Source organism: Mycolicibacterium sichuanense (assembly GCF_033741125.1).
GTDB lineage: Bacteria > Actinomycetota > Actinomycetes > Mycobacteriales > Mycobacteriaceae > Mycobacterium.
Genome location: NZ_JAWQPU010000007.1, coordinates 286279 through 343949, shown reverse-complemented (window position 1 = coordinate 343949; position 57671 = coordinate 286279). Strand labels below are relative to the sequence as shown.

Here is a 57671-nt window from a genome sequence, read left to right as displayed (position 1 = left end):
ATCTTCTTCGCGTCGCCGAACTGGCTCAGCGTGGTGCCACCACCGAACTGGCCCTGCACGGTCGCGAGGGTGTCGATGAGGGTGCGCACGCTGCCAACGGCCTGGTTGATCTGCCCGCGCGCGCCACCAAGGCCGTCGGCCATCTGGTTTGCGCCCGAAGCCAGCCGGTTCAGGTCACCCGTGCTGCCGTTGATCAGATCCGACGCGCCGCCGAGCTGATTGCCGACCTGGCCCGCCTGGTACGTCGCCCTGGCCTCCTCGAGCGACTGCCCCGTCGGCCGGGTGACACCGCGGACCATGGCGATGCCGGGGATCTGGCTGACGCGCTGCGCCATCTGCTCCAGGTCGGCGAGCGCCTGCGGGGTGCGCAGGTCGTTCTTCGAGGTGATGAACAGGTACTCGGGGATGGTCTGGTTGACCGGGAAGTGCCGCTCGAGGGCGGCGTAGCCGATCGAGCTCTCCACCGAATCGGGCAGCTGCTTGCGGTCGTCGTAGTTGAAGTTCGCCAGACCGGCGCAGCTGGCCAGTGCCAGCAGGATGACCAGGCTGGCCACCAGGTGCCGGGCCGGCCGGCGCACGATGCGGACGCCGGTGCGGCGCCAGAACCTGGCGGTGAGCTCGCCGCGGGGCTTGACCCAGCCGCGCGGGCCGGCCAGCACCAGTACCGCGGGCAACAGGGTGACCGCCGCCAGGAACGCGACGGCGATCGCCACCGCGAGCGCCACGCCGACGGTGGAGAACACCCCGAGTTTGGCGAAGCCCATGCCGAGGAAGGTGACGCCGACGGTCGCCGCCGACGCAGCGATGACCTTGCCGATCGACACCATCGCCTTCTGGACGGCCCGGATCGGGTCATCGCCGAGGCGCACGTAGTCGTGATATCGGCTGATCAGGAAGACGGCGTAATCGGTTCCGGCGCCGGCGATCATCGCGCTCAGGAAGACGATGGTCTGATTCGAGATGGCCAGGCCGGTGAACAGCGAGATGGCGGCGACCACCCCCTGCGCCGTCAGCAGCGACGCCCCGATGGTGACCAGCGGCAGCATCATGGTCGCCGGATTGCGGTAGATGACCGCCAGGATGATCAGCAGCAGGATCGTGATGGCCAGCTCGATGGGCAGCCGGTCGTTGGCTCCCGCGACGGTCAGGTCGGCGACGGTGGAGGCGGGTCCGGTCAGGTTCGCCGTGAGCGAGGTGCCGTCGACGGTGTGCCTGACGATGTTCGCGACCCGCGTGTACGCGGTGTAGGACTCCGGGGTGCCCAGCTCACCGGCCAGCCCGACGGGCAGGATCCACGCCTTGCCGTCCTGGCTGGCCATCACCTGCCGCAGCTCGGGGGTGCTGACGAAGTCCTGCAACATCTGGACGTCGGCGTTGTCCTGGCGCAACCGGTCGACGAGGGTCGCGTAGACCTTCTCGTCCGCCTGGCCCAGACCGTGGTCGTTGGTGAGCAAGACGACCAGGATGTTCTCCGAGCCCGCCTCCTTGAAGGTCTCGGTGATCTCCTTCGCCGTCACCGATGACGGTGCGTCGGCGGGCAGGATCGCGACGGGGTTGCGCTCCGACATCACCGTCAGCGACGGCACCGTCAGCGGCAACGCCAATGCCAGTACCGCCCAGCACGCGACGACGACCCACGGCCACCTGGAGACGAACTGACCTAGCCGTTCGAAGATGCGCTTACCTCCGCAGTAGTGAAGAAATGAGGCTCAAGCGGCTCAAGCCACATTGCGCCAGTGCCCGCTCTCGGCGACCCGCTCGAAGACCGACTTCAGCGCCGCGAGGTAGCGCGCCACCGATTCCTGGGCCTCTGGATTGTCGGGGAACATCACCGCCACGGCGGTCTCGTTGGCCACCCGCATCACGTAGATGCTCAGCTGATAGGAGAACCGGCCGTCGCTGTAGATGCCGATGTTGAGGTCGCCGAGATCCGCGGTCAGCAGGACCGACAGCGGGGCGGTGCCCGCGTCGAGGAAGTTGACGACGGGGAAGTTGGGCCGCGGCTTGCGCAGGTGCGGGGCCAGTTCGAGGACGCGGGCGTAGGGCACCTCGGCCAGGCTGGTGCCGGTGTCGAACGACGTTTGCGCGGTGCGCGCGGCCTCGCCGAAGCTGGTGTCGGCGATCGGCACGGTGACGGGGATCAGCCCGGTGAACCAACCCTGCGTCGCCATGTCCGTCGGGGTGCGGCGGGTGTCCTTGGGGGTCAGCCCGTAATAGGTGTCGGCGCCGGTCAATTCGTGTTCGGCCAACGCCGTGCAGGCCAGCACGCCGCCGATGAAGCGCGCCCCGGCAGCGGTGCACGCGGACTCGAACCGCGCCGTCTGCTCCTCGTCGAGCATGGTGGCGGTGACGATGTCGGCGAGGTCGAGGACCGACGGGTCACCCAGCGGCAGCGGGAAGCCAGGCATGTCGCCGTCGTTGCCCTCGGCGAACTGGATCCACGACTTCACCTGCGGCGAATCGGCGGTCAGTGCCTCGGTGAACCGCAGCTGCTTACGGCAGAACTCGTCGTAGCTGCCCGCCTCGGGCAACGGGATCGGCGGGTGGCCGCCGACCAGCGCGAGGTACATCATGTGGAACTCGACCAGCGTGGTGCCGACGATCATCGCGTCGACGTGGACGTGGTCGATGCTGGCGAAGAACGTGAAGTGGTCCTCGCCCTGGACGATGCCGAACCGGAAGCAGTCCCACTGCAAGGGATCCGGGGTCTGCACCAGGATCTCCCTGGCCTGCTCGAGCGTCAGCTCGCCGTGGCGGACGGGCACGAACTCGATGTCGGCGGGATCGGCGATGGTGCGCCGCTCGATGGGGCCGTCACCGGAATAGGAGAACACGCTGCGGTAGGTGTCGTGGCGGCGCAGATGCGCGTTGATGACGTAGGTCATCGCACGCACGTCGCACCGGCCCGGTGCGTCGCAGCTGACGATCATCAGCCGCGAGTAGTCCAGCCCGACTGCCCGCTGGTCGTAGAAACCGCGGATGTGCTGTGCCTGCATGTAGCTGACGGGCACGTCGCTCGTGGGCGCCTCCGCCGCCGCGGCGAGCGCCGCGGGCGACGGCTGCCACGAGATGGCCGTACCGGCACTCGGCTCCCAGTCCGTGAGCGTCCCAACTTCCAACGGCCCTACCCGCAACGTTCCCTCCTCGGCTCGAACCATGACGTGCTCGCCGTCACGAGCTTGCCAGAGCAGCTTCCTTGGTCTCCAGCTGCTCACACAAGTGCTCCGCCAACCCGCGCACGGTCGTGATGTGGGTCGGCTGGATGCGGATGCCCGTCTCGGTCTCGATGCGGGTGCGCAGTTCCAGGTTGCCGAGCGAGTCCAGACCATAGTCCGATAGCGGACGGTCCGGGTCGATGCTGCGGCGCAGCAGCAGGCTGATCTGGTCGGACACCAAACGCCGGATGTGGCTGGGCCACTCCTCGCGGGGCAGAGCCTCCAGTTCGGCACGGAACTTGCCCGTGTCCTTCTGGCCGCCGCTCATCGACTGGAATCCCTCGGCGAACTTGCTGCGCTGGGCGAACGACGTCAGCCACGGTGTTCCCACCAGCGGCGCGTAGCCGCTGTAGGTCCGGTCGTGGCTCAGCAGGGCCACCATGGCGCGGGCGCCCTCCTCCGGGGTGATCGCGACACCGAAGTCCTCGGCGAAGGCGGTGGCACGGCCGACCTCGGCCCAGGCACCCCACGCGATCGCGGTGCCGGGGTAGCCCTGCGCGGCCCGCCAGCGGGCGAACGAGTCCAGCCAGCTGTTGGCCGCGGAGTACGCGCCCTGACCCGGCGAGCCCACCAGGGCCGCCGCCGAGGAGAACGCGCAGAACCAGTCCAGCGGCTGCGAGAGCTCCACCTTCTGCAGGGCCTGATGAAGGTTCCACGCGCCGTTGACCTTCGGCGTCCAGCACCGGTCGATCAGCTCGGAGCTGATGTTGGTCAGCGTGGCGTCCTCCACCACCGCGGCGGCGTGCAGCACACCGCGAACCGGCAACCCGGACTCGGTGGCGACGGCAACCAACCGGTCCGCCGTCCCCGCTTCCGCGACGTCGCCGAGTTCGACCTGGACGTCGGTGCCGGCCGCCCGGAGCCGGTCGATCGCCTCCTGCGCCTGCGCGCTCGGGGCCGAGCGGGCGTTCAGCACGATCCGTCCGGCGCCCGCCGCCGCCATCTCACCGGCGAGGAAGAGGCCGAGGCCGCCGAGACCACCGGTGACGATGTAGGCACCGTCGGGCCGGAACACCTTGACCTGCGCCGGCGGAACGACGGCGACGCTCTTGCCCTCGTGCGGGATGTCGAGCACCACCTTGCCGCTGTGGCCGGCGCCGCCGATCAGCCGCACGGCGGTTGCCGCGTCGGTCATCGGGTAGTGCGTGGTGGGCGGCATCGGCAGCACGCCCTCGGCGGTCTGCTGGTAGACGGTGCTGAGCAGCTGGCGCACCGTCTCCGGGTGGCTGTGCGTCATCAGCGCGAGGTCGACGGCGTACAGCGACAGGTTGCGCCGGAACGGGAAGAGCCCGAGGTGGGTGTCCCCGTAGATGTCGCGCTTGCCGATCTCGACGAACCGCCCACCGAACGCCAGCAGCTCCAGGCCCACCCGCTGCGCGGCGCCGGGCAGCGAGTTGAGCACGACGTCGACGCCGTAACCGTCGGTGTCGCGGCGGATCTCCTCGGCGAAGTCGATGCTGCGCGAGTCGTAGACGTGCTCGATTCCCATGTCCGTCAACAACTGTCGACGATGCGGGCTGCCCGCCGTGGCGAAGATCTCGCAGCCCGCGGCGCGCGCGATGGCGATGGCCGCCTGCCCGACGCCACCGGTACCGGAGTGGATCAGCACCTTGTCCGACGAGGAGATCCTGGCCAGGTCGTGCAGGCCGTACCAGGCCGTCGCCGACGCAGTCGGAATCGCTGCGGCCTCGGCCAGCGGGATCTCCGGCGGCAGGGTGATCGCCAGCCGGGCGTCACACGTGACGAACGTGCTCCAGCAGCCGTTGGGCGACATGCCGCCCACCCGGTCGCCTATCTGGTGACCGGTGACGTCTGGGCCGACCGCGGTGACCACGCCGGCGAAGTCGATGCCGAGCTGCTGCTGGTAACCCTCGAAGGTGGGGTACCGGCCGAAGGCCACCAGGACGTCGGCGAAGTTGATGCTCGACGCGCTGACCGCGACCTCGATCTCCCCCGGCCCCGGTGCCTTGCGGTCGAAGGCCGCCAGCTCCAGCGACTCCACGTCCCCGGGGTTGCGGATCTGCAGCCGCATGCCGTCGCGCTCGTGTTCGACGACCGTGGTGCGGCGCTCGGAGGCCCGCAGCGGGGCCGGGCGCAGTCGCGCCGTGTACCACTGGCCTTCCCGCCACGCGGTCTCGTCGTCCTCCGCGCCGCTGCGCAGCTGCTGGGCGACCAGGGCCGCCTCGGTGTCCGCGTCGACGTCGATCTGCGTGGCACTCAGGTGCGGGTGCTCGGAGTCGATGACCCGCATCAGACCGCGCAGGCCGCCCTGCTCCAGGTTCGCGACGTCGCCGTCGAGCACGGTGGCCGCGCCGCGGGTCACCACGTAGAGGCGGGGCGACTCACCCGGCAGTTCGGCGAGCTCGCGGGCAATCGCCACCACGTGGGCCACGTACTCGCGACCCAGCCGGGCCGTCGTGTCGTTGGCACCCCCGTCGGGGGCGTCGGTCACCACCACCACGCCGCCGAGGGACTTCAGCCCGTCCCCGGCGAGATGCCTTTGCAGCGTGGCTGTCTCGGTGACGGGATCGGCACCCAGCGGCCACGACATCGTCGCGCACGAGGCACCATCGACACCGAGCGCACCGGCCAGCTCGACGGCAAGCGGGTCGAGCGCGTCGGACGTGCCGAGCACCAGCCACGAACCGGGCTCGGCCTGTGCGCCGTCGGGCAACTCGGCCGGTTCCCATTCGATGGACAGCAGTCGCTCGTTGAGCAGACGGCCGGCATGCTCGCTCTCCGACGAACCTCCCGCAAGGCGCAGCCCCTCGACGGTCAGCAGCACCGTGCCGGACTCGTCGAGGATGTCCAGGTCGGCCTCGCACTCGCCCGGGCGCGACGACGTCACCCTGGTGACGCAGTAGTGGGCGTTGCGGGTGGGGTGATGGCAGCGCAGTCGCCGGACTCCGACCGGAAGCAGCAGGCCGCCACCACCGGCGGCCTGCACGTCGGGGTGCACCACGACCGACTGGAAGCAGGCGTCGAGCAGCGCCGGATGGGTGGCATACGCCGACTGCTGCGAGCGGATCAACCCGGGCAGCGCCACCTCGGCGAGCACCGTGGTCGCGTCACCGTCGGCGGTGTGCACCGCGGTGAGTCCGGAGAACGCCGGGCCGTACTGGATGCCGACACCGTCGAATGCCTTGCGCAGTTCCGAGCCGTCGATGTGCATCGAGTGCGTGGCCAGCAGCGCCGCCACGTCGTACGCCGGTGGCAGGATCGGGGTTTCGGCGAGGGCGTGCAACACCGCGCCGGCGCGCCTGATGCGATCGCCATCGGTGCGGGTATCCACGGTGAAGTCGAGGACGCCGGGAGCGACCATGGTGGCTCCCGCCGAGATGACGTTCTCCGCGTCGAGCAGCAGCGTCTGTTCGAAGCGGACGTCGCGCACCTCGGAGGCATGACCGAGGGCGGTGCGGGCGGCGGTGATCGCCATCTCGCAGTATGCCGCACCGGGAAGTGCTGCCACGCTGTGGATCTGGTGATCCTCCAACCACGGGTGGGCGGTCGTGCCCACCTCGCCCTGCCAGACGTGACGCTCGGGTTCCTCGAACAGGTGCACGTGCGCGCCGAGCAACGGATGCACGGCCTGCACCGAGGCACCGTGGGTCTGCTGATCGTGGCCGTCGCGGCTGAGCATCAGCTCGCGGTGGGTCCAGGTCGGCAGCGGGGCGTCCACCAGCTGGCCACCGGGATACATCGCGGCGAAGTCGACCGCGGCGCCCGCCGCGAACAGGTTCGCCAGGAAGCCGCGTAATCCGTTGGGGAGCTGCTGTTCTCGGCGCATGGCTGCCAGCGCCGCGATGGGCATGTCGAGGCTGCCGGCATTCTGCTGCACGGCGTGGGTCAGCAGCGGGTGCGGCGACAGCTCGGCGAAGACGCGGTACCCGTCGTTCAGCGCGGCCTGCACCGCGGCCCCGAACCGCACGGTGAACCTGAGGTTGTCGGCCCAGTAGTCGCCGTTGAAGGCCGGCCGGTCACGCGGATCCCACAGCGTCGCCGAGTAATACGGCACCTGCGGCTTGCGCGGTTCCAGGTCGGCCAGCACGTCGATGAGTTCGTCGAGGATCGGGTCGACCTGCGGCGAGTGCGACGCCACGTCGACCGCGACCTCGCGGGCCATCACCCCGTTGGCCTCCCAGTTCGCCACCAGATCGCGGACGGTCTGGGTGGCGCCGCCGACCACGGTCGACGTCGGCGAGGCGACCACCGAGATGACGACGTCACTGACTCCGCGGATGGAGAGTTCTGAAAGAACCTGCTGGGCAGGTAGTTCCACCGACGCCATGGCACCGGTGCCCGAGACCCGGTTCATCAGCTTGGAACGCCGGCAGATGACGCGCAGCCCGTCCTCCAGCGACAGCGCCCCCGCGACGACGGCCGCAGCGGCCTCACCGAGCGAGTGACCGATGACCGCGCCGGGAACGACGCCGTAGGACTTCATCGTCTCGGCGAGGGAGACCTGCATGGCGAACAGCGTGGGCTGCACCTTGTCGATGCCCGTGACGGTCTGCGGCGCCGAGATGGCCTCGGTGACCGAGAAACCCGACTCCGCGGCGATCACGGGCTCGAGCTTGGCGATGGTCGCCGCGAACACCGGTTCGGTGGCGAGCAGCTCGGTGCCCATCCGCGGCCATTGCGAACCCTGTCCGGAGAACACCCACACCGGGCCGCGGTCGTCCTGTCCGACGGCAGCCTCGATCGGCACGTCGCTGTCGGCGACGTCGCGCAGGGCGGCGGCGAGCTCGGCCGCCGAGCCCGCGGTGACGGCGGTGCGCACCGGCTTGTGGGCCCTCCGGCGCGACAACGTGTAGCCAAGGTCGGCCAGCGGGACGTCGGCCTGCTCGTCGACCCACTCGGCGAGGCGACCCGCGGTGACGCGCAGCTGCTCGGCGGAGGTCGCCGAGAGCGGAAACAGTCTCGGCTCGGCGTCCTTCGGAGCCGACGCAACCGGTTCGTCACCGCGTGCGGGGGCCTGCTCGAGCACGGCGTGTGCGTTGGTGCCCGACATCCCGTACGACGAGACGGCCGCCCGGCGCGGGCGGGTGTCGTCATGGGGCCACGGCGTGACGGTCTGCGGCACGAACAGGCCGGTCTCGATCGCGGCGATCTCGTCGGGCAACCGGTTGAAGTGCAGGTTCTGCGGCACGACGCCGTGCTGCAGCGCGAGGACGGCCTTCATCATGCCCAGCGGGCCCGACGTCGACTGCAGGTGACCGAAGTTGGTCTTCGCCGAGCCGAGCGCGGTGGGCCCGCCGGTGCCGTAAACCGCTGCGAGACTGGCATATTCGATCGGATCGCCGACGGGGGTTCCCGTGCCGTGCGCCTCGACGAAACCGACGGTCGCGGGGTCGATGCCGCCGGCGGCCAGCGCCGCCCGGTACACCTCGACCTGGGCGTCCTCGGACGGCGTCGCGATGTTCGGGGTCCGACCGTCCTGATTGGCCGCCGTGCCCTGGACCACGGCCAGGATCCGGTCACCGTCGCGCTGCGCGTCGGCCAGCCGCTTGAGGACGAACATGACGACGCCCTCGCCGGAGACGAATCCGTCGGCCTCGACGTCGAAGGTGTGGCAGCGGCCGCTGGGCGACAGCATGCCCTGCAGGGATCCCGCGATCGACTTGCGCGGCTCGAGGGCCACCGCGACGCCACCGGCGGCGGCCAGGTCGCTCTCACCGTCGTGCAGGCTGCGGCAGGCCAGATGGATGGCCATCAGGCCGGACGAGCACGCCGTATCCACCGTCAGGGCGGGGCCGTGCAGGCCGAGGGCATAGGACACCCGGCCCGACGCGAAGCTGTTGCTGGTGCCGCTGAAGCCGTAGGGGCCCTCGGCGGCGCCGATGTCGGCGGACAGCAGTTCGTAGTCGCCGTGTGTCAGCCCGACGAACACCCCGGTCTGGGTGTTCGCCAGCGTCGACGGGTCCAGCCCGGCGTGTTCGAAGGCGTCCCACGACGTCTCCAGAAGCAACCGGTGCTGCGGGTCGACGGCCGTCGCCTCGCGTTCGGTCATGCCGAAGAAGTCGCAGTCGAAGCCGCCGACGTCGTCGAGGAAGGCACCCCAGCGCGTGATCGAGCGACCGGGCACCCCTGGCTCGGGGTCGTAGTACGCGTCGGCGTCCCACCGGTCCGCGGGGATCTCGCCGACCAGGTCGTCGCCGCGAAGCAACGCCTCCCACAGCAACCGCGGTGAGTCGATCCCGCCTGGCAGTCGGCAGGCCATGCCGATGACGGCAACCGGTGTGGCAGTGGCGTCGCGCAAAGTGCGTTCTCCCTGTTCTCGCCCCACGACGTGAGGCCGCTCGAATGCCACGCGAAGGTCCTGACGGCCTCGGCGTGGAGGCACTCACCGGTGCCGCACTGCCCCGGGCTCGGAATTCGTCGACGTGCAGCGGTAGCTTAGCGATTCGATCTTACGGTGCCGCGCGAATCATGGCCCGGTCAAGCGTGCTGCGAAGACCCAGGCGCCCACGGCTTTTGAGCCGTTTGCACGTCACCCGAAAGCAGCTGGTAGTTCCAGTACGACACGCTGTCAGCGGGACAGCTCACTTTGCCGTCGGCGCGAAGAACGGTGGCGTGCACGAGGTACCCGTCGAGCCCCCTAGGGCGCGTTCGACGGTGGTTGGGACGGGCGCCGGCCACGACCCCGTAGAACGCACGCCGACGGGCGTGCTGGAGCCACTCGTGTCAGACATCACATCGCAGGAAACGCGCAGCTCAGCGCGGGTTTTGCCGTTCGGCGACCGGCCCGATCAACCGCCGGGTTGGTTAGCCAGCAGAAATTTGCTCGACACTGCTTTGCGATCAAGTTACCAGCCGGTATAGTTAACCGCAGTTACTGGTGGGTAACTTAGCCCGAGTACCCAACCGCAGACGGCATTCTCATCGAGGAGGACACGTGAGCCATTACAAGAGCAACGTCCGTGACCAGGCGTTCAACCTGTTCGAGGTCTTGGGAGTAGACAAGGTCCTCGGGGAGGGCAAGTACAGCGACCTGGACGTCGACACCGCTCGCGAGATGCTCGAGGAGATGGCCCGGCTGGCCGAGGGACCGATCGCCGAATCGTTCGCCGACTCGGACCGCCATCCCCCCACCTTCGATCCCGAGACCTACACCGTCACCCTGCCCGAGGGCTTCAAGAAGTCCGTGCGGGCCATGCACGAGGGTGGCTGGGACCGCGTCGGCCTCGACGAGGAACTCGACGGCGTGCCCGCTCCCAAGGTGCTGACCTGGGCGCTGCACGAGCACGTCCTCGGCGCCAACCCCGCGGTTTGGATGTACGGCGGCGGCGCTGGATTCGCCAACATCTTCTACGACCAGGCCACCGAAGAGCAGAAGAAGTGGGCCAAGATCGCCGCCGATCGCGGCTGGGGCTCCACCATGGTGCTCACCGAGCCCGACGCCGGATCCGACGTCGGCGCGGGCCGCACCAAGGCCGTCCAGCAGCCCGACGGCTCCTGGCACATCGAGGGCGTGAAGCGCTTCATCACCTCCGGTGACTCGGGCGACCTCTTCGAGAACATCTTCCACCTGGTGCTGGCTCGCCCCGAGGGCGCAGGCCCCGGCACCAAGGGCCTCTCGCTGTTCTTCGTGCCCAAGTTCCTCTTCGACTTCGAGACCGGTGAGCTGGGCGAGCGCAACGGCGTCTACGTCACCAACCTCGAGCACAAGATGGGCCTGAAGGTCTCCGCGACCTGCGAGCTCTCGCTCGGCCAGCACGACAAGCCCGCCAAGGGTTGGCTCGTCGGCGAGGTCCACAACGGCATTGCCCAGATGTTCGACGTCATCGAGCAGGCCCGCATGATGGTCGGCACCAAGGCCATCGCCACCCTGTCGACGGGTTACCTCAACGCCCTCGAGTACGCCAAGAGCCGCGTTCAGGGTGCCGACCTGACCCAGATGACCGACAAGACCGCGCCGCGGGTGACCATCACGCACCACCCGGACGTGCGTCGTTCGCTGATGACCCAGAAGGCCTACGCCGAGGCCCTGCGCGCGCTGTACCTCTACACCGCGACGTTCCAGGACGCCGAGGTCGCCAAGGCCGTGCACGGCATCGACGCCGACCTGGCGCTGAAGGTCAACGACCTGCTCCTGCCGGTCGTCAAGGGCGTCGGCTCCGAGCAGGCCTACGCCAAGCTCACCGAGAGCCTGCAGACCTTCGGTGGCTCCGGCTTCCTGCAGGACTACCCGATCGAGCAGTACATCCGCGATGCCAAGATCGACTCGCTGTACGAGGGCACCACCGCCATCCAGGCGCAGGACTTCTTCTTCCGCAAGATCGTCCGCGACAAGGGTGTGGCGCTGGGCTACGTCGCCAATGAGATCGAGCAGTTCGTCAAGAACGAGGCGGGCAACGGCCGGCTCAAGGCCGAGCGCGAACTGCTGGCCACCGCGCTGGCCGACGTGCAGGGCATGGCCGCCACGCTGACCGGCTACCTGATGTCGGCGCAGGAGGACTCCAAGAACATCTACAAGGTGGGCCTTGGCTCCGTGCGCTTCCTGATGAGCGTCGGCGACCTGGTGCTCGGCTGGTTGCTGCAGCGCCAGGCCGCAGTGGCCATCGCCGCGCTGGACGCCGGTGCCACCGGTGCCGACAAGTCCTTCTACGAGGGCAAGATCGCGGTTGCGTCGTTCTTCTCGAAGAACTTCCTGCCGCTGCTCACCAGCACGCGTCTGGTCATCGACACGATCGACAACGACGTGATGGAGCTGGACGAAGCCGCCTTCTAGGGACCACCTGCACGACGCTTCACGCTCGAGGCCCCCGCTACGGCGGGGGTCTCCTGCGTTTGCAGACCCGAACCCCGGACTTTGGCAGACGTTCAGGTTTCATTGCCACCATGTAAACGTGAACTACTTGGCCGCCGACGATGCGCCCGCGCAGTACCGCCACGGCTTGTCCCTTCTGCACGGCTGGCTGCCGCTGACCCTGCAGATCGTCGCGATCGTGGTCCTGGCGCTGGCGCTCGGCTGGCGGAACCGGCGCTGGCGCCTGGTGTGGCTGCCGGTGTCGGTCGCGGTGGGCCTGGCCGTTGCGGCGTGGGCCCACTGGTACGTCGACTCGCAGGGGTTGGCTGGCGACCCCGCCCCCGACTCACTCTGGATCTGGACCGGAATCAGCGGGTTCGCGATCAGCGCCCTGATCCTCGGGTGGCGCGGCATCAAGTGGCGGCGGGTCGCCGCGGTGGCCGCCGTCCCGCTGTGCCTGCTCGGCACGGGCCTGGCGCTCAACAGCTGGGTGGGCTACTTCCCGACCGTTCAGATCGCGTGGAACCAGCTCACCGCGGGGCCGTTGCCGGACGAGACGGACGCCGCGACCGTGGCGGCGCTGCAGAAGGCCGGCACGGTGCAGAACCACGGCAGCGTCGTCCCGGTGGACATCCCCTCCACCGCGTCCGGGTTCAAGCACCGCCAGGAGCTCGTCTACCTACCGCCGCGGTGGTTTGCCTCCAACCCGCCGCCCAAGCTGCCCGTCGTGATGATGATCGGCGGTGAATTCAACACCCCCGCGGACTGGCTGCGTACGGGCAACGCCGCCGCCATCGTCGACACCTTCGCCAACGCACATGGCGGCAACGCGCCCGTGCTGGTCTTCGTCGACTCCGGCGGATCCTTCAACAACGACACCGAGTGCGTCGACGGCGTCCGCGGCAACGTGGCGGACCATCTGACCAAGGACGTGGTGCCCTTCGTGAACGCCACCTACGGCACCAGCACCGCCGGCGCCGACTGGGGTGTCGTCGGCTGGTCGATGGGCGGGACGTGCGCGGTCGACCTCGCCGTCATGCATCCCGAGCTGTTCAGCAGTTTCGTCGACATCGCCGGCGACACGGGCCCCAACGCCGGCACCAAGGACCAGACCATCGCCCGGCTCTACGGGGGCGACGCCGCCGCCTGGGCCCGGTTCGACCCCACCACCGTCATCGCCAAGCACGGCCCCTATCAGGGCGTTTCGGGGTGGTTCGCGATCTCGACGGACAAGCCCAAGCCGCGGCCGGCCGGAATGAACCCCGGTGCCGACGCGGTCGGTCTCGGCGGCCGCGACGCCAACGGCATGCAGAGCGACCAGACCGAAGCCGCGAACGCGCTGTGCGGGCTGGGCAGGGCCAACGGCATCACGTGCTCGGTGGTGCCCACCACCGGCCGGCACGACTGGCCTCTGGCGACCAACGTGTTCACCGCCGCGCTGCCGTGGCTGGCCGGGGCGATCCACACGCCTGGCGTACCCGCGATCCCGCTGCCGACGGGGGCCCCGGTGCCGGCACCGCCGCCGGCCCCGCAGGGACGCTGATCAGGCGTCGAGTTCACGCAGTAGGGCGCGGGTGCGGGCCCGTCCCTCCGACGAGTTGTCGAACGTCGCACCGACGTACTCGTCGACGCCTGCCGCACCCAGCTCGGACAGCCGGTCGCGCACCGTCACCTCGTCACCGATGATCGCGGCGTCCTCCGGGCCCGCGTACCCCTCGCGGTCGAGCATCGCCCGGTACGACGGCAGGGTTCCGTACACCGCGAACTGCTCGGCAGCTCGCTTGCGCGCGCCATCGACGTCGTCGGTGACGCTGATCGGCAGGGCCGCCACTACCCGGACCGCATCCGCGGGTCGGCCCGCGTCGGCGGCGGCCTGGCGCAGCGTCGGGACCACGTGCCCGGCGAGTGTCTTGGGTCCCGTCATCCAGGTGCAGGTTCCCGACGTGCGGCGGCCCGCGATCCTCAGCAGCTGCGGGCCCAGCGCGGCGACGTAGACGTCGGGCCGCGGAGCCCCCGCGATCATCAGGGCGCCTTGCGTGCTGACGATCTCGCCCGTCGCGTTGGCGGACTCACCGGCCAGCAGAGGCAGCAGCCCGTCGAGGAACTCGTTGAGCCGGCGAACCGGTCGGTCCCACGGAATGCCCCACATGCCCTCGGTGACCGCGGCATGGGTCATGCCAAGACCGAGCAGGAAGCGACCTCCGGAGATCAGGCTCAGGGTCAGCGCGCGCTGGGCCAGTTGCATCGGATGCTGGTTCTGGATGGGCACCACGCCCGAGGCCACTTCGATGTCACCGACCTCGTGCAGGGCCACCGCCAGGATCTCGAGAAGGTCCGGCTCGTAGGGCAGCTGGCTCATCCAGAGCCGGCGGAAGCCCTCTTCGCGCAGCTGCGCGAGGTTGGCCACGGTGGCGTCGACGGGATTGCCAACACCCGGGCCGCTGAGTTGACCGAACATGCTCATCTGCATGGCTACATCGAAGCACGGGGGCGTGCTGTGTAATGACGAACCATGACCACCGAGGCGGCGCGCCTGCAGAACTTCGGCCCCAACTGGTTCGCGTCGGTGATGGGCACCGGAATCGTGGCGACGGCCGGGGCGACGCTGCCGATCCGGGTACCGGGCCTGCACGTGTTCTCCCGCGTGGTGTGGGTGGTCGCCGCCGTCTTGCTGGTGGTGCTGCTGATCGCCGTCACCGCGCAGTGGTTCCGACACCCGACCGTGGCGCGTGGGCACTCCCGCAACCCGCAGATGGCGCACTTCTACGGCGCCGCGCCGATGGCGCTGCTGACCGTGGGTTCCGGAGCGATCCTGGTGGGCCGCGACCTCGTCGGCCTACGGCTGGCGGTGGATCTGGACTGGGTGCTGTGGACGGCGGGCACGGCCGGCGGCCTCTTCACCGCGGTGAGCATCCCGTACCTGATGTTCACCCAGTTCGACGTCGAGCCCGACGCGGCGTTCGGCGGCTGGCTGATGCCGGTGGTGCCGCCAATGGTCTCGGCGGCCAGCGGTGCGCTGCTCATTCCCCACATGGCACCCGGCACCGGCCGTACGACCATGCTCTACGGCTGCTGGGCGATGTTCGGTCTGTCGTTGCTGGCGGCGCTGATCATCATCAGCATGATCTGGAGCCGGCTCGCCCTCTACGGCACGTCCGGCACGGCCAGGGTGCCGACGCTGTGGATCGTGCTGGGTCCGCTCGGGCAGGGCATCACGGCGGCCGGGCTGCTCGGAACGGCTGCCGCGCTCGCCGTGCCCGCCGAGCTGGCCAGCGGGATGAACGTCTTCGCCGTGCTGTTCGGCGTCCCGGTGTGGGGCTTCGCGGTGCTGTGGATCGTGCTGGCCACCGAGCTGACCGTGCGCACGCTGCGCCGCGGCATGCCGTTCGCGCTCACCTGGTGGAGCCTGACCTTCCCCGTCGGCACGTTCGTCACCGGCACCACGCAGTTGGCGGTGCACACCGGCCTGCCCGCGTTCCGGGTGGCCGCCGGCATCGCGTATGCGGGCCTGCTGTGCACGTGGGGGCTGGTGGCCGTGCGGACCGCGCGCGGCAGCGTGGGCGGCAGCCTGTTCGTACCGGCGCCGAACGCCGGCCCGGTCAGGGCGCACAAGGATCCGCCAACGTAGAGAGCCCCGTGTTGCCGTCGGGTCGGGGGGTCAGACGGCAACACGGAGCCATCACGTACATCGGCGCCCGCTCCCGCAGCGTTACAGCCGTGCCGAAGACCTTCCCTAGGCCTCCAGGATCGCGGTGACGCCCTGGCCGCCTGCGGCACAGATCGAGATCAGGCCGCGAACCGGCTGACCCGTCTGCTTCTTCTTCTCGGCGAGCTGCTTGGCCAGCTGGGCGACGATGCGGCCACCGGTCGCCGCGAACGGGTGACCCGCGGCCAGCGAGGATCCGTTGACGTTCAGCTTCGACCGGTCGATGCTGCCGAGCGCGGCATCCAGGCCGAGGCGCTCCTTGCAGTACTCGTCGGACTCCCAGGCCGCCAGCGTGGCCAGCACGACGGACGCGAACGCCTCGTGGATCTCGTAGAAGTCGAAGTCCTGCAGGGTCAGCCCGTTGCGGGCCAGCAGTCGCGGCACCGCGTAGGTGGGCGCCATCAGCAGGCCATCCGGGCCGTTGACGTAATCGACCGCAGCGGTCTCGCCATCGACGAAGTACGCGAGCACCGGAAGGCTGCGCTCGGCGGCCCACTCCTCGGAGGCCAGCAGTGCCACCGAGGCGCCGTCGGTCAGTGGCGTCGAGTTGCCCGCGGTCATGGTCGCGTCGCCGTTCTTGACACCGAACACCGGCTTGAGCTTGGCCAGCTTCTCCGCCGTCGAATCGGCCCGCAGGTTGTTGTCGCGGTAGAGGCCAAGGAAGGGTGTGACGAGGTCGTCGAAGAAGCCGCGATCGTAGGCGGCGGCCATGTTCTGGTGGCTGGCCGCGGCGAGCGCATCCTGGTCGACGCGCTTGACGCCCATCTGCTTGGCGGTGACGGCGGCGTGCTCACCCATCGACATCCCGGTGCGGGGTTCGCCGTTGGTGGGAATCTCGATGCCGATGGCGGCGGGCAGCGAACCGACCAGCTTGAGGCGGTCGACGTTGGACTTGGCCCGGCGCAGGCTGAGCAGCACCCGGCGCAGGTCGTTGCCCAGGGCGATCGGGGCGTCGGAGGTGGTGTCGACGCCGCCGGCGATGCCCGAGTCGTACTGGCCCAGCGCGATGCCGTTGGCCACCGCGATGGTGGACTGCAGCCCGGTCCCGCAGGCCTGCTGCAGGTCGTAGGCCGGGGTGTAGGGCGAAAGCGCGCTGCCGAGCACGCACTCGCGCATCAGGTTGAAGTCGCGGCTGTGCTTGAGCACGGCGCCGCCGACGACGGCGCCAAGCCGCTCGCCTTCGAGGTGGAACCGGTCGATCAGGCCGCCGAGCGCCGCCGTGAACATGTCCTGGTTGGACGCGTTGGCGTAGGCGCCGTCCGACCGTGCGAAGGGGATCCTGTTGCCGCCGAGGATGGCTACCCGGCGCTGCACCTTGTCCGGGGTCTTGCTGGAAGGCTCCGGGTTCTTGCTGGAAGGCTGAGTGTCGGCCACGTTCATCTCCGTTGCGTCATTGCGGTTCAGGTGTCGAGGGTCATACTACCCAGCGTTCTTACTCTGGAGTAAGTTCGTGATCGATACGACAGCGCTGGGTACTCCCCAGTCTGTTCGATACCCGTTTCTCCTGGAAAGGCAGCGCAGTGGCTTCCGACCTGTTCTCGCAAGTGGTCAACTCCGGTCCGGGGTCCTTCCTGGCCAAGCAACTCGGCGTACCGCAGCCCGAGACCCTGCGGCGCTACCGGGCTGGGGAACCGGCCCTGGCGGGCCCCCTGCTCATCGGCGGTGCGGGCCGCGTCGCCGACCCGCTGCGCACCGCGCTGGCCGAGGACTACGACCTGGTCGGTGACAACCTCGGCGGCCGCTGGGCCGACTCGTTCGGCGGCCTGCTGTTCGACGCCACCGGCATCACCACGCCCGAGGACCTCAAGCAGCTGCGCGACTTCTTCACCCCGCTGCTGCGCAACCTCGGCTCCTCGGGTCGCATCGTCGTCGTCGGAACCACCCCGGACCAGACCAGCAGCGTCGACGAGCGTATCTCGCAGCGCGCACTGGAGGGCTTCACCCGCTCGCTGGGCAAGGAGTTGCAGCGCGGCGCCACCATCGGGCTGGTCTACCTGTCACCCGACGCCAAGCCCGGGGTCACCGGCCTGGAGTCGACGGTGCGCTTCCTGCTGTCGGCCAAGTCCGCCTACGTCGACGCGCAGGTGTTCTACGTCGACGCGCAGGACTCCGTGCCGCCCGCCGACTGGGACAAGCCGCTCGACGGCAAGGTCGCCCTGGTGACCGGAGCCGCTCGCGGCATCGGTGCCGAGATCGCCAAGGTGTTCGCCCGCGACGGCGCCAAGGTCGTCGCGATCGACGTCGAGGGGGCAGCCGAGGCACTTGCCGAGACGGCGACGAAGGTCGGCGGCACCGCCCTGGCACTGGACGTCACCGCCGCTGATGCGGTCGACCGCATCACCGAGCACCTGCGCGAGCACTACGCGGACGTCAACGGGGGCAAGGCCGACGTGCTGGTCAACAACGCGGGCATCACCCGCGACAAACTGCTGGCCAACATGGACGAGAACCGCTGGGACTCCGTCATCGCAGTGAATCTGCTTGCCCCGCAACGGCTTGCGCAGGGCCTGGTGGACAACGGCACCATCGGCGACGGTGGGCGCATCATCGGCCTTTCCTCGATGGCCGGCATCGCGGGCAACCGGGGGCAGACCAACTACGCCGCCACCAAGGCCGGCATGATCGGCATGACGCAGGCCCTGGCCCCGGTCTTCGGGGAGAAGGGCATCACGATCAACGCCGTCGCACCGGGGTTCATCGAGACCAAGATGACCGAAGCCATTCCGCTGGCCACCCGCGAGGTGGGTCGCCGGCTCAACTCCCTCTTTCAGGGCGGCCAGCCCGTCGACGTCGCCGAGGCCATCGCGTACTTCGCCAGTCCGGCGAGCAATGCCGTGACCGGCAACACCATCCGGGTGTGCGGCCAGGCCATGTTGGGGGCGTGAGCAGGTGACGCAACCCAGCGGGCTCCGCAACATGGCACTGGCCGCGGCCGGTGCGCTGCCCTTCGTCTCCCGCGGCGACACCCTGCCCGCACGCACCGTCTCGATCGACGGCCTGAAGATCGACCCGGCCAACGTCGCTCAGTACGCGGCGGTGACCGGCCTGCGATTCGGCGATGCCGTCCCCCTGACCTATCCGTTCGCGCTGACCTTCCCGTCGGTGATGTCACTGCTCAGCGGTTTCGACTTTCCGTTCGCCGCAATGGGATCGGTACACGTCGAGAACCAGATCACGCAATACCGCCCGATCTCGGTCACCGACACCGTCGGCGTGAAGGTGCACGCGGAGAACCTCAGGGAGCACCGCAAGGGGCTGCTGGCCGACTTCGTGACCGACGTGCGGGTCGGCAACGACGTGGCGTGGCATCAGGTGGCGACGTTCCTGCACCAGCAGCGCACCAGCCTGTCCGGCGGCCCGAAGCCCGAGCCGAAGAAGCAGCCGAAGCTGCCGCCGCCGAACGCGGTGCTACACATCACGGCGGGCCAGATCCGGCACTACGCATCGGTGAGCGGGGACCACAACCCCATCCACACCAGCTCGATCGGTGCCAAGCTGTTCGGCTTCCCCAGCTCGATCGCGCACGGAATGTTCAGCGCCGCAGCGGCATTGGCCAACATCGAGGGCCAGTTGCCCGATGCCGTCGACTACTCGGTGCGCTTCGGCAAGCCGATCGTGCTGCCCGCCCGCGTCGGCTCGTACACCGAACGCATCGCAGGCGGCTGGGAACTGACGCTGCGCAACCTGTCCAAGGGATATCCGCACCTGACCGCGACGGTGACCGCTCGCTAGTTGACGTCGGCTCGCGAGGGGACGTCGGAGGGCCTGCCCTTCAGGCCGCGCCAGAACAGGTTGATCATCAGCTCGGCTGCCTCGTGCACGTCGGCGTCGCCAGTGCTGACCCGCGCGGCCACCGCCTCGCCGGCACCCACCAGGGCGACGGCCATCATGTCGAAGTCGGTGCCCGGCTCGGGGTTTCGCGTGCCCGACTGCAGGAGCCTGCCGACGAGGTCGACGATGCGGTCGCGGCCCTCGCGCACGGTGTGGGCGAAGGCCTGCGAGCTGGTGGCCTGGGTGTAGAGCACCATCCACGACGCCCGGTTGGTGTCGATGTAGGACAGGAACGCCACCACCGCGTTGCGCAGCAGATCCCGCGCCGGCTGGGTGAAGTCGATGTCGGCGCGCACCGAGTCGACGAAGCGGCCCAGCTCGCGGTCCAGACACGCCCCGAACAGCTCCTCCTTGGAGCCGTAGTACAGGTAGAGCATCGGCTTGGAGATCTGCGCCTGCGCGGCGATCGCGTCCATCGACGTCTCGTGATAGCCGTTCACCGAGAACATCTGCACGGCGGCATCGAGCATCTGCTGCTCGCGCACCGCGCGCGGCAACCGCTTCGTTCCACCGGCCATCAGATCAGAGTAGGCAATCGCAGCGGTTTCAGCCGCCGCAGCGCGGGCTCTTGCCCTTGAAACCCGCCACCCGCAGCACCGACCGGTCGACCTTGGCGGCGTCCAGCTCGCCGGAGTCGACGGCAGCGGTCAGCCGGTCGAGCACGGCCGGCACCTCGTCGGTGGTCACCCACAGCGCCACGTCGGCCCCCGACTGCAGGGCGCGCAGTGCGGCGTCGGGAACGCCGAAGTGATCGGAGATGGCCTTCATGCTGGACAGGTCGTCGGTGAACACCGGCCCGTCGAACGGCGGGCCGCCGTAGTCACCCGAGCGCAGCAGGTCGTAGGCCGCTGGGGTGAGGCTGGTCGGCTCGTCGGCGGTCAGGCCGGGCACCTCGAGGTGGCCGACCATCACGGCGACGGGCGCCTCGGTGGTCAGCGTGCGGTACGGGATCAGGTCGCTGGCCTTCAGCTGCTCCAGCGGGGGCGTCGTCACGTCGCCGAGGTGGGAGTCACCGCTGCCGTGACCGTGCCCTGGGAAGTGCTTGAGCACCGGCAGCAGGCCTGCGTCGCGCAGGCCTTGGGCGTAGGCCCCGGCGTATTCGACGACGGTGGCCGGGTCCGATCCGAACGAGCGGTCGCCGATCACCTCGTCGTCGGCCTCGGTGGTGACGTCGACGACGGGTGCGAAGTCCACGGTGATGCCGAGTTTGCGCATCGCCTCCCCGCGGGTCTTCGCGATGTCGTGGACCTCGGCGGGGGTGTGGGTCCGCGCCAGCACCCGCGGCGACGGCTGGTCCCCGATGAGCTTGGCCAGCCGCTGCACCCGGCCGCCCTCCTCGTCGACGCTGACCGCCAGCGGCAGCGGGTCCGCGGACGCCGCGATCTCGGTGAGGCTGCCGTCGGTGAGCATCGACATGTCGGTCCAGCTGCCGAGGAAGATGCCCCCGACGTGCTGGGTGGCGACGACCGTGCGCGCGTCGTCCGCCCCGGTGACGCCGACCATCAGCAGCTGGGCGAGCTTGTCGCGCGTGGACATGGCGGCCAGCAGGGCGTCGCCTTCCCCGCAGGCGGGTGGGGGCGCCGGCGGCAGCGCGGTGGGGCTGGCGGCGGTCGGGCTCGGGGCCGACGACTGGGCGGCGTTGCGGTTCTCGATGAAGTACACGCTGGCGACCGCCACGGCCGCGATGGCGACCACCGCGAGCACGATCGACACGACGGTGCGTCGTTGGCTGGCCAGCGGCATATGGCGAATCGTAGCGTGCGAAAGCTGGGTACCCTCCGGTCCATGCCGCTGCGCTCGGGGGACGTCTTCGCGGGTTACACCGTGGTCCGACGGCTGGCCGCCGGGGCCACGGGCGAGGTCTATCTGACCGCTCATCCGCGCACGCTGCGCCAGGACGCGCTGCGGGTACTGCCCGCCTCGGCGTCGGCCGACGAGGGCCTCCGCGCGCGGTTCCACCGGCGCGCCGACCTGGCCGCGACGCTGTGGCACCCGCACATCGTCGGGGTGCACGAGCACGGCGAGTACCAGGGCCTGCCGTGGGTGTCGATGGACTTCGTCGACGGCACGGACGCCGCGGCGCTGGTCCGGGACCGCTACGACACCGGTCTTCCGGCCGACCAGGTGCTCGACATCGTCACCGCGATCGCCGACGCGCTGGACTACGCGCACGCGCGGCACTGCAGCCACGGCCACGTCGGCGCCGCGGCCATCCTGCTGTCCGGGGACCGCCGTCGGCGCGTGCTGTTGACGGACTTCGGCGTGGCCCGTGCCCCTGACGACGACCCTGCCGCCGGTGCCCTCGCCGACCAATACGGCCTCGCGGTCGCGGCGTACCACCTGCTGAGTGGGACCCCGCCGACGCTCACCTCGCCGCCGTCGCCGGTCGCGCCGCTCGGAGCCACCCGCCAGGATCTGGCCGCATTCGACCCCGCGCTGCTCCGCGCGCTGGCTCCAGACCCGCGCCAGCGGTTCGGCGCGTGCCTGGACCTCGCGGCCGCGCTGCGCGACGCCGCGACCGCCGCGACGCAGGCCCAGCCCGTCGTCGACCCATCGGCCCAGGCCCCCACCGAACACCTGGCCAGCCCGAGCACGGGCTCGGGCCTGCCCGCGGTCTTCGTCCCGGCCTGGTCGGCCGAGGAACCGGCATTCGACCCGGAGTTCGCACCGACGATGTCGGCGATGCCGGTGCCGGACGTCGAGCCGGACCTGGCGCCCGACGTGGAGCCGGAGTCCGAGCCGGGTGCGGGCCGGATCTGGGCGTTCGCCGGGATCGGCGTCCTGCTCGCGCTGATCGTCGTGCTGGCGGTCGTCTGGGCGGGCAGCGGGGACGACGGTTCGAGCGCGGTGCAGACCCCGTCCCCGACTGCGGCGCCGACCGCGGCCGCCCCGGCCACCGTCACCGGCGTTGGCGGGCGACCCCGGCCGGCCACCATCAGGGGCGCCGACCCCACCGGCGAGAACTGTGAGGGCGGTTTCCAGATCACCGGGCAGGCCGGCTGGGCCAGCCAGGGCGTGCGGGCCAGCCCCGAGGCGACGTGTTCCTTCGTCGGCAGCGTGCTCAAGGCCTACTGGGATGCCGCCGATCCCAGCCGCGAGCCGCGCACCGTCGTCGCCGCGGGCGCCATCCCGTGCGGCGAGGGAGCGGCGTGCGCGGGCACCGACTTCGTCGTCACCTGCGAGGCCGAGGGTGCCGACCCGTGGATCACGTGCCGCGGCGGCCGCAACGCCGTCGTAGTCCTGTACTGAAGTCGTCCGCTGGCGAAGTGGTGCTACCTTGGCCGGGTGGATCGGTTCGTCTTGCCCGCTGCGGCCAGCATCGTCGTTGGACTGTTGCTCGGCGCGGCCGCCATCTTCGGGGTGACCCTCATGGTCCAGCAGGACACCAAACCCCCGCTGCAGGCGGGCGACCCGGGCTCGTCCGTGCTCAACCGTGTCGAGTACGGCGACCGTACCTAACCCTGCGGTCGTAGAACCCTTGTCCCGCCGCTGGTTGTGGCTGGTCGGTGCCATTTCGCTGGCATTGACGTTCGCCCAGTCCCCGGGCCGGGTCTCCCCCGACACCAAGCTGGATCTGACGGCCAACCCGCTGCGCTTCCTTGCCAGGGCGGCCAACCTCTGGAACAGCGACCTGCCGTTCGGGCAGACGCAGAACCAGGCCTACGGCTACCTCTTCCCGCACGGCCTGTTCTTCCTCGCCGGTGACGAGCTGGGGTTGCCAGGCTGGGTGACCCAACGGCTGTGGTGGGCGCTGCTGCTGACGGTCGGCTTCTGGGGAGTGCTCCGGCTCGCCGAGGCACTCGACGTCGGCAGCCCCTCCTCCCGGGTGCTCGCCGCGGTCGCGTTCACCCTGTCGCCACGCGCGCTGACCACGCTGGGGGCGATCTCCTCGGAGACGTTGCCGATGATGCTGGCGCCGTGGGTGCTGCTGCCGGTGATCCTGGCGTTGCGGGGAGGCTCGGTGCGCGTCCTTGCCGCCAGGTCGGCGCTGGCCGTCGCGCTGATGGGCGCGGTCAATGCCGTCGCGACGCTGATGGCCTGCCTGGCCGCGCTGATCTGGTGGGCGGCGCACCGCCCGAACAGGCTCTGGTGGCGGTTCACCGGGTGGTGGGCCCTGTGCAGCGCGCTGGCCGTGACGTGGTGGGTCGTCGCACTGTTCGTGCTGGGCCGGGTCAGTCCGCCGTTCCTGGACTTCATCGAGTCCTCCGGGGTGACGACGCAGTGGCTGTCGCTGACCGAGGTGCTGCGCGGCACCTACAGCTGGACACCGTTCGTGGCGCCCGATGCCACCGCGGGCGCGTCACTGGTCACGGGTTCGGTCGCCGTGGCGGGAACGACGCTGGTCGCCGCGGCGGGGCTGGCCGGGCTGGCGCTGCGGTCGATGCCCGCCCGCGGTCGGTTGATCTCGATGCTGCTCGTCGGTCTGACGCTGCTGGCGGTGGGCTACTCCGGCGGTCTCGGGTCACCGCTGGCGCACAACGTGCAGACGTTCCTGGACGCCGACGGCACCCCGCTGCGCAACGTGCACAAGCTCGAACCGCTGCTGCGCCTGCCCCTGGTCCTCGGCATCGCGCACCTGCTTGGCCGGATTCCGTTGCCGGGCAGTGCACCGCGGCGGGTCTGGCTGGACGCGGCCGCACATCCCGAACGCGACAAGCGCGTCGCCGTCGGAGCCGTGGTGCTGGTCGCGCTGACGGTGGCCACCTCGCTGGCCTGGACTGGACGGTTGACGCCGCCGGGGACGTTCACGGCGATCCCCGGGTACTGGCACGACGCCGCGGACTGGCTGGATGTCCACGATCAGCCGGCGGGCCGGGTGCTGGTGGTGCCGGGAGCTCCGTTCGCGACGCAGGTGTGGGGTACCAGCCACGACGAACCGCTGCAGGTGCTCGGCTCCAGCCCGTGGGGGGTGCGCGACTCGATTCCGCTGACGCCGCCGGAGACCATCCGCGCGCTGGATTCGGTTCAGCGGTTGTTCGCCGCGGGACGGCCGTCCGCCGGGCTGGCCGACACCCTTGCCCGACAAGGCATTTCGTACCTGGTGGTGCGCAACGACCTCGATCCGCAGACCTCACGCTCGGCACGCCCGCTGCTGGTGCACCGCGTCGTCGACGGTTCGCCGGGGCTGAGCAGGGTGGCGCAGTTCGGCGATCCGGTGGGTCCCGGCACGCTGTCGGGCTTCATCACCGACAGCGGGTTGCGGCCGCACTATCCCGCGGTGGAGATCTACCGGGTCGACGGCGCGGCACCGCTGCAGCCGTATCTGACCGACGTCGACGCGATGGCCCGCGTCGACGGCGGCCCGGAGGCGCTGCTGCGGATCGACGAACGGCGCCGGCTGCTCGGCCAGCCGCCGCTGGGCCCAATGCTGCTGACCGGTGACGCCCAAGCGGCGGGTCTGCCCACACCCGTAGTCACCGTCACCGACAGCCCCGTGGCAAGGGAAACGGACTACGGCCGCGTCGACGACCACTCGTCGGCCATCCGGGCGCCGGGCGACTCCCGCAACACGTTCAACCGCGTGATGGACTATCCGGCGGGCAATGCCGATCTGGTCTACGGCCAGTGGCCTGGTGGCCGGGTGACGGTGTCCAGCGCGGCGTCGGACTCCACGGCACTGCCCAACGTGTCCCCTGCATCGGGCCCGGCGGCCGCCATCGACGGCGATCCGGCGACCAGCTGGGTATCCAACTCGCTGCAATCGGCGGTTGGTCAATGGCTTCAGGTCGACTTCGACCACCCGATCGCGAACGCCGCGATCACGATCACCCCGAGTGCCACCGCCGTCGGCGCGCAGGTGCGGCGCATCGAGGTGTCCACCGCCACCGGCAGCAGAACGCTGCGGTTCGACCAGTCCGGCAAGGCACTGTCGGCGGCGCTGCCGGTCGGCGAGACGCCGTGGGTGCGGTTCACCGCCGTGGCCACCGACGACGGCTCCGCCGGTGTCCAGTTCGGCATCACCGACTTCACGGTCACCCAGTACGACGCGTCGGGATTCGCCCAGCCGGTCAGTCTGCGGCACACCGTCGACGTCCCCGCGCCGCCACCGGGTTCGACCGTCGCACAGTGGGATCTGGGCCAGGAACTGCTGGGCCGCCCGGGGTGCGCGCCGGGCCCGGACGGCGTCCGGTGCGCCGCAACCATGGCACTGTCGCCCGAGGAGCCGGTCAACCTGAGCCGGATGCTGACGATCCCGGAGACGACGACGGTCACCCCGACGGTATGGGTGCGAGCGCGCCAGGGCCCCAACCTCGCCGACCTGATCGCCGAGCCGGGCACCGCCCGCGGCCTTGGCGATGCCGACCTGATCGACGTCCTCGGGTCGGCGTACGCCGCGAGCGACGGGGATCCCCGCACGTCGTGGACGGCGCCGCAGAACGTCGTCCAGCACCGCACCGCGCCCAGCCTCACCCTGAAGTTGCCACGGCCGACCGAGGTCAGCGGACTTCGGTTGGCGCCGAGCGCATCCGAGCTGCCCGCGCACCCGACGATGGTGGCGATCGACCTCGGCGACGGGCCGCAGGTGCGCCGCCTGGCTCCCGACGGTGTGCAGACCGTCTCACTGCACCCCAGGGTCACCGACACGGTCACCGTGTCGATCCTGGACTGGCGCGACGTCATCGACCGCACCGCATTGGGTTTCGACCAGGTCAAGCCACCGGGCCTGGCCGAGGTCACCGCGCTGGACGCGGGGGGCGCTCCGATCGCGGTTCCGGACGCCGCGCGCAATCGCTCCAGGGCCATCACGCTGCCGTGCGGCAAGGGCCCGATCATCGGCGTCGCGGGACAGTTCGTCCAGACCTCGGTGGTCACCACGGTCGGCGCACTGGTCGATGGTGAGCCCGTTGCGGCAAGGCCGTGCCGGGCCCCAACCATCACGCTGCCCGCCGGCGAGCAGGAATTGGTGCTCAGCCCCGGGCCCGCCTTCGTTGCCGACGGCGTCCAGCTGGCCGGCCCGTTGGCGGCCAAGATGCCAACGGCCCCAATACTTCCCGCGAAGGTCGCGCAGTGGCGCGCCGATCACCGCCAGGTCGACGTCCCCAGCTCGGACACGCCCCGGGTGCTGGTGGTGCCCGAGAGCATCAACCGCGGCTGGTCGGCCCGTACCGCGGACGGCACCGTTCTGAAGGCCGTCACCGTGAACGGGTGGCAGCAGGGCTGGCTCCTACCCGCCGGGACGTCGGGCACCGTCACGCTCGACTTCGGCCTGAACACGATCTACCGGGTGGGGTTGTTCGGCGGCCTTGCCCTGCTTCCCGTGCTGCTACTGCTCGCGTTCGTGCCGAGCCGGCGCAGGCCGGAGCCGGCCGTCGCCGCCGAACCCTGGCGGCCGGGGCCGGGTACGACGACCGTCGCGCTGGTGGCCATGGGATGGCTGATCTCGGGAGTCGTGGGTGGCCTCGTCGTCGGCGCGGCGATCGGGGTGCGGTACCTGCTGCGGGCGCGGCCACGGATCGCCGACCGGCTCACGCTCGGGCTGAGCGCCGGCGGCCTGACGGTGGCCGGCGGGGTGCTGAGCCAGTACCCGTGGCGCTCGGTGGACGGGTACGTCGGCCACGAATGGGGTGTGCAGCTGCTGGCGCTGCTGAGCGTGGCGGCACTGGCGTCGACGCTGGTGCCGATTTCGCGATCGGCGGAGGAGATCGTCCCTAACATCGGGTGAGTGCCGATCCTCAACACCGCCGCCGGGGCCATCGACGTAGCCGACCTCGGCGTCACCCTGATGCACGAGCACGTGTTCATCATGACCACCGAGATCATCCAGAACTATCCCGAGAGCTGGGGTGACGGCGCCAAGCGCGAGGCCGACGCGATCGGGCGGCTCGACGAACTGAAGGCGCGCGGCGTCGACACGATCGTCGACCTCACCGTGGTCGGGCTGGGCCGCTACGTGCCCCGCATCGCCCGCATCGCCGAGCAGACCGGGTTGAACATCGTCGTGGCCACCGGCCTCTACACGTACAACGACCTGCCGATGCACTTCCACTACCGTGGGCCGGGAGCGATGCTGGGCGGTCCGGAGCCGATGGTCGAGATGTTCGTCCGCGACATCGAGCACGGCATCGCCGACACCGGGGTGAAGGCCGCAATCCTCAAGTGCGCCACCGACGAACCGGGCGTCACCCCCGGCGTCGAGCGGGTTCTGCGCGCCGTCGCACAGGCGCACCGGCAGACCGGTGTGCCGATCTCGACGCACACGCACGCCGCCACCAGGCGCGGGCTGGAGCAGCAGCGGATCTTCGCCGAGGAGGGCGTGGACCCGAGCCGCGTCGTCATCGGGCACAGCGGTGACACCACCGACATCGCCTACCTCGAGGAGCTCATCGCGGAGGGTTCCTACCTCGGGATGGATCGCTTCGGGGTGGACGCCTTCCTCTCCACCGAGGACCGGGTGGCCACCGTCGCGACGATGTGCGAACGCGGGCACGCCGACAAGATGGTGCTATCCCACGACGCCGCTTGCTATTTCGACGCGCTGCCCGAGGAGACCGTGTCGGTGGCCCTGCCGAACTGGCACTACCTGCACATCCACGACGACGTCATCCCCGCGCTGAAGCAGCGTGGCGTCACCGACGAGCAGCTCACCACCATGCTGGTCGACAACCCGCGCCGCATCTTCTCCCGCCAGGGCGGGTACTGACGTGGTGACCGGGGTCGACCCCATCGGCACCCAGGTGTCCGCGCTGGCCGCCGCCGACCCCGACGCGTCAGCGGTGACGTGTGCCGGCCGCACGCTGACCCGCGCCGAGCTGGACGCCTCGACCAACCGGCTGGCCCGCGCCTACGCCGAACTCGGCGTCAGCACCGGAGCATACGTCTCGATCGCCATGCCGAACTCGATCGAATGGGTGCAGGCCGTGCTCGCCTGCTGGAAGCTCGGTGCCGTCCCGCAACCGCTGTCGGCGCGGCTGCCCGACGCGGAACTGGCCGGCATCCTCGACCTGGTGCCGCGCGCGCTGATCGTCGGCCGCCCCGACCCTCGAGGCCTCGTTCCCCACGTGCCGGTGGGCTTCGCGCCCGACCCGGCACTGTCGGATGCGCCCGTGCCAGAAGCGGTTTCGCCGGTGTGGAAGTCGATGACCTCGGGGGGCAGTACGGGCCGGCCCAAGCTGATCGAGGCGGGCGGGGACAGCCGGATTCCGCCCGCGATCGGCTACCCGCTGGGCATGCAGGACGGCGACGTCAACCTGCTATCGGTGCCGTTGAGCCACAACACGGGTTTCACCACGGCCGCGGCGGGCCTGCTGATGGGACACCACCTGGTGGTCATGCCCCGGTTCGACCCGCACGCGTTCCTGCGGCTGATCACCGAGCACCGCGTCACTTTCCTGGCCACGGTGCCGACGGTGATGCAGCGGCTGCTGCCGGTCTACCGCGCCGATCCGCAGGCCTACGACCTGTCGTCGGTGCGGCGGTTCTGGCATCTCGCCGCCCCGTGCCCGCCGGTGATCAAGCAGGCCTGGATCGAGGTCCTTGGCCCCGAGGTGGTGTGGGAGCTGTACGGCGGCACCGAACTTCAGGCCCTGACCTTCGTCTCGGGCACCCAGTGGCTGGCGCATCCCGGCACGGTGGGCGTCGTGGTGGCCGGTGAGATGAAGGTCCTCGACGACGACGGCCGCGAGTGCCCGCCCGGGGTGGTCGGCGAGATCTACCTGCGCCCCTCCCCCGGCAGCGCGCCCACCTACCGCTACGTCGGCACCACCGCCAAGAGCCGGGACGGCTGGGACTCCCTTGGCGATCTCGGCTACTACGAGGACCACGGCTCCGAACGCTTCTTCTTCCTGTCCGATCGCCGGGTCGACATGTTCACCGTCGGTGGCCGCAACGTCTATCCCGCCGAGATCGAGTCGGCCCTCGCCGAGCATCCGGACGTGTCGTCCTGCTTGGCCGTGGGAGTGCCCGACGAGGACCTGGGCCAGGTGCCGCACGTCCTGGTGCAGACCTCGGCCGAGCTGGACGAGCGGGCCGTCGTGGCGTTCCTGGCCGACCGCCTGGCGGGCTACAAGGTGCCGCGCACCGTCGAGTTCGTGGACCGGCCGTTGCGCGACGACGCAGGCAAGGCGCGACGCTCGGCGGTCCGCGACGAGGTCATTGCGCGGCGGGCCGCGCACACGAGCTAGCGCGCGGCGGCAGGCTCGGGGGTGTCGGTGACCGAGCTGTCCAATGGCGTCGGCGAGCTACGAAGCTCCCAGCGCCGCAACGCATTCCGGCACGGCGACTCGACCAGCGCGTAGCTCACCGCAGCGATCGCGAACCCGAACAGCAGCGTCAGCGCCAACACCACCGGCATGTGCCCGTTGAACGGGAACTCCCCGATCACCGGGAAGACCATCGCCAGCGCGGCCAGGTGCCAGACGAACAAGCCGTAGGACCAGCGGCCCAGCGTCACCATCGTGGGGCTGCCCAGGATGCGGTGCGGGGTGCCGGGGGCGTCGAGTACCAGCGGCGCGAGCAGGGCGCCGGCGACCACCGTGCCCATCGACACCTTGATGAGGAACTGGCCGAGCGAACCCGGCGCCAGCCCGGCGGGGCCGGCCAGCGGCGAGGCCGCCAGCCCGAAGGCGCCCAGCGCGATGCCCGCCATCAGGATCCGGCGCCGCGCCAGCCGGTGTGCCCACCCCACCGGGGTGACGGTCAGCTCGGCGATCACCATGCCAGCGGCGAACCAAGAGAAGAAGGCGGGCGGCCAGGTCAGCGGGTTGACGCCGAACGGAACCTGGAACGGGATCAGTCCCCAGGCAAAGCTCGCGGCGGCGACGAGCAGGATGGCCGGGATGCGGGCCCGCACCGGCAGCCGCCGCGCCAGCCACGCAAGCAGCGGCAGGGCCAGGTAGAAGCTGACCTCCACCGACAGGCTCCACATCTGGGTCAGCCCGTTGGTCAGCGTCAGCGGCACGTAGATCTGGGTGAGGGTCAGGTTGGCCAGCCACACCGTCGCATCGGCGTTGGTCTCGGGGAAGAACACCAGGATCAGCACCACGGCCACCAGGTAACCGGGCATGATGCGGACCAGCCGCGACCGCAGGTAGTGCCCGGTGGGCGGGACGCGCCGCAGCCCCCGCGCGGCGGCGGCGTGACCGCGCCACAGCAGGAATCCCGACAGCGCGAAGAACACCGCGACAGCCAGGTCGAAGCGCCCGAGCAGCCGCCCCGTGCTCCAGGTGGTGTGGCCGGTCTGGAAGGCGACGTGGGTGATGACCACGCCGATTGCCGCGCAAGCGCGCATGCCCTCGACGGCGGGCAGGAAGCCGCGCGTTCCCGATACCTCGCCCTCGGTCGTGCCAGCCACGGCGACCAGTGTGCCCGACGGACTCGCACCCCGACCGACCCTGGACTAAGCACCGCCCTCATGAAGGGCTGTTAGGGTCGACACGGTTTGCCTGCGCCCCCTCCAGGGCAGGTGAGGGCATCGATGACATCGTCTCGGGACGAGAAGGAGGCACGGTTTGAACCGCGCTGTGGCGCTGCGTATCGCGGCGTGCGGGCTCATGGGCCTCGGTGCCGCCCTCTTGATCGCGGCGCTGCTGCTCACGACCTACACCAAGGGCAAGATCGCCAAGATCCCGCTCGACATCGACACGACGCTGGTCAGCGACGGCACCGGAACGGTCTTCGACCCGGCCTCGCTGAATAGCCCGAAGTTCGTGATCGACAAGAACGTGCCCGTCTCGTTCCAGCAGCAGATCAGCGTCGAGGCGCCGTCCAACGCCGACGTCGTCACGCTGCAGGTAGGCAACACCGTGCGCCGGACCGACAAGCAGCAGGACAACGGTCTGCTGCTGGCGCTCGTCGACACCGTCACCCTGGACCGCAAGACCGCGCTGGCCGTGTCCAGTGACACCAACCCCGGCGGTTCGGTGCAGAAACCCCGCCCCATCGGCGACGCCCAGCCGCCCACCAGCATCGCGCTGCCGCACGAGGGACTGGCCTACCGCTTTCCGTTCGACACCGAGAAGAAGACCTACCCGTACTTCGACCCGATCGCGCAGAAGGCCTTCGACGCCAACTACGACGGCGAAGAGGACGTCAACGGACTGAGCACCTTCCGGTTCACCCAGAACATCGGTTATGACTCCGAAGGCAAGCTGGTGGAGCCGGTGAAGTATGCATCGCTGTACGGCGACGACGCCGACGCGACGGTGTCGGCCCGCGCCGAGCTGTGGGGCCTGCCCGGTGATCCCGAAGAGCAGATCACGATGACCCGGTACTACGCCGCGCAGCGCACGTTCTGGGTGGATCCCGTGTCGGGCACCATCGTCAAGGCGCAGGAGCACGGCTACCACTACTACGCCCGTGACGCCCTCAAGCCCGAGGTCACGTTCGCCGACTACAAGGTCACGACCACCGAGCAGACCGTCGAGTCGCAGGTCGCCAGTGCCCGCGACGAGGGCGACGTCGTCGCACTCTGGGGCCGGATCCTGCCGATCACCTTCACCGCCATCGGCCTGCTGGCGCTGGTGGGTGGCGTGCTGCTTGGCTCGTTCACCCTGCGCGCCGAATCCGCACTGATCGATCCCGGACTCGACGACACCGGTCACGGGTTCTTCGGCAGACGCGCGACCGATACCGGCCCGATGCCGGCGGCCGAGGCGGCGACCGAGAAGATACCCACCCAGAGACCGTCGGATCTGCCGCCGGACCGACCGGTCTGATCGCTCGGTTCTCCCGCGCAGCAGTGCCGGCCTACGCGCTGGTGCTGGCGCTGACGGTGACGGCACCGCTGCTGGCGCCGGGCTACCTGCTGCTGCGCGACGCGGTGTCCACGCCGCGGTCCTATCCGACCGATGCCGCGCTGGGCCTGACCCAGGCGGCGCCCCGCGCGCTGCCGCAGGACTTCGCGGTGGCGCTCGCCTCGCACGTCCTGGACGGCGGCCTGGTGGTCAAGCTGCTGCTGATCGGCGGCCTGTGGGCGGCAGGCTGGGGTGCGGCTCGGCTGAGCGCGGTGGCGCTCCCCGCCGCCGGCGCCGGTGGCCAGTTCGTCGCGGCGACGCTGGCGATCTGGAATCCCTACGTCGCCGAACGCCTGCTGCAGGGGCATTGGAGCCTGCTGGTCGGGTACGGCTGCCTGCCGTGGGTGGCGGCCACGGTGCTGCGCTTGCGGTCGGAGCCCGCGGGTGGCCGCTGGTGGCCCCTCCCGTTCTGGATCGCGCTGGCCGGCCTGACCCCCACCGGGTTGATGCTGGCTGCGGTGGTGGCTCTGGCGTGCTGCGCGGCCTCGGGCGAGGGCCGATCGCGTCGGCTCTGCGCAGCGGTCAGCCTGGGGTGTGCGGTGCTCGGTGCGCTGCCGTGGCTCGTCGCTCCCGTGCTGGCCGGCTCGCTGTCGCTGTCGCAGGCGACCGGGGTGACGCAGTTCGCCGCGCGCGCCGAACCCGGCCTCGGCACGCTGCTCAGCCTGGCCGGGCTGGGCGGGATCTGGAATGGCCAGGCGGTGCCCAGCTCGCGAACGACGCCGTTCGCGGTCGTCGGGACGGGGGTGCTGCTGGCGGTGGTCGCGGTGGGGATGCCCGCGGCGTGGCGCCGGGTGCCGGCGCGACCACTGTTGGTGCTGGCCCTGGTCGCGGTCGTGGCGCCCGCGCTGATGGCGACCGGCCCGGGGCTGGCCGCGGTGGAGGCCGTCGTGCGCGCCGTGCCGGGCCTTGGAGTGCTGCGCGACGCCCAGAAGTGGGTCGCACTGGCGATGCCGGGTTACGCCGTGGCCGGGGCGGGCGCCGTCGTCACCCTGGCCCGGCGCGTACCCCGGGGCGCGACCGCGGCGGTCTGCTGTGTGGCCCTGCTGGCCGTCCTTCCCGATCTGGCGTGGGGGGTGGGCGCGAAGATGGTCGCGGTGCGCTACCCCGCGGGGTGGACGATGGCGGCGGCGCTGATCGACGCCGATCCCCGGCCGGTCGCGGTGCTGCCGGAGGACAGCATGCGGCGCTTTGGTTGGGCGGGTGACGCTCCGGTGCTGGACCCGCTGCCGCGCTGGGTGTCGGCCGACGTCCTGACCACTGGTGACCTGGTCATCGGGGGCCGAATCGTGCCGGGGGAAGGCGTCCGCGCGCGGCGGGTGCAGGACCTGATCCGGTCCGGGGCAGGAGCCGACGAACTGGCGCGCGCCGGGGTCGGGTGGGTGGTCGTCGAGGGCGGCGGCCAGCCCCGCCTCGCTCTGCCGCTGGCGTTCGCCGACGACGACCTGGCCGTCTACCGCGTCGGCGGAGACCATCCCCGTGCGTCGCACCGGGGCATCATGATCGCCGCCCACCTGGTGTGGCTGGCCACACTGCTCACCGGGGCGATGGGCATGGCGGTCGCGGCGGTCCGACGCACTCGCGGTGGGGTCTACTAGTCGCCATGGGTTGGGCCGATGCGTGGTGGCAGAACGAAGTGGTCGACGGCTACAAGGGTCCGCTGCTGCTGAGCTTCACCGCCTTCGTCGTGACGTTCGTGACCACCCGCTCCATCACGAGGCTAATCAGGGCAGGCAAGGGACCGTTCCACGACGTCAGCACCGGCGGCGTGCACATGCACCACTCGACCCCCGGGATAGTGCTGCTGATCGTGGGCGGGTTCACCGGTGTCGGGTCGCCGCCGCTGTCGGTCTGGACCTATCTGGCCGGGTTGCTCGTCGGGGTGGGCTCGTCGCTGGTGCTCGACGAGTTCGCGATGATCTTCCGTCTGCAGGACGTCTACTGGTCGCAGGAGGGCCAGCTCTCGGTGAACGTGGTGACGCTGGCCGGAGCCTGCGTCGGTCTGGCCACCGTCGGGGTGTCACCGGTCGACGATCTGCCGGCGTCGGTCACCGCGTTCCGCTATGCGGCCGTCGCCGCGCTGCTGGCCAACTTCGTGCTCGTCGCCATCACGGCACTGAAGGGCAAGTACCCCACCGCGCTGATCGGGCTGTTCCTCTCGCCCGTCGCCTGGGTCGCGGCCGTGCGGCTGGCCCGGCCGACCTCGCCATGGGCGCGCTGGCGCTACAGCCCGCAGAAGCGGGCCCACGCCCAGCGCCGCGCGGCCGCGTTCGGCGCTCGATGGGCACCCATTCGACGGCACTGGGACGACTTCATCGGCGGGACGCCGACGGCCGCCCCGTCAGACCACGCCGCCGACCAGCCTGCCGTCGACCACTGACTCCAGCACCGCGCGCATCGCCTCGGCGCTCTGCGGCCAGGAGAATTCGCCGCTGCGCACCTGGGCCTTGACGCCGAGTTGCTCGCGCAGCACGTCGTCGGAGAGCAGCCGCTGCAGGCACGACACCAGACCGGCGTGGTCGTCGACCAGGAGCCCGGTGACGCCGTCGACGATGGAGTCGGTCAGCCCGCCCGAGGATCGGTAGCCGATGGTCGGCACCGCGTGCTGGGCGGCCTCGGTGACCGCCAGCGCCCAGCCCTCCTTGCGCGAGGGCAGCACGTGTACCCAGCACCGCTGCAGCACTTCGTGTTTCACGACGTCGTCGACGTGGCCGTGGAAGGTGACCGCGTCGGTGATGCCGAGCGATGCGGCGTGCGCCACCAGCCGGTCGTGCCACCAGCCGCCGCCGACCACGTCGAGGTGCAGCTCGGGCATCCGCGGCGCCAGCGCCGCCACCGCGTCGAGCACGTCCTCGATCTGCTTGTGCGGCACCAGCCGGGACAGCACCGCCACGCGCGGGGTGCGCGAACGGGCCAACGTCATGGTGGCCGCGGGCGCCCGGTCGAGGCCGTTGCGCACCACGGCGACGTGGTCCGGGTTCACGCCGAGGTCGGCTAGATCGCGGGCCGACGGCAGCGACACCGTCACGTACTGGTTTCGGCGATGCAGCCGCGGCGACAGCCGGGACTCGACGAACCACCCGACCCGGCTCAGCACCCTTCCGGCGACCGGCCACTGCTCGCGGTGGCAGTGGTGCACCAGGACGACCGCGCGTCGGCCGAACGCCAGCCGCGCCAGGAACGGCACGCCGTTCTGGCTGTCGATCACCACGTCGGGGCGCACCCCGCGCAGCGGGCCGAGCCCGACACGCGACGCCAACATCGCCAGCCCGGCCAGCACGTACACGCCATAGTCGCCGCCACCGCGGCTGATGGTGACGCCGTCGAGGACCTCGCGGCGCGCGGCACCGGGGTAGCGGGCGGTGCGCAGCGTCACCTCGACGCCGTCGGCGGCCAGCTGACTGCCGATGCGCTGCAGGTAGGTCTCGCTGCCGCCGCCCTGGGGGTGCCCGGTGTCACGCCAGCACAGCAGCAGGACGGAACGGACGGGCACCTTCGAGAGGATAGTCGCCGCCTACGCTCGAACCGTGCCTGCCGCTACCCGCCCATTCGCCAGGCGCGCGACCCTGGCCCGGTCGCTGCGGCTACTGCGCGAATTTCGCTTCGAACAGCGGGACCCGGCGCGCTTCTACGGTGCGCTCGCCGAGGACACCGTCACCCTCGTCACCTCGCTGTGGACGTGGCTGCACGCAACGCCGGCGGCCGGGCGAACCCTGCTGGACGTTGGCGGCGGGCCCGGGTACTTCGCCACCGCGTTCGAAGACGCCGGCCTGACCTATCTCGGCGTCGAACCCGACCCGAGCGAGATGCACGCGGGACCGGCGGGCGAGCCGGGCGCGGGCACGTTCGTCAGGGCCTCTGGCACCGCATTGCCCTTCGCCGACGATGCGGTCGACGTGTGCCTTTCCTCCAACGTCGCCGAACACGTCGCCGACCCGTGGCTGATGGGCCGCGAGATGCTGCGGGTCACCCGGCCCGGCGGGCTGGTGGTGCTGTCCTACACGGTGTGGCTGGGCCCGTTCGGGGGCCACGAGATGGGTCTGACGCACTACCTGGGGGGTGCGCGCGCCGCCGATCGGTACGCGCGCCGGCACGGTCACCGGCCGAAGAACGACTACGGCTCGTCGTTGTTCGCGGTGTCGGTGGCCGACGGGCTGGCCTGGGCGGCCAGCACCGGCATGCTGGTGGCCGCTTTTCCCCGCTACCACCCACGATGGGCATGGTGGACGACGCGGGTGCCGCTGCTGCGGGAGTTTCTGGTCAGCAACCTGGTGCTGGTGTTGCAACCCTCCTGACTGGCTGAACTGCAACAGGTTCCAGTTTGGCCGTGCGATGGGTAATGTGACGTTCATGACACGGCGCACGCGAGGAGGCACCCGGATGACACGGCGCACGCGAGGAGCACTCGGATGACACAGAGCACCGCCTTCAAGACCCAATGGGACAAGCTGTTCATCGGCGGCAAGTGGGTCGAGCCGGCGAGCTCGGAGGTCATCGAGGTGCACTCGCCAGCCACCGGCGAACTCGTCGGCAAGGTGCCGCTGGCGTCGGCCGCCGACGTCGACGCCGCCTGCGCCGCCGCACGCAAGGCGTTCGACGAGGGACCGTGGCCGCACACGTCTCCGCAGGAGCGGGCCGCCGTCCTCGGCGCCGCCGTCAAGCTGATGGAGGAGCGCGCCGACGAGCTCAAGTTCCTGCTGGCCGCCGAGACCGGTCAGCCGCCGACGATCGTCGACATGATGCAGTACGGCGCCGCGATGTCGTCGTTCAACTACTTCGTCGGCGCCGCCGACAAGTTCGCCTGGCAGGACATCCGCGACGGCATCTATGGCCAGACGCTGGTGCTCAAGGAGCCGGTCGGCGTCGTCGGCGCGGTCACCGCGTGGAACGTGCCGTTCTTCCTGGCCGCCAACAAGCTGGGCCCCGCGCTGCTCGCCGGCTGCACCGTCGTGCTCAAGCCGGCCGCCGAGACGCCGTTGTCGGTGTTCGCGATGGCCGAGATCTTCGCCGAGGCCGGGCTGCCCGAGGGCGTGCTGTCGATCGTGCCCGGTGGCGCCGAGACCGGCCGCGCGCTGACCGCCAATCCCGAGCTGGACAAGTTCACCTTCACCGGCAGCTCGGGGGTGGGCAAGGAGGTCGCCAAGATCGCCGCCGAGCGGCTCAAGGCTTGCACCCTGGAGCTCGGGGGCAAGTCCGCGGCCATCATCCTCGAGGACGCGGATCTGGACTCCACGCTGCCGATGCTGGTGTTCTCGGGGCTGATGAACTGCGGACAGGCGTGCGTCGGACAGACCCGCATCCTGGCCCCGCGCTCGCGCTACGACGAGGTAGTGGAGAAGCTGTCCGCCGCGGTGGCCGCGATGCCGGTCGGCCTGCCCGACGATGCCGGCGCAATGATCGGGCCGCTGATCTCCGAACGCCAGCGCGAACGCGTCGAGGGTTACATCCGCAAGGGCGTCGAGGAGGGTGCGCGCATCGTCACCGGCGGAGGACGTCCCGAGGGGCTCGACGATGGCTGGTTCGTCCAGCCGACGGTGTTCGCCGACGTGGACAACTCGATGACCATCGCGCAGGAGGAGATCTTCGGCCCGGTGCTGGTCGTGATCCCGTTCGACGACGAGGCCGACGCGGTCCGCATCGCCAACGACTCGGCCTACGGCCTGGCGGGCAGCGTCTACACCACCGACTTCCCGAAGGCGCTGGAGATCGCCAAGAAGATCCGCACCGGCACCTACGCGGTGAACATGTACGCCTTCGATCCGGGCGCTCCGTTCGGCGGGTACAAGAACTCCGGCATCGGCCGCGAGAACGGCCCGGAGGGCATCGAGGCCTACACCGAGGCCAAGAGCGTCCTGCTGCCGTTCGGCTACACGCCGTAGCCGGTTCGGCTAGAAGGCGCGTTCGTCGAGATCCATCGGAGCGAGGTCGATCGACTCCAGGATCTTGCGCTCGGCACCGAGTCGCGGTAGCACGTTGTGCGCGAAGAACGTTGCGGCAGCGACCTTTCCGGCGTAGAACGCACGGTCGCGGCCGTCCTGGGTGCCGTCGAGCGCATGCAGGGCGATCTCGGCGCTCTGCAGCAGCAGCCAGCCGATGAACAGGTCGCCGACGGCGAGCAGGAACGACACCGAGCCCAGCCCGACCCGGTAGAGGTCACGGGCGCTCTGCTGGGACGCCATCAGGTAGCCCGTCATGGTGGCGACCATCGCCTGCACGTCGGCCAGCGCGGCGGCGAGCCGGGCGCGGGCGTCGGCGAGTTCGGGCCGGGCACCCTCGGCGCCGAGGAAGGCCTGGATCCGCGACGCCACGTGGGCGAGCGCACCGCCGTGATCGCGGGCGATCTTGCGGAAGAAGAAGTCCTGCGCCTGGATGGCGGTGGTGCCCTCGTAGAGCGAGTCGATCTTGGCGTCGCGGATGTACTGCTCGATCGGATAGTCCTGCAAGAAGCCCGAGCCGCCAAAGGTCTGCAGTGACTCGGTCAGCGTCTGGTACGCGCGCTCGGATCCCACGCCCTTGACGATCGGCAGCAGCAGGTCGTTGACGCGTTCGGCCATGCCGGCGTCGGCGCCGGAGACGATCTCGGCGGCCGAGACGTCCTGGTGTGCGGCCGTGTAGAGGTACAGCGCGCGCAACCCCTCGGCATAGGCCTTCTGCATCATCAGCGCCCGCCGCACGTCGGGATGGTGCAGGATCGTCACCCGCGGCGCCGTCTTGTCGGTCATCTGCGTCATGTCGGCGCCCTGAACGCGGGTCTTGGCGTATTCGAGGGCGTTCAGGTAACCGGTCGACAGAGTGCTGATGGCCTTGGTGCCCACCATCATTCGCGCATATTCGATGATCTTGAACATCTGCGCGATGCCGCTGTGCGTATCGCCAACCAGCCAGCCGACCGCGGGCGTGCCGTGCTGTCCGAAGGTCAGCTCACAGGTGGCGGAGACCTTGAGGCCCATCTTGTGCTCGACGCCGGTCACGAAGACGCCGTTGCGTTCCCCCGGCTCACCGGTCTGCGGGTCGGGCAGGAACTTCGGCACCAGGAACAGCGACAGCCCCTTGGTACCCGGCCCGGCGCCCTCCGGCCTGGCCAGCACCATGTGGGCGATGTTCTCGAACAGGTCGTCGGAGTCACCGCTGGTGATGAAGCGCTTGACACCGTCGAGATGCCAGGTGCCGTCGGGCTGCGCGACGGCCTTGGTGCGTCCCGCGCCGACGTCGGAACCCGCGTCGGGCTCGGTGAGCACCATCGTCGCACCCCAGTTGCGCTCGACCGCCAGCACGGCCCAGTGCTTCTGCTGATCGTTGCCGAGGTGATACAGGATGTCGGCCAGCACCGGCCCGGCCAGGTACATGAAGGCGGCGGGCTGAGCACCGAGCGGGAACTCGTTGATCGCCCAGGCCAGCATCGACGGCGCGGGCACACCGCCGACCTCCTCGGAGAGCCCGATTCGGAACCACTCGCCCCGCTGCCACGCCCGGAACGACGCCTTGAACGGCTCGGGCAGGGTGACCGCGTGGGTGTCGGGGTCGAATGTCGGTGGATGCCGGTCGGATTCGGCGAACGATTCGGCAAGCGGCCCCTCGGCCAACCGGGCCGCCTCGCTCAGCATCTCGCGGACCGAGGCCGCGTCCAGGTCGCCGAACTCACCGGTGGCGAGAATCTTCTCGAGCTGCAGCACCTCGAACAGATTGAATTCGAGGTCGCGCACATTGCTCTTGTAATGGGCCATGTCCAGCGCCTTTCAGCCATCGAGCCGCGCCTCGAAGCGTAGTCCGGTTGGTTCGGGGCGACCACGGAATCGAACCGGCGCCGAATTATGGTCATGGCCATAGAAGGTAGTCCGGAGAGCTACCGCCAGCCTGTTCACGCGCTGTTCACCGGACGCCGAATGTGACGTGGAATACGTCCGTTGCGCCACTGTGTTGTTGATTCTATGCTCGATCACATAACCAGGGAGGTCGCCATGTGGACGGTCGAAGTCAACGTCCTTGGACGTAGGTTCACGCATACGATCGGCGACCGTCCCGACGCCCTCCGCTTCTCCCCTCGCCTGTCCCAGTGGCGCCAGCGGCGCACGCGTCACCCGCGAGCCGCCGCCTGATGCAGAGTCTCGCCAAGACCCCCACCAAACGCGGCTCGACCCGCAGCCGCATGCTGTTCACGGCTGCCGAGGTGCTGCGGGAGAAGGGGGCCGCCGGGGTCACCATCGACGAGGTGCTCGCCCGCAGCGGTGCCCCGCGCGGTTCGGTCTATCACCACTTCCCCGGGGGCCGCAGCCAGTTGCTCAGTGAGGCCTTGCGCTACGCGGGGGACTCGATCACCTCGCTGATCGACGACGCTGCCGATCAGGGTTGCGTGCCCCTGCTGCGGCAGTTCGTCGCGTTCTGGGAACGCACGCTGAACGAGAGTGACTTCGCGGCCGGATGTCCCGTCGTCGCGGCTGCCATCGGGTCGTCCGAGGACGACCCGGAGCTGACCACGATCGCGGGCGATGTCTTCGGCCACTGGCGCGACGCGCTCGCGCGGACGTTCGTGACCGACGGGTTCGACCCCGCCGACGCCAACTCCCTGGCCGTCACCTGCATCGCCTCCCTCGAGGGTGCCGTGGTGCTGTGCCGCGCCACCCGCAGTTGCGACCCCCTGCACCAGGTGGCTCAGCAAGTCGAATTCCTAATCAAGTCGCGGGAATTCGTGTTGCGCTTCGGCATGCCATCGGCCGGCCGCTAGCGTCCAGCGCGCGCACACGAAGTCGCCATTGCGTCCCACGTCCTGCAACGTCCACTGCGACCTCAGCGGCAGCACGCGCGCACCCGTCCCCAGTGAACACGGTGCGTAGCTCACCACCATCTCGTCGATCAGACCGGCCTCGACGTACTGCGCCGCGACCTCGCCACCGCCGACCACCCAGACATCCCGGCCGCTCGCGGCCTCGACCAGCCGGGGATGCAGATCGGCCACGTCGCCGCCGAAGGTGTGGACCGGGTGCCCGTCGACGACGACGCCCGACCGACGGGTCAGCACCCAGCTGGGCTGCTCGTACATCCAGTCACCCGGGTGGTTCTTCACGATCCATTCGTACGTCGACGAGCCCATCACCAGGGCCCCAACGTCCTTCACGAACGCTTCGTACCCGAAGTCCCCGTTGGGATCGATCGTCTGCGAGGTCAACCAGTCCAGGCTGTTCGCCTCGTCGACGATGAAGCCGTCCAGGCTCGACGCCGTGTAGTACACGCATGCCACGTCAGTTCCTCCTCATCCAGTCCAGGGGATCACCGCACTCCGCCGTCACCCCGTGCCGCGCCAGCATCGACCTGGCCAGCCCTCGCCGGTGTGCGGAGTACTCCAGGACGTGGGCGATGATCCCGTACAGCTGAAACGACTCCGGCGGATCACACAGCGCGTCGATCACGGTGTCGCCCAACCGTCCTCGCTCTCCGTGGTCGACCACCATCGCGGTCCAGCGCGCCGCCACCGCCTGGTGCTCCGCGGCGAGCCGCACCGCCGGGCGCACCCCGGTCGGTTTGGGCTGGTCGCACCCCTCGATGCTGGCCAGCCAGACCTCCTTGGACCAGACGAGGGCATCGAGCACCGCCCCGACGCTGGGCTCTTGGCCGTTCCAGTCCAGGATCACCTGCCCTGGTGAGATGCGTTCTCGCCATTGGTCTTCGGTGAGCTGCGCCGCCACTGCGAGCAGATGGGTGGTGTCGGCGACGTCGTGCTCCACCAGCAGCCGCGTGACGTCGGGGAGGGCGGCCTCCCCTGCGCCGTCGAGCCACAGCGCCTCGGGCGGATGAAAGTGCAGACCGTTCGGCGCGGCCAGCCGGAAGTCGACGTCACCGGCGCGCGACGGTGGCACCCCGAAGGCGCGGCGGAACGCCCGCGAGAACACCTCGGGCGAGGACCATCCCTCACCGGCTGCCACGTCGCCGACGCGTTGCCCGCTCTGCAGTCGCCACGCCGCCCGCTCCAACATGACGCGACGACGCATCGCCGCGGGTGGCTCGCCGGCAGACCGGCTCACCTGCCGGGAGAAGTGGAACTCCGAGGCAAAGCTGCTGCGGGCCATCTCCTTGACGTCGAGGTTGCCGGTGTCGACGACGGCGTCGAGCAGCTCGCGCAGCCGGTCGCGTCCGGCCTCCAGTCGATCACCCACGGACCGAGTATGGCCGGGTCCGGTCGTTGGCGACATGACGATTCCTGCTCTTCGCCCGCCGCATTAGACTCCGTGCGCAGTGAGCGAATTCGACGCGTTGTGCGCCAACGACGGCGGTCTGGCCGGGCTCCGGACGGCGGTCCGGGCCTTCCTGGCGGCCGATCGTGCCGCGTTCGGGTGGACGCCCGCCGTGGACTGCTGGCTGTCCAGCTGGAACCCCGACTTCAGCATTCGACTGGCCGAGGCCGGCTTCATCGGCCTGACCATCCCCGCCGAGTACGGCGGCCGGGCGCCCGCCGACGGCACCGGCTATCTGCACCGATACGTCGTCACCGAGGAGCTGCTGACCCACGGCGCCCCGGTGGGGGCGCACTGGATCGCCGACCGGCAGGTGGCCCCCGGGCTGCTGGCCCATGGCACCGAGGAGCAGCGCCGCCGGTTGCTGCCGAAGATCGCCGCGGGGCGGCTCTACTCCGCGATCGGCATGAGTGAGCACGGCGCCGGCTCGGATCTCGCCGCGGTTCAGACCAGGGCTACCCGCATCGACGACGGCTGGCGCCTCGATGGCACCAAGGTGTGGACCAGCGGCGCGCATCTCGCCCACCAGATCGTCGTGCTGGCCCGCACCAGCCCGCTGGACCCCGAGCACCGGCACGCCGGGTTCAGCCAGTTCATCGTGCCGACCGATCTGCCCGGCATCACCATCAGCCCGATCGTCCTGATGAACGGCGAGCACCACTTCAACGAGGTGCTGTTCGACGGTGTCCGGCTCGCCGACGGCGACCTACTCGGCGAGGTGGGCTCCGGCTGGCATCAGGTCACTTCGGAGCTGGGCTTCGAGCGCAGCGGGCCCGAACGCTTCCTGTCCACGGCCACGCTGCTGTTCGGCGTCATCGCCGCGCTGGGTGGCCGCGACGTCGACGACCGCACCGCTGCCGCCGTCGGGGACCTGATCGCCCGGATGGTGGCGCTGCGCCAGCTGTCGGTGTCGGTGGCGCGGGCGCTGACCGCCGGATTGGACGCCAACGCCAGGGCCGCACTCGTCAAGGATCTCGGGACGCGCTTCGAGCAGGACTCCGTCGAGGTGGCCGCCGACCTCATCGACTCGGTGCACGGACCCGATGCCGCCGCCCTGCGCGCCATGCTGGCCACGTCACGGGTCCACTCCCCACTGTTCACGCTGCGCGGTGGCACCAATGAGGTGCTGCGCGGCCTGGTGGCCCGAGCGGCGAGGACGGGGACGTGAGCGAGGAACTGCGCCAGCTGGTCGACGAGATCGGTCGCCGTTCCTTCGACGCGCGCGTGGGCCGCCACGCGCTACCCGAACCCTTCGACGCCGACCTGTGGCGCGTACTGGAGACCTCTGGGCTGACGCGGCTCGTCAGCGAGCAGGATGCCGACCCGGCCGACTCCGCAGTGGTGCTCGGCGGGCTGGCGCGCCACGCCGCGGCCGTGCCGGTCGCCGAAACCGACTTGCTTGCAACGTGGTTGGCACACAGCGCGGGGCTGCCCATCCCGGCCGATGGCCCACTCACCGTGGCCATCGCCGAGGCGCAACCGCGCAATGAGCGACTCTCGGGCACCGCCGTCGACGTCCCATGGCCCGCCGTCGGTCCCGTCGTCCTCGCGGTCCGTTCGGTGGAGGCCACCTTCGTCGCCATGCTGGACGCTGGCACGGCGACCACCTGGGACCTGGCCGGGCAGCCGCGCGGTGACGTCACGTTCGACGTGTCGACGCGCGACACCGTGCGCATGCCGCGCAGCATCGGTGACGAGTTGGTGCGCCGCGGCGCGTGGGCGCGCTGCGTGCAGATCGTCGGCGCCTTCGACGCCGCAGTGGCCCTGACGATCGCGCACACCAGGGAGCGCACGCAGTTCGGCCGGCCGCTGGACGGGTTCCAGGCCGTGGCGCATGCACTGGCCGCACTGGTCGGCGAGGTCGAGCGGAGCCGGGCCGCGACGGCGCTGGCGATCGCCGCGGCCGACGACCACGGTTTCGACAGCGCCAGGACCGACTACGCGGTGACGGCCGCCAAGGTCGCGGTGGGTCGTGCCGTCGGCCCGGTGACGACGATCGCGCATCAGCTGCACGGCGCCATCGGCGTCACCGCGGAGCACCCGCTGTGGCTGGCCACCATGCGGGCCCGCAGCTGGGCCGACGAGTTCGGCACGACGGGATGGCACGCCACGCGCCTGGGCCGGATGGCCCTGACCTCAAGGGACGCCTGGAGTCTGGTGGTGGGGAGCCGGCTCACCTGACGACCAACGTCACGAGATAGGTGTGACCTACGACACTGCGCAATCCGCGCGGTCTAGTGGACTATTGCACACATGACTAAATTGACGCGGGTGGCAGTGGTCGCCATGATCGCAACCGCGCTCGGCCTGTCGGCCGCCCCCGACGCGACCGCGGCACCGGCGTCGATGAGCACGCCAATGCCCATGTCCAGCCAGTGGCGTGCGTGTGACTTCACGGACCTCCGATGGGTGCCCGCCGTCGGCGACGCGCGCCCGGTCGCGCGCGTCGGCACCGACGGAGCCGGTTCGGTGGTGGCGACCGTCGACATCGACACCGCACTGCCCAACACCTTCTACGACGTGCGGGTGATCCAGACGCCGCGCCCGTCCAGCGGATGCGCGACCGGCGCCGCAGGAGTGCTCACCGGCGGGCTGCAGACCAACGCCGTCGGCGTTGGCTCCACGACCGTTCAGGGGCCCGTAGCCAGGGGGGCCACCGGCGCCTGGGTGGTCGTCGAACGGCCGTCCGGCTCGTCGCAGACGCCGGCAGAGTTCTACTCCACGGAGTTCATCGCCGCCATCTAGGGGCGATCGCCGGATTTCACCACCGCCGTCGCGGCTAGTACCCTGAAACTGGAACACGTTCCAATTCGTCTCAGGGGGCACCCGTGAACGCCAACGACGTCGATCCGGCCGAGGTCCAACCCAGTGCCGTCACCAAGTGGGACCCGGTCCTGACCGAACGGGTGATGGGGTGGCTGCGGCCGCTCGTCAAGGGCTACCACCGCGCCGAGGTGCACGGGCTCGAGGACTTCCCAGCCGGTGGTGCACTCGTCGTCGGCAACCACTCGGGCGGGCTGTTCGCCATGGACGTACCGGTCTTCGCCGCCGGCTTCTACGAGGAGTTCGGCTTCGACCGGCCCGTCTACACGCTGAGCCACGACCTCATCTTCGCAGGCCCGACCGCGGACTTCTTCCGCAAGACCGGCTTCATCCCCGCCAACCACCACAACGCCGACGAAGCCCTGCGCTCGGGCGGTGTGGTGGTCGTCTTTCCCGGCGGTGACTACGACGTATACCGCCCGACGACGTCCGAGGCCAAGATCGACTTCGACGGCCGCACCGGCTACGTCAGGGCCGCGCTGAATGCCGGCGTGCCCATCGTGCCCGCGGTGTCCATCGGCGGTCAGGAGGCCCAGCTCTTCCTGTCCCGCGGTGAGTGGCTGGCCAAGGCGGTTCGACTCGACAAGCTCCTGCGGGTCAAGATCTTGCCCATCTCGTTCGGGTTTCCGTTCGGGCTGTCGGCCGTCCTCCCCATCAACGTGCCGCTGCCCACCAAGATCGTCACCCGCGTACTGCCACCGATCGACGTCGTCGCCGAGTTCGGCGAGGACCCGGACGTCGACGAGGTCGACGCCCACGTCCGTCACGTCATGCAACGTGCCCTCGACGAATTGTCAAGAGCGCGCAAACTTCCCGTGCTCGGCTGATTCGATGGGACTCGACGACCAGCTGGCAGGCACGCTCGGACTGGTGACGACGATGGTGCGCGCCGGTGTCATCGCCCCGCTGCGACCCGACAAGTACCTGCGCATCGCGGCCGCAATGGCACGCGAGAACATGGGCATCACATCGGGTTTCGCGAGCTCGGCCCAGCGCTGCCCGGACCGGCCCGGCCTGGTCGACGAGATTGGCACGCTGACCTGGCGTGACCTCGACCAGCGCGCCGATGCCTTCGCCACCGCCCTGCAAGCACTGCCCGGCGGGGCGCCCGACGTCGTCGCGATCATGGCCCGCAACCACCGCTGGTTCGTCGAGAGCCTGATCGCCGCCAACCGCATCGGCGCCGACGTACTGCTGCTCAACACCTCCTTCGCCGGGCCCGCTCTGGCCGACGTGGTGGCGCGCGAGGGCGCGGGCAAGTCGCTGGCCGTCGTCTACGACGAGGAGTTCACCCGCACCGTCGACCGCGCTCTCACTGGTCAGCCCGCGGCCGCGCGCATCGTCGCGTGGAGCGACACGGGCGAACCCGAGCCCACCGTCGAGACGATGATCGGCGAGCACTTCGGCCGGTCCCCGCAGCGGGCCGGCGAGAAGTCCAAGGTCATCCTGCTGACGTCGGGCACCACGGGAACACCCAAGGGCGCCAAGCACTCCGGCGGCGGCCCGCAGACCCTCAAGGCCATCCTCGACCGCACGCCGTGGCGCACCGAGGAGGTGACCGTCGTGGTCGCGCCGATGTTCCACGCCTGGGGTTTCTCGCAATTGGCGTTCGCCGCATCCATGGCCTGCACGATCGTCACCAGGCGCAAGTTCGACCCGGAGGCCACGCTCAAGCTCGTCGACCGGTATCGCGCGAGCGGATTGTGCGTCGTCCCCGTCATGTTCGACCGCATCATGGCGTTGCCGGAGGAGGTGCTGGCGCGGTACAGCGGGCGGTCGTTGCGCTTCGCGGCGGCCTCTGGCTCCCGGATGCGCCCCGACGTCGTGACCGCGTTCATGGATCGCTTCGGCGACGTGATCTACAACAACTACAACGCCACCGAGGCCGGCATGATCGCCACCGCGACGCCCGCCGACCTGCGCGCCGCGCCCGACACGGCGGGCCGGCCCGCCGAGGGCACCGACATCCGCATCCTGGACGCCGAGCGCCGCGAACTGCCCACCGGTGAGGTGGGCACGATCTTCGTGCGCAACTCCACCCAGTTCGACGGGTATACCTCCGGTGCCACCAAGGACTTTCACGACGACTACATGTCCAGCGGCGACGTGGGCTACCTCGACGCGGCTGGGCGGCTGTTCGTGGTGGGCCGCGACGACGAGATGATCGTCTCCGGCGGCGAGAACGTGTACCCGATCGAGGTCGAGAAGACGTTGGCCGCCCATCCCGACGTCACCGAGGCCGCCGTGCTCGGCGTGCCCGACGAGCAGTATGGCCAGCGCCTGGTGGCATTCGTCGTGCTCGCCGCGGACGCCTCCGCCGACGTGGACGCACTCGCCGACCACGTCCGCGAGAACCTGGCGAACTACAAGGTGCCCAGGGCGATCACGGTGCTCGACGAACTGCCCCGCGGCAGCACTGGCAAGATCCTCCGGCGTGACCTCGAAGAGCTCGTCGAAACGAATGGTGACCGCACTGAGAAGCCGTAGCGGACGCAGGCATTTCCCGCTGCTTCGCGCGACGGCCGAGGTGCTCAACGCCGCCAACGCCGTGCGCCCGTTGGGCCGCGAGGGATACGTGACCCTACCGGTGTTCGCGTTCGGCTGGCCGACGGGTGAGGCCACCCCGGTGGTGGTTGGTGCGTCGATGCTCGACGCCGCCCGGCGCGGATTGCGCGGTGACTTCGCGGGACGCCGCGGCCGGGTCGCCCTGGCGCTGACGGCCACCGCCTGGGGGTTGCTCGGCTACGTCTATGCCCGCAACGCGCGCTCGCAGGACAGTTTCGAGGGCCCGCTGCGCGAGACCCTCGGCGCGGACTACGAATCCGTCATCGCCGAGGAGCGCCGGCGCCGGCCGCACGGAGTGCTGCGCACCTCGTGGGCCAGGCGACAGTACGTCCAGAAGACCAGCGTCGTGCGCTACGGTCCGCACCGGCAGAACGTGGCCGACGTGTGGCGGCGGGCCGACCTGCCCCGCGACGGGCGCGCACCGGTGCTGCTGCAGGTTCCTGGCGGGGCGTGGGCGATCGGGATGCGCAGGCCCCAGGCCTACCCGCTGATGAGCGAGCTCGCCGAGCGCGGCTGGATCTGCGTATCGATGGCCTACCGGGTCAGTCCCCGCCACACCTGGCCCGCCCACATCGTGGACGTCAAGCGAGCCCTGGCATGGGTCAAGGAGAACATCGCCGAGTACGGCGGTGATCCCGACTTCGTGGCGATCACCGGTGGCTCGGCCGGTGGACACCTCACCGCACTCGCGGCGTTGACGCCCAACGACCCGCAGTGGCAACCCGGTTTCGAGGACGCCGACACCTCGGTGGTCGCCGCCGTGCCGATCTACGGACGCTACGACTGGTTCACCAGGAAGGGTGCCGGCCGGCCCGAGTTCATCGCGATACTGCAGCGCTACATCGTCAAGAAGCGCTTCGCCGAGCACCGTGACGTCTACCTCGAGGCCTCGCCGATCACCAAGGTGCGCTCGGATGCCCCGCCGTTCTTCGTGCTGCACGGCGCCGACGACTCGATCATCCCCGTGCGGGAGGGCCGTGACTTCGTCGCCGCGCTGAAGTCCGTGTCCACCAATACCGTTGCCTACTCCGAGATTCCGCACGCCCAGCACGCGTTCGACTTCTTCGGCTCACCGCACGGGCACTTCACGGCCACGGCCGTCGCACACTTCCTGGACTGGGTGCGGGGCCGCAGCTAGGCCAGCGTGGTGTGCATCAGCATGACGTTGTACGCCGACCACAGCGACAGGTTGTAGTACAGCTCCTTGCCCGTCGACCATGGGTGCAGGAAGGGCGCGTAGATCCCACCCGGAATCTCCGCGGAGGTCACCACCACCTGCTCGGGTCCCCACGGTCCCTGCGGCGCGGGCGCCGTCCGCAGCACCACGTCGTTGGTCGAGCCGTTGCAGTACATCACCAGGTACTGCTTGAGATAGCTGTTGTACTGCGCCGACAGCTCCCCCATCGGGCCGGGGATCACCGGGGTTGCCGCCGCCGGATTTCCCGGCACCCAGGTGCCGCTGTCACCGTTCCAGTACTCGTACTTCGACAGGTCGGGGATCAGCCCGGGTGACACCCGCGCCACGTATCCCGCGCCACCGCGGCCGTTGGGCGTTCCGAACGTGTACAGGTACGGGTCGCCGGGTCCCGGTTTGAGGAACGCGCCCATCTGGAAGTTCTCGTTGCCGCCGCTCGGGGTGCGAATGGTGCCGGGGTAGACGCCCCAGGTCTCGCCGTTGTCCGGTGACATCGCGATCGCCGAGAAGTTCGTCGACCAGGCACCGTAGCTGTCCCAGCTCTTGATCGACATGAAGTTGAGGAACTGCTTGCCCCCGACCGCGACGCCCGCCGTCGGGATGATGCCGGTCTCCTCGGGCGCCTGGCCGATCGTGTTGACGATCTGCTTGGAGATGCCTGGCCGCCACACCGGCGAACCCGAATAACTGTTCCCCGGAACGCCGTTGGGCACTTCGATGGTCTTGGCCAGCGACCGGTCCGAGCTGCGGAACAGCGTGTTGTACCGCCACTGCTTGCCAGGGATGACGCAGTAGCCGTTGGTGTCGCCGAAGGCCATCAACACCTGATTGTTCGCGGGATCTCCGTTGTCCCACATGATTCCGAGATCGGTTCCGGTGATGGCGAAGCGCTGAATGGTGGCATTCGGGCTGTCCGGTCCGGTGACCCACCCGACGATCGAGGTTCCCGCCGGCGCCGCCGGGATCGGCACCGCCGCGGGTGCGGGTTGCGGGGCGGCGGCGGGGGCGGGCGTCGTCACCTCGTTGGCGGCGCCCCCGGGACGCGGTGCCGGCACGACCGCGGCCTGCTGCTGCACCGGCGCCGACTGCGGTGGCGGGGTCAGTGCCTTGATCAGGGCTGGCAACAACCCCAGTTTGGGAAGCGGCGCCGCGTCGTTGGCCCCGGCGGGCCGGTGTCCCGTCGGACGGTTGAACGGCGAGATGCCCGAGGGACTCGGGATCTGGAAGGCCTGCGTGGCTAGCGGCTGGGCGGTCGCGGCGGCACCCTGGCATGGTTCGGCGTTTGCCGGCGCGGCGACACCGGTGACGAATCCGAGGCCGACGGCCGCCGCCAGCGCCATCGAGACCGAGGCACTGCGAGGACGCCGCGACATGTCACACCTTCCGAGGAGGACGTCGCAACGACGTCGACTGTGGTCAATGTGACGATAGTGACTGGTGAGACGCAGTGGCGCGGGCTAGGGCCTCTTGGTATCGCCCCGTGACCGTGTCGCAACCGAACGGCGACCTGACGGCTACGGCGCCATCGCACCCTGGACCACGGTCAGCTCCTCGGAAAGCCCTGCCGCCCGGCGAATTTCGATGAATGCCTGGACCATCGCGGCGGTCAGTTCGTGTGCGTCCTCGAGGGTGGCGCCGTCGGAGAGCACCGAGACGTTGAGCTGGTCGACGTAACTCCAGACGGTGATGTTCAACCCGCTGCCGGTGGTGAGCGGACCCACCGAGTAGATCTCGGTGACCAGCGCGCCACCGACCCTGCCGTGCTCGCGCGGACCCGGCACGTTGGAGATCGGGAGGTTGAGCACCTTGTTCTGGCCGTCCTTGCTGGCAAGCCAGCGGAACATCGCCTGGGCCGGAGCGGGCGGGAAGTACGCCGACCACCGCGGCACCAGCTCGGGTCCCATCAGGTGGTGCGCCTCCTTGGCCGAGACCGCGGCGTCGTGCACGGCGCGGACGCGCTCGAGAGGGTCTTCCCGCTCGACCGGCAACGTCATCATGACGCCGGTGAAGTAGTTTCCCGAGATGCGGTCGCGGGAGAAGTCGAAGCTCACCGGCACCGAGGCCAGCAGGGGATGGTCGGCCTGCCCGTCGTACTTCAGCAGGAGTTGCCGCAGGGCACCGCTGGAGATTGCCAGCACCATGTCGTTGATCGTCACCTCTAGCCGCTTGCAGGTCTCCTTGACGTCGGCGAGGGAGAGGGTGGCCGTGGCGAACCTGCGGGTCGCGTCGACCATGTGGTTCATGAAGGTGGGCGGCGGGGTGAAGGGACGGGTCAGCTCCGGGCCCAGCTTGCGCGAGCTCTTGTGCACGCGACCCAATCCCTTTGCGGTATAGCGCATCACACTCGGCAGTCGGCCGATCTGCCGGACGTGGTCGGCGAAGGCGGTGCGCACCAGCTCGGCCTTGCCAGGCGCTGGATCGGTGGCATAGGAGTCCCGATCGTCGGGCCCTGCCTGCAGATCCATCCCGCGGGCCATCAGGTTGGCCGATGCCACGCCGTCGGCGAGCGCGTGGTGGATCTTGCCGAGCACCGCGATCTTGCCGTCGGCCAAACCCTCGATGAAGTACATCTCCCACAGCGGCTTGCTGCGGTCGAGCGGTGTGCTGGCGATCCGGCCCACGGCGTCGTCGAGCTCGCGCCGCCCACCCGGGCTGTCGATCCGGTAGGGCCGGATGTGATAGTCCAGGTCGACCTCGCAGTTCTCCCGCCACATCGGGTGGTGGAACTGAAACGGGATGTCGACGAGCTCGTAGCGGAACGGGTCGAGCTTGTAGAGCCTGCCGTGGATGACCCTGCGGAACTCCTCGACCCCGAACGACCGCCCCTCGAGGGCGTCCAGGGCGATCACCGCCAGCTTCAGCGTGTGCATGTGCACGGACGGCGTCTCGCTGTAGAGCAGAACCGCGTCCCACCCGCTGAGCCTCTTCACGCGGTTATATAACCGCCCTTGCCCCGACCGTCGTCTGGTTTCGGTGAACCTCGTTGAGGAACAAGCCGATCGCGGTGGCCATCGACCCGGTGCGCGCACCGTCGGTCATGTCGAATCCGTGTCCTGCACCGGGCAATTCGACGTAGCCGACGACGTTGCGCGAGTCACCACGCAGCTTCTCCACGAAGTCGCGCGCCTGCTGAACCGGGATGACGGTGTCACCACTGCCGTGGATCACCAGGAATGGCGGGGCGGCAGCGTGGGTCCTGGCGATCGGCGAGGCCTTCCGAAAGATCTCCGGGTGCCTGGTGATCTTGCGCTTGACCACGACCCGTTCCAGGAAGTCGACGAAGCGGACCCGCTCGACGGTCGAACGGTCCTCCCAGTCGTAGCGACCGTAGATGCCGACCACGGCGTCGACCGAGGTATCGGAGCCCTCCGGCAGATCGCGCTGCAGCTCGGAATCGTTCGGGGTCAAGCCGGCCAGGGCAGCCAGGTGACCGCCTGCCGACGTGCCGGCCACCGCGACGAAGCTGCGGTCACCACCAAACTTGTCGACGTTGGCGCGCGCCCACGCGATGGCGGTCTTGACGTCGGTGAGGTGCTGCGGCCAAGGATGATTCGGCGCCACCCGGTAGTCGATGGACAGGCAGACCCAGCCCATCTCGGCCAGGTGCGACATCAGCGCATACCCCTGCAGGATGCGGCCACCGTGTACCCATGCCCCACCGGGCAGGAAGATCATCACCGGTGCCGGCTGGCTTGGCAGCTCCTCCAAGCGCCACACGTCCAGCAGCTGGGACGGACTGTCGCCGTAGCGAACCGAGGACCGGTAGACCTTGCGTCGGTGCTCGAGGGCCTTCCACACCGGAGGGGTGCGCTCGGGCGCCGGCCAGGTGATGTCGAGATCCTCGGCGGGTACGACGCCGCGCAACGCGGCCTCGGTGACGGCGCTGGTGGCGTCGCGCTGTTCCTTCTTGATCTTGCCGATGCCAGGGGTGAACCACGACTTGACGGCGGCCCCGACGAAGTCCGGCGCATGCCGCGCACCCCAGACGCTCATGGCCGTGACGCCCCCGAGCGGTTCGAGGTGCCGTCCGATGACCGGCAGGGACGCCGCCGCAACGCTCATCGCGAGCAGATAGTCGGCCGGACCTGCGTCCAGCACCCAACGTGCCCGCGTGGTGAGGGTGGGGCCGGGGTACCGGGTGTCCGGTCGAGCCGTCATTTCGTGAGATTACCCCGGTTGCTCCGAGCTACACGACAACTACGGAAAGTTGTCTACCGCCGGTCGGTCACTCCTGGCTGCCTGGCGGCGGCCGGTTCGCGACCACCGGGAACTGCCCGGTGTAACCCTCGCGCTCCTGGGCGACGGCCAGCACGCGCGACCGCACCGCGAACCATCCGATCACCAGCGCCGGGATGATGACCACCAGCGAGGCCACGGTCCAGGTGCCGATCGGCGGGTCCATCGCCATCAGCACCAGCACGCCGAGCAGGAAGGCCAGTGTCAGGTAGCCCGTCCAGGGGGTGCCCCACAACCGGAACGACGGCCGTTCCAGGATGCCCTTCTTGGACCACCGGTAGAGCTGGATCTGGCAGATCACGATCGTGCCCCAGGACGCGATGATGCCCAGGGCGGCGACGTTGAGCACGATCTCGAACGCCTCGGCGGGCACGATGCCGTTGAGCAGCACGCCGAACAGCCCGATCACCGCCGTCAGGCAGATGCCGCCGTAGGGCACGCCGCGCTTGTTCATCAGCGAGGTGAACTTCGGCGCACTGCCGTTCATCGCCATCGACCGCAGGATGCGGCCGGTCGAGTAGAGCCCGGCGTTGAGGCTGGAGAACGCCGCCGTCAACACCACGATGTTCATGATCGTGCCCGCGCCGTCGACGCCGATCTTGGAGAAGAAGGTGACGAATGGGCTCTCGCCGGACTTGTACGCCGTGTACGGCAGCAACAGGCCCAGCAGGAACACCGAACCCACGTAGAACAGCGCGATGCGGGCGATGACGGAGTTGATGGCGCGCGGCATGATCTTGGCCGGGTTGGCGGTCTCCCCGGCCGCGGTGCCGACGAGTTCGACTGCGGCGTAGGCGAACACCACGCCAGAGGTCACGATGACCACCGGGAAGAGCCCGGTCGGGAACAGGCCGCCGTGGTCGGCGATCACGCTGAAGCCGGTCGGCTGCCCCTGGATTTGGTAGCGGCCGGCCAGGAAGATCGTGCCGGCGACCAGGAAGGTCACCAGCGCGACGACCTTGATCAGGGCCGCCCAGAATTCGAGTTCACCGAAGACCTTGACCGAGATCATGTTCATGCCGAGCACGATCGCCAGCGCGATCAGGGCAATGAGCCACTGCGGAATCGGTGCGAACGCCTTCCAGAAGTGGAAGTAGGTGGCGATCGCCGTCGAATCCACGATCGCGGTCATTGCCCAGTTCAGGAAGTACATCCACCCGGCGACGAAAGCGGCCTTCTCACCGAGGAATTCGCGGGCATAGGAGACGAACGACCCCGACGACGGCCGATGCAGCACCAGTTCACCGAGGGCCCGCAGGATGAGGAAGACGAAGACACCACAGAAGGCGTACACCAGGAACAGCGCCGGGCCCGCGCTGGCGAGCCGGCCACCCGCGCCGAGGAAGAGCCCGGTGCCGATCGCCCCACCGATCGCGATCATCTGCAGCTGGCGCGGCTTGAGCCCCTTCTCATAACCCGCGTCCTCGGTGGTCAAGGCCGAGTTGTCGTAGTCCCCCCGTTTCTGGGCCCCCTGCTTCGGGTCGGCGGTCATCGGGTACCACCATCGGAGGGCGACCCGACCACGGGCGGCGGTTTGGAGGTGTCGTTGATGTCGCGAAAGGTGAATGCGAAGCCGAAGACCGCGATGATCGCTGCGATCGCATACCCCAGGATCGACCACCAGCCGGCGTGCAGGTAGGCGGTGACCGCGACGATGCCCATGGCCAGGAACACCATCGACATCCCGATCAGGGGAATCTTCGCGGTCAGGTCTACTCGCGCCATGGCACCTACCTCGCACGGTCGATGGGCTGAAGCCGCCGTATGGGGGCTCACTCCGGAACCAGTACATACCCGGTTCTCGGCAGACATTCAGGATTCTGGTCGACTCACAGGTAAACGAGACACGAAACGGCATCGCGGCTGGTCACGGTACGGCCGCAGACGTGGCATGGACCGTACGGCTGTGCCAAGCTCTCTTTCCGTGGCTCGCGAGCAGTTGCCGACACGACGCGGGGACGTCACGACGTGACCGATCCCCACACGTCGCGCATGCCCGCGCTCTCCGACACGCCGGATTCCACCAGGCGCGGCTCGGACCTGGCGTCGGTGCTCGCCGCGCTCCGGGACGACGAGGCGAATGCCGACGGTGACGCCAAGCGCCTGGCCGCCAGGGCCCACCGCCGGGGTGTCCTGACCCTGGTGATGATCGTGCTGCTCGTCGGCGCGGTCATTCAGCTCTCCACCTCCACCCCGGAGACCCGGCCGCCCGCCGAGACCGGCAGCCGGGCAAGCATCGTGTTCGGCAACGCAGGCACCGGAACGTGCCTCGGGTGGCCGCCCGACGCTCCCGACAAGCCGTCGTTCGTCCAGTGCCGTTCGGACCACATGTTCGAAGTCGCCAAACCCGTCGGCATGAACAGCTTCGGGGAGCCGTGCCAACTCGCCGTGCGCGAGTACCTCGGCACCCACTACGACCCCAACAGTCGGTTCACCATCAGCGTGCTGTGGGCAGGCGACACCGACGGCACCAATGCCGGCGGCCGAAATCTACTGTGCGGCCTGCAGTTGCTAGGCCCCGGCGGTAAGCCCATTCCGTTCAAGGGGCGCATCGTCGACCTGGATCAGTCCAAGGTCTGGCCGTCGGGGACGTGCCTAGGCATCGACTCGTCCAACCGCAGCACCGACATTCCCGTCGATTGCTCCGCGCCACACGCCCTCGAGGTGACGGGGTCGGTCGGTCTCGCCGAGCGGTTTACCTCCGGGGTGCCGTCCGACGGCGAACAGCGCGCGTTCCTCGGCGAGGCATGCACCCGGGCAGCGGACGGTTACCTCGCGCCCGCCTCACTGGCCAGGTCCGGTCTGACGCTGGCATACGACACGGTGGCGCCGGCGAGCTGGGCGGCGGGAAGCCGACAGGTCTCCTGCAACGTCGGCAGACCGGCCGAGGCGGGCTGGACCCCCATGACCGGTACCGTCCGGACGCAGTCGCTGGCCGACGTCCCGCCACCGGCCGCACCGCCACCGCCGAGTCCGTCGTCCGAGCCCCCGCCGCCGCCGGTGTACGAGGAGCCCCTGATCCCGGTCGGGCCGCTGTCGAGCGTGCCCTCACCCACGCCGGCACCGTCCGCCACGCCTTCAGCGCCCCCGACGACGACGACTGCCACCGCCGTGCCCACCGAGACCAGTGCGCCGGCGAGCACCACGGCGTCCCCGGGGCCGCCGCCCCCACTCGGTCCCGCCCCGGGGCCCGCAACGCCGCCGAGCGAGACCACCAGCGGACCCCAGCCAGGGGTCCTCGAGATCCCCGGTCTGCCTGCGATCACCCTGCCGGGGTTCGCCCCGGCTGAGCCGGCCCCGGCGGGCTAGGTTCAGCGTCGAAAGGCATTGGCGCACCAGGCCGTCGAGATCACGCCGTCAGGAACGCCAGCAGGTCGGCATTGATGACGTCGGCGTGCGTGGTTGGCATGCCGTGCGGAAAGCCGTCCCCGTAGGTCTTGAGCGTTCCGTTGCGCAGCAGCTCTGCCGACTTCGGGCCGGAGGCCACGTAAGGCACGATCTGGTCGTCGGTGCTGTGCATCACCAGGGTGGGAACGGTGATCTTCTTCAGGTCCTCGGTGAAGTCGGTCTGCGAGAACGCCACGATGCCGTCGTAGTGCGACAGGGCGTCACCCATCATTCCCTGGCGCCACCAGTTCTCGATGACCGCCGCCTCGAACGCTTCGGAGATCTCCCGCCCCTGGTTGTCGAAGTTGTAGAACGGCCCCGACGGCAGCGCCCGGTAGAACTCCGACCGGTTGGCCGCCAGCTGCGCCTGCAGATCGTCGAACACGCTCTTGGGCAAGCCCTCCGGGTTCGCCTCGGTCTGCACCATCAACGGGGGCACCGCGCTGATCAGCACGGCCTTGGCTGCGCGCGCCTCCCCGTGGCGGGCCAGGTAGCGCACCACCTCGCCACCGCCGGTGGAGTGACCGACGTGGATGGCGTCGTGCAGATCGAGGTGTTCGACGAGGGCGGCGAGGTCGTCTGCGTAGTGGTCCAGGTCGTGTCCACCCGGGGTCTGGGTGGACCGTCCGTGTCCACGACGGTCATGGGCGATCACGCGGTAGCCCTTGGCCAGGAAGAACAGCATCTGGTTGTCCCAGTCGTCCGACGACAGCGGCCAGCCGTGGCTGAACACGATGGGCTGTCCGGTGCCCCAGTCCTTGTAGAAGATCTCGGTGTCGTCGGAGGTGGTGATGGTGGCCATGGGTGAACCTTTCGGCGGTCTGCAATGCGTTGACGTGGGCGCGGAGAAGGAGTCAGTCGACGGGGTTGAGACGGCTGACGACCAGCGGGTCGGCCGGAGTGAAGGGGAACGTCGGCAAGTCCTCGATGTGGGTGTCGAATGCGGCGGCCAAGACCTCGCGGCTGTATGCGCTGGCCGATGCACGGTAGCCGATGTCGGCGGGGAACGG

41 protein-coding genes and 1 pseudogene (2 of these 42 only partly in view) are annotated in these 57671 nt (G+C 69.8%); 23 read left to right on the top strand and 19 right to left on the bottom strand.

Translation table 11 applies throughout. The features are described 5' to 3' along the window. The 3 genes in view from SBI80_RS22195 to pks2 are tightly spaced (at most 42 nt apart) and all read right to left on the bottom strand, a layout consistent with a single transcriptional unit that may run on beyond the window. Window positions 1-1676, bottom strand: partial view of an MMPL/RND family transporter gene (locus tag SBI80_RS22195; RefSeq protein WP_318977041.1) — the 5' portion only. 1345 nt of this gene lie to the left of the window's left edge; the window shows 1676 of its 3021 coding nt (coding positions 1-1676); the start codon lies at window positions 1674-1676; the stop codon falls past the left edge of the window. Between the two features lie 42 nt (window positions 1677-1718). Then, complete coding sequence (locus SBI80_RS22190) at window positions 1719-3134, bottom strand: condensation domain-containing protein (protein ID WP_318977040.1); 1416 nt, start codon at window positions 3132-3134, stop codon at window positions 1719-1721. A gap of 37 nt (window positions 3135-3171) precedes the next feature. Further along, window positions 3172-9474, bottom strand: a complete 6303-nt coding sequence (gene pks2 / locus SBI80_RS22185) for a sulfolipid-1 biosynthesis phthioceranic/hydroxyphthioceranic acid synthase (protein ID WP_318976981.1) — start codon at window positions 9472-9474, stop codon at window positions 3172-3174. A 636-nt stretch (window positions 9475-10110) separates the two neighbouring features. Here pks2 and SBI80_RS22180 point away from each other — a divergent pair. Both SBI80_RS22180 and SBI80_RS22175 read left to right on the top strand, forming a co-directional pair. Next, the gene (locus SBI80_RS22180) at window positions 10111-11946 is read left to right on the top strand and encodes an acyl-CoA dehydrogenase (RefSeq protein ID WP_318976980.1); all 1836 of its coding nucleotides are present in this window, start codon (window positions 10111-10113) and stop codon (window positions 11944-11946) included. Between the two features lie 118 nt (window positions 11947-12064). After that, window positions 12065-13507 carry an alpha/beta hydrolase gene (locus SBI80_RS22175; RefSeq protein WP_318976979.1) on the top strand — a complete coding sequence of 481 codons (1443 nt, stop codon included), beginning with the start codon at window positions 12065-12067 and terminating at the stop codon, window positions 13505-13507. Here SBI80_RS22175 and SBI80_RS22170 read toward each other — a convergent pair whose 3' ends face one another. After that, the gene (locus SBI80_RS22170; protein ID WP_318976978.1) at window positions 13508-14434 is read right to left on the bottom strand and encodes a TIGR03564 family F420-dependent LLM class oxidoreductase; all 927 of its coding nucleotides are present in this window, start codon (window positions 14432-14434) and stop codon (window positions 13508-13510) included. Window positions 14435-14476: 42 nt separating this feature from the next. Between SBI80_RS22170 and SBI80_RS22165 the strand changes: the two genes are divergently transcribed. Continuing rightward, window positions 14477-15592: a TDT family transporter gene (locus tag SBI80_RS22165; RefSeq protein ID WP_318976976.1), complete on the top strand. Its 1116-nt coding sequence runs from the start codon at window positions 14477-14479 to the stop codon at window positions 15590-15592. Window positions 15593-15697: 105 nt separating this feature from the next. Here SBI80_RS22165 and SBI80_RS22160 read toward each other — a convergent pair whose 3' ends face one another. Further along, complete coding sequence (locus SBI80_RS22160; RefSeq protein ID WP_318977039.1) at window positions 15698-16984, bottom strand: acetyl-CoA C-acetyltransferase; 1287 nt, start codon at window positions 16982-16984, stop codon at window positions 15698-15700. Between the two features lie 206 nt (window positions 16985-17190). On the opposite strand from SBI80_RS22160, the gene SBI80_RS22155 reads away from it, so the two are divergent. Both SBI80_RS22155 and SBI80_RS22150 read left to right on the top strand, forming a co-directional pair. Then, on the top strand, window positions 17191-18555 hold the full coding sequence (locus SBI80_RS22155; protein WP_318976975.1) for a 3-oxoacyl-ACP reductase: 1365 nt from the start codon (window positions 17191-17193) through the stop codon (window positions 18553-18555). A 31-nt stretch (window positions 18556-18586) separates the two neighbouring features. Further along, entirely contained in the window at window positions 18587-19402 is an 816-nt protein-coding gene (locus tag SBI80_RS22150) for a MaoC/PaaZ C-terminal domain-containing protein (RefSeq protein ID WP_318977038.1), read from the top strand. On the opposite strand, the gene SBI80_RS22145 is transcribed toward SBI80_RS22150, so the two are convergent. Both SBI80_RS22145 and SBI80_RS22140 read right to left on the bottom strand, forming a co-directional pair. Further along, window positions 19399-20019 carry a TetR/AcrR family transcriptional regulator gene (locus tag SBI80_RS22145; protein ID WP_318976974.1) on the bottom strand — a complete coding sequence of 207 codons (621 nt, stop codon included), beginning with the start codon at window positions 20017-20019 and terminating at the stop codon, window positions 19399-19401. The genes SBI80_RS22150 and SBI80_RS22145 overlap by 4 nt on opposite strands. Window positions 20020-20047: 28 nt before the next feature. Continuing rightward, window positions 20048-21244 (bottom strand): glycoside hydrolase family 3 N-terminal domain-containing protein, encoded by a 1197-nt coding sequence (locus tag SBI80_RS22140; protein WP_318976973.1) that lies wholly within the window; start codon window positions 21242-21244, stop codon window positions 20048-20050. Window positions 21245-21286: 42 nt separating this feature from the next. Here SBI80_RS22140 and SBI80_RS22135 point away from each other — a divergent pair, with 42 nt between their 5' ends. The 5 genes from SBI80_RS22135 to SBI80_RS22115 are packed head-to-tail and all read left to right on the top strand — an operon-like array spanning window position 21287 to window position 29622. Continuing rightward, window positions 21287-22750, top strand: a complete 1464-nt coding sequence (locus SBI80_RS22135) for a protein kinase domain-containing protein (protein ID WP_318976972.1) — start codon at window positions 21287-21289, stop codon at window positions 22748-22750. Between the two features lie 36 nt (window positions 22751-22786). After that, complete coding sequence (locus SBI80_RS22130; protein WP_140698126.1) at window positions 22787-22960, top strand: DUF2613 domain-containing protein; 174 nt, start codon at window positions 22787-22789, stop codon at window positions 22958-22960. 19 nt (window positions 22961-22979) lie between these two features. Then, the gene (locus tag SBI80_RS22125) at window positions 22980-27164 is read left to right on the top strand and encodes an alpha-(1->3)-arabinofuranosyltransferase domain-containing protein (RefSeq protein ID WP_318976969.1); all 4185 of its coding nucleotides are present in this window, start codon (window positions 22980-22982) and stop codon (window positions 27162-27164) included. After that, the gene (locus tag SBI80_RS22120) at window positions 27165-28142 is read left to right on the top strand and encodes a phosphotriesterase family protein (protein WP_318976968.1); all 978 of its coding nucleotides are present in this window, start codon (window positions 27165-27167) and stop codon (window positions 28140-28142) included. It abuts the gene before it with no gap. 1 nt (window position 28143) lies between these two features. Continuing rightward, a complete protein-coding gene (locus SBI80_RS22115; protein WP_318976967.1) occupies window positions 28144-29622 on the top strand; it encodes an AMP-binding protein in 1479 nt (492 codons plus the stop codon). On the opposite strand, the gene SBI80_RS22110 is transcribed toward SBI80_RS22115, so the two are convergent. Then, window positions 29619-30728 carry an acyltransferase family protein gene (locus SBI80_RS22110; protein WP_318977037.1) on the bottom strand — a complete coding sequence of 370 codons (1110 nt, stop codon included), beginning with the start codon at window positions 30726-30728 and terminating at the stop codon, window positions 29619-29621. The genes SBI80_RS22115 and SBI80_RS22110 overlap by 4 nt on opposite strands. A gap of 220 nt (window positions 30729-30948) precedes the next feature. Here SBI80_RS22110 and pgfA point away from each other — a divergent pair, with 220 nt between their 5' ends. From pgfA to SBI80_RS22095, 3 genes are read left to right on the top strand one after another with little or no spacing between them, the layout of a single operon-like run. Then, entirely contained in the window at window positions 30949-32154 is a 1206-nt protein-coding gene (gene pgfA, locus SBI80_RS22105) for a cell envelope lipid trafficking protein PgfA (protein ID WP_318976966.1), read from the top strand. Between the two features lie 23 nt (window positions 32155-32177). Then, a complete protein-coding gene (locus tag SBI80_RS22100; RefSeq protein WP_318976965.1) occupies window positions 32178-33827 on the top strand; it encodes an MmpA family trehalose lipid delivery protein in 1650 nt (549 codons plus the stop codon). A 5-nt stretch (window positions 33828-33832) separates the two neighbouring features. Further along, complete coding sequence (locus SBI80_RS22095) at window positions 33833-34609, top strand: hypothetical protein (protein WP_318976964.1); 777 nt, start codon at window positions 33833-33835, stop codon at window positions 34607-34609. On the opposite strand, the gene SBI80_RS22090 is transcribed toward SBI80_RS22095, so the two are convergent. Next, a complete protein-coding gene (locus SBI80_RS22090) occupies window positions 34571-35722 on the bottom strand; it encodes a glycosyltransferase family 4 protein (protein WP_318976963.1) in 1152 nt (383 codons plus the stop codon). The two genes, SBI80_RS22095 and SBI80_RS22090, sit on opposite strands and share 39 nt — an antisense overlap. Before the next feature lie 34 nt (window positions 35723-35756). On the opposite strand from SBI80_RS22090, the gene SBI80_RS22085 reads away from it, so the two are divergent. Next, window positions 35757-36524, top strand: coding sequence for a class I SAM-dependent methyltransferase (locus tag SBI80_RS22085; RefSeq protein WP_318976962.1), 768 nt, complete (start codon window positions 35757-35759; stop codon window positions 36522-36524). A 114-nt stretch (window positions 36525-36638) separates the two neighbouring features. Then, a complete protein-coding gene (locus SBI80_RS22080; protein ID WP_318976961.1) occupies window positions 36639-38108 on the top strand; it encodes an aldehyde dehydrogenase in 1470 nt (489 codons plus the stop codon). Between the two features lie 9 nt (window positions 38109-38117). On the opposite strand, the gene SBI80_RS22075 is transcribed toward SBI80_RS22080, so the two are convergent. Further along, window positions 38118-39953, bottom strand: a complete 1836-nt coding sequence (locus SBI80_RS22075) for an acyl-CoA dehydrogenase (RefSeq protein WP_318976960.1) — start codon at window positions 39951-39953, stop codon at window positions 38118-38120. Between the two features lie 371 nt (window positions 39954-40324). On the opposite strand from SBI80_RS22075, the gene SBI80_RS22070 reads away from it, so the two are divergent. Continuing rightward, window positions 40325-40951, top strand: a complete 627-nt coding sequence (locus SBI80_RS22070; protein WP_318976959.1) for a TetR/AcrR family transcriptional regulator — start codon at window positions 40325-40327, stop codon at window positions 40949-40951. On the opposite strand, the gene SBI80_RS22065 is transcribed toward SBI80_RS22070, so the two are convergent. Further along, the gene (locus SBI80_RS22065; protein ID WP_318976958.1) at window positions 40895-41464 is read right to left on the bottom strand and encodes a dihydrofolate reductase family protein; all 570 of its coding nucleotides are present in this window, start codon (window positions 41462-41464) and stop codon (window positions 40895-40897) included. The genes SBI80_RS22070 and SBI80_RS22065 overlap by 57 nt on opposite strands. A 1-nt stretch (window position 41465) precedes the next feature. Then, window positions 41466-42377, bottom strand: coding sequence for a helix-turn-helix domain-containing protein (locus SBI80_RS22060; RefSeq protein WP_318976957.1), 912 nt, complete (start codon window positions 42375-42377; stop codon window positions 41466-41468). Between the two features lie 79 nt (window positions 42378-42456). Between SBI80_RS22060 and SBI80_RS22055 the strand changes: the two genes are divergently transcribed. From SBI80_RS22055 to SBI80_RS22030, 6 genes are all read left to right on the top strand, one after another. After that, entirely contained in the window at window positions 42457-43623 is a 1167-nt protein-coding gene (locus SBI80_RS22055; RefSeq protein ID WP_318976956.1) for an acyl-CoA dehydrogenase family protein, read from the top strand. Continuing rightward, complete coding sequence (locus tag SBI80_RS22050) at window positions 43620-44636, top strand: acyl-CoA dehydrogenase family protein (protein ID WP_318976955.1); 1017 nt, start codon at window positions 43620-43622, stop codon at window positions 44634-44636. Before SBI80_RS22055 ends, SBI80_RS22050 begins: the two co-directional genes overlap by 4 nt. Window positions 44637-44708: 72 nt before the next feature. Then, on the top strand, window positions 44709-45200 hold the full coding sequence (locus SBI80_RS22045; protein WP_318976954.1) for a hypothetical protein: 492 nt from the start codon (window positions 44709-44711) through the stop codon (window positions 45198-45200). Window positions 45201-45283: 83 nt separating this feature from the next. Beyond that, window positions 45284-46105, top strand: coding sequence for a 1-acyl-sn-glycerol-3-phosphate acyltransferase (locus SBI80_RS22040; RefSeq protein ID WP_413232775.1), 822 nt, complete (start codon window positions 45284-45286; stop codon window positions 46103-46105). Window positions 46106-46109: 4 nt separating this feature from the next. After that, the gene (gene fadD12 / locus SBI80_RS22035; RefSeq protein ID WP_318976953.1) at window positions 46110-47765 is read left to right on the top strand and encodes an acyl-CoA ligase FadD12; all 1656 of its coding nucleotides are present in this window, start codon (window positions 46110-46112) and stop codon (window positions 47763-47765) included. Continuing rightward, window positions 47743-48981 carry an alpha/beta hydrolase fold domain-containing protein gene (locus SBI80_RS22030; RefSeq protein ID WP_318976952.1) on the top strand — a complete coding sequence of 413 codons (1239 nt, stop codon included), beginning with the start codon at window positions 47743-47745 and terminating at the stop codon, window positions 48979-48981. The genes fadD12 and SBI80_RS22030 overlap by 23 nt, the downstream gene beginning before the upstream one ends. On the opposite strand, the gene SBI80_RS22025 is transcribed toward SBI80_RS22030, so the two are convergent. From SBI80_RS22025 to SBI80_RS22005, 5 genes and pseudogenes are all read right to left on the bottom strand, one after another. Further along, window positions 48978-50411: a glycoside hydrolase family 183 protein gene (locus SBI80_RS22025; RefSeq protein WP_413232774.1), complete on the bottom strand. Its 1434-nt coding sequence runs from the start codon at window positions 50409-50411 to the stop codon at window positions 48978-48980. The genes SBI80_RS22030 and SBI80_RS22025 overlap by 4 nt on opposite strands. A 141-nt stretch (window positions 50412-50552) precedes the next feature. After that, window positions 50553-51968, bottom strand: a complete 1416-nt coding sequence (locus SBI80_RS22020; protein ID WP_318976951.1) for a WS/DGAT/MGAT family O-acyltransferase — start codon at window positions 51966-51968, stop codon at window positions 50553-50555. A 4-nt stretch (window positions 51969-51972) separates the two neighbouring features. Further along, a complete protein-coding gene (locus tag SBI80_RS22015; protein ID WP_318976950.1) occupies window positions 51973-53196 on the bottom strand; it encodes an alpha/beta hydrolase fold domain-containing protein in 1224 nt (407 codons plus the stop codon). A 67-nt stretch (window positions 53197-53263) separates the two neighbouring features. Beyond that, window positions 53264-54766 carry an amino acid permease gene (locus SBI80_RS22010; protein WP_318976949.1) on the bottom strand — a complete coding sequence of 501 codons (1503 nt, stop codon included), beginning with the start codon at window positions 54764-54766 and terminating at the stop codon, window positions 53264-53266. 53 nt (window positions 54767-54819) lie between these two features. Then, window positions 54820-54999, bottom strand: a pseudogene (locus SBI80_RS22005) (hypothetical protein); the annotation flags it as partial. A 243-nt stretch (window positions 55000-55242) separates the two neighbouring features. On the opposite strand from SBI80_RS22005, the gene SBI80_RS22000 reads away from it, so the two are divergent. Continuing rightward, window positions 55243-56583 carry a septum formation family protein gene (locus SBI80_RS22000; RefSeq protein WP_318976947.1) on the top strand — a complete coding sequence of 447 codons (1341 nt, stop codon included), beginning with the start codon at window positions 55243-55245 and terminating at the stop codon, window positions 56581-56583. Between the two features lie 40 nt (window positions 56584-56623). Here SBI80_RS22000 and SBI80_RS21995 read toward each other — a convergent pair whose 3' ends face one another. Both SBI80_RS21995 and SBI80_RS21990 read right to left on the bottom strand, forming a co-directional pair. Beyond that, window positions 56624-57463, bottom strand: a complete 840-nt coding sequence (locus SBI80_RS21995; protein ID WP_318976946.1) for an alpha/beta fold hydrolase — start codon at window positions 57461-57463, stop codon at window positions 56624-56626. 52 nt (window positions 57464-57515) lie between these two features. After that, window positions 57516-57671, bottom strand: the final stretch of a protein-coding gene (locus SBI80_RS21990; protein ID WP_318976945.1) for a cupin domain-containing protein. Its footprint extends 888 nt past the window's final position; the window shows 156 of its 1044 coding nt (coding positions 889-1044); its start codon lies beyond the right edge, outside the window — the gene reads right to left on this strand; the stop codon is at window positions 57516-57518.

Bases quoted from the DNA above. Each gene is read 5' to 3' on its own strand.
- SBI80_RS21995 (WP_318976946.1), bottom strand. From the start codon at position 57,463: ATGGCCACCATCACCACCTCCGACGACACCGAGATCTTCTACAAGGAC.
- SBI80_RS22135 (WP_318976972.1), top strand. From the start codon at position 21,287: ATGCCGCTGCGCTCGGGGGACGTCTTCGCGGGTTACACCGTGGTCCGA.
- SBI80_RS22145 (WP_318976974.1), bottom strand. From the start codon at position 20,019: ATGGCCGGTGGAACGAAGCGGTTGCCGCGCGCGGTGCGCGAGCAGCAG.
- SBI80_RS22075 (WP_318976960.1), bottom strand. From the start codon at position 39,953: ATGGCCCATTACAAGAGCAATGTGCGCGACCTCGAATTCAATCTGTTC.
- SBI80_RS22025 (WP_413232774.1), bottom strand. From the start codon at position 50,411: ATGTCGCGGCGTCCTCGCAGTGCCTCGGTCTCGATGGCGCTGGCGGCG.
- SBI80_RS22015 (WP_318976950.1), bottom strand. From the start codon at position 53,196: ATGACGGCTCGACCGGACACCCGGTACCCCGGCCCCACCCTCACCACG.
- SBI80_RS22095 (WP_318976964.1), top strand. From the start codon at position 33,833: ATGGGTTGGGCCGATGCGTGGTGGCAGAACGAAGTGGTCGACGGCTAC.
- SBI80_RS22170 (WP_318976978.1), bottom strand. From the start codon at position 14,434: ATGCAGATGAGCATGTTCGGTCAACTCAGCGGCCCGGGTGTTGGCAAT.
- SBI80_RS22045 (WP_318976954.1), top strand. From the start codon at position 44,709: ATGACTAAATTGACGCGGGTGGCAGTGGTCGCCATGATCGCAACCGCG.
- SBI80_RS22110 (WP_318977037.1), bottom strand. From the start codon at position 30,728: ATGCGCGCTTGCGCGGCAATCGGCGTGGTCATCACCCACGTCGCCTTC.
- SBI80_RS22150 (WP_318977038.1), top strand. From the start codon at position 18,587: ATGGCACTGGCCGCGGCCGGTGCGCTGCCCTTCGTCTCCCGCGGCGAC.
- fadD12 (WP_318976953.1), top strand. From the start codon at position 46,110: ATGGGACTCGACGACCAGCTGGCAGGCACGCTCGGACTGGTGACGACG.
- SBI80_RS22165 (WP_318976976.1), top strand. From the start codon at position 14,477: ATGACCACCGAGGCGGCGCGCCTGCAGAACTTCGGCCCCAACTGGTTC.
- SBI80_RS22080 (WP_318976961.1), top strand. From the start codon at position 36,639: ATGACACAGAGCACCGCCTTCAAGACCCAATGGGACAAGCTGTTCATC.
- SBI80_RS22140 (WP_318976973.1), bottom strand. From the start codon at position 21,244: ATGCCGCTGGCCAGCCAACGACGCACCGTCGTGTCGATCGTGCTCGCG.
- SBI80_RS22010 (WP_318976949.1), bottom strand. From the start codon at position 54,766: ATGACCGCCGACCCGAAGCAGGGGGCCCAGAAACGGGGGGACTACGAC.
- SBI80_RS22070 (WP_318976959.1), top strand. From the start codon at position 40,325: ATGCAGAGTCTCGCCAAGACCCCCACCAAACGCGGCTCGACCCGCAGC.